The organism is Nocardia thailandica NBRC 100428 (genome assembly GCF_000308795.1).
Classification (GTDB): Bacteria; Actinomycetota; Actinomycetes; order Mycobacteriales; family Mycobacteriaceae; genus Nocardia; species Nocardia thailandica.
Map to the genome: position 1 here is coordinate 1 of NZ_BAGK01000162.1, position 47,287 is coordinate 47,287.

The window sequence follows — 47,287 nt, forward strand, 5'->3', positions numbered from 1 at the left end:
GGGAAGTGCTGTGTCGCTGCCGATCCCGCCGCGCGCCGCGACACCCGCGGCGATCACCTCGCCGTGGACGGGCACGGTGCCGGCGGCGGGCGGCGCGGCGCCGTCGGGCACGCCGTCCAGGAAGATCGCCGGATAGCCCGCGGTCTCGCGCAGGCGCCGATACCCCTCGCGCACAACCTCTTCGGCGAGCCCGCGCCGGTGCAGCACGCGCAGCGCGAGCCCGAAGGCGGCGGGCGCGGTGCGCCGGTACAGCGCGCGGAAGGCCTCGTACTCGGCCGGACTCACCTCGTGGGAGCTCTCGGCGCCGCAATCCGGCGGCGCCGCAGGGCCTGCGTACCCCCGTTCGTCGTTCATCCTCGAATTCCTCTCCGCACAACCACGATTCGCTGCCGCGGTGCATCCGGATCGGTTTTCACCGCGCCGCCACCGCCAGCAACATGAACGCGGTACCCAGATCCATGACCACGTGCGGCACCGACGCCGAGGTCAGCAGGTGCGCGCCGGGGGCGTGCGCGAACAGGTGGGCGCGGCGCCCGGGACGGACCGGCAGCAGGGCCAGCGCCGCGTCGGCGGCGAACAGGGCCGCCAGGGCGACGGCGATCTCGGCGGGCGGGCCGGTGTGCCCGGCGCCGCCGTGCCCGGACATGGCATACAGCATCGCCCCCGCGGCGACGGTGTGATAGCCCAGCGCCGCCGCGTCCTCGCGGCGCCCGGTGCCGGTGCGCCACCGCAGGATCCGTTCGGCGGCCAGCGCGGCGAACACCACCGCGGCGGCGGTCAGGACGCCCCGCATCGCCAGGGGATCGGCGCCCGCGGGGAACACCAGCATGACCACCATCACCGGGCACATCAGCAGATGCGCGGCGTCGGCGGTGGCGTCGCCGTCGCGCGCGGGCCGGGCCAGCCGCGCCGTCGTGACGCCCGCGGCGAGGACGAAGGCCGCCAGCACGAACCAGCGCAGGACGTCGTGATGCTCCAGGTATCCGGCCACACCCCACCACCTTCGCCTCGACGCGACGGAAGAGCATCCATGGTGGCAGGCCGCGCCGGGACGCGAAGCCGTTTTGCCCGGGTACCGACCACATGGTCCACCCGGCGCCGTGCGCCCGCCCGGGCGCGGACGGGCCTTGTGGCGGTGGGGATCCGGGTCAGCCCAGCGCGGCCGCGAAGCCGGCGACCAGGTCGCGCACCTGGGCGTCGCTCATGACGAACGACGGCGAGACCTGCAGCGCCCCCTGGCCCGCGGCCCGGCCGGAGACCCCCGCGGCGCGCAGGGCTTTCACCATCACCGGGCCCTCGGCGGGGTCGGCGAGCTGCACCGCGGCGACCGCGCCGAGCCCGCTGCGGATCTCGGCGACCCGCGGATGCCCGGCCAGCGCGGCGAATTCCGTGTGCAGGGTGCGTTCCAGGCGCGCCGCCTCGGCCAGCAGACCCTCGCGTTCCACGATGTCCAGGTTGGCCAGCGCGGCCGCCGCCGCACCGGCGTGCCCGCCGTAGGTGTAGCCGTGCCGGAACCACACGCCGCCCGCGAAGAACGGCTCGGCCAGGTGCGGGGCGGCGAAGACGGCACCCATCGGGACGTATCCCGAGGTCAGGCCCTTGGCGGTGGTCATCAGGTCCGGCTCGAGCCCGAACCTGGTCGAGGCGAACCAGTCGCCGCCGATGCGGCCGAACCCGGTGACCACCTCGTCGGCGACGAACAGGATGTCGTGGTCGCGGCAGATCCGGCGCACCTCGGCCAGGTAGCCCTCCGGCGGCGGGTACACCCCGCCCGCGCCGATGATCGGCTCGCAGAAGAAGGCCGCGATGCGTTCGGCGCCGATCTCCTCGATCAGGGCGAGCAGCGCCTTGGCGTCGTCCCAGGCGACGGTGCGGGTGTCGGCGACCAGCTCGCCGTAGCCCTCCCGGTTCACCGGGATCCCGGCCAGGCCGGTGCCCGCGTAGTGCATGCCGTGGTAGGCCTTGGACCGGCCGACGAGGATCTTCTTGTCCGGGCGGCCGAGTTCGTGCCAGTACCGGCGGGCCAGCTTGGCGGCGGTGTCGATCGAGTCCGAGCCGCCGGAGGTGAAGAAGATCTTCGAGCCGGGCACCGGCGCGATGGCCGAGAGCCGCTCCGCGAGTTCGACGGTCGCCGGTTCGGCCAGGTCGCCGAAATTGGAGTAGTGCGCGATGCGGCGCAACTGCGCGGCGACCGCGTCGGCGATCTCGGCGCGGCCGTGGCCGACGTTGGTGAACCACAGGCCCGCGGTGGCGTCGAGATAGCGCCTGCCCTCGGCGTCGAAGACGTAGGCGCCCTCGCCGCGGTCGATCACGAACGCGCCGTCACGCTGGACGGCACCCATGTCGGCGAATCCATGCCACAGAGCACTCATGAGTCCACATCTACCCCAATTCGCGCCCGCCCGCCGCGCGACCGCGCCGAGGTCTCAGCGAGCGGACCCACGCTCGCGCCACCGGCCGGGCAGGTCCCCCAGCGACGCCACCGCTACCGCCAGCACCGCGAACACGCCCGTGAGCACGACCAGCCCGATCGTCATCGACGGATAGCCCTGCTCGCGGGGATCGATGAAGGGGTAGGGATACCAGTCGGCGACGGGACCGCGGATCAGCGTGTAGGCGCCGTAGAGCGCCGGATAGGCCAGCCACTGCCCCACCAGCGCCGCCGAGGGGCGCAGCCGACGCGCGCCCGCGATCAGCAGCCAGTCCGCGACCAGCACCAGGGGCAGCCAGCGGTGCAGCACGTCGTTGATCCACCTGTCGGTGAGCATGACGTCGATGTCGGCCAGCAGGACCGCGTAGACGACCATGGTGATGAGCAGGTACAGCGCCGCCGCGCCGCGCACCACCTGCCAGCGCGGCGAGCGCGGATCGGCCAGGCCGCCGACCAGCAGCACCGCCACGCCGATCACGTTGGACTGGATGGTGAAGTAGCTGAAGTAGTTCACCACCGAGAACGCGGCCGCGTCGTGGCTGCGCAGCGGGATCCACAGCAGCGTCACCACCCCGAGCACGCCGAACGCGATCCGCAGGCCCCGCACCACCCAGGGTGTCGCCGATACCGCCGTCATCGGCGGATCATCGCACGCGCGACCGGCGTGACGGTGGCAACAGGCCGCACCGCGACCGGGCGCGCGCGGAAAAACCGCTGGCGGCCTCCACTACGCTGGACGGGCGATGACCAGCACTGTAAGCACCGGTATCCGCGCGCTGCGCGCCCGCCTCGGCGAGGTGTCCCTCCGCGACGAGCACCGGCTCCGCCGTACCCTCGACCGCGCCCGCACCCCGGAGGACCTCGCCGCCGCCGAAACCGAGATCGCCGGCGCGGAGGCCAGGACGGCCGCCCGGCGCGCCGCGGTGCCCGCGATCACCTATCCCGAGCAGCTGCCGGTCACCGCCCGCCGCGAGGACATCGCCGCGGCCATCGCCGCCAACCAGGTGGTCATCGTGGCCGGTGAGACCGGTTCGGGCAAGACGACCCAGATCCCGAAGATCTGCCTGGAGATGGGGCGCGGCATCCGCGGCACGATCGGGCACACCCAGCCCCGACGGCTGGCGGCGCGCACGGTCGCCGAGCGCATCGCCGAGGAACTGGGTACCGAACTCGGCGACGCGGTGGGCTACACGGTCCGCTTCACCGACCACGCCTCGGACGCGACGCTGGTCAAACTCATGACCGACGGCATCCTGCTGGCCGAGATCCAGCGCGACCGCCTGCTGCGCCGCTACGACACGATCATCATCGACGAGGCGCACGAGCGCAGCCTCAACATCGACTTCCTGCTGGGCTACCTCAAGCAGCTGCTGCCCCAGCGCCCTGACCTGAAGGTCGTCATCACCTCGGCCACCATCGACCCGGAGCTGTTCGCCCGGCACTTCGCCGACGCCGCGGGCGAACCCGCCCCCATCGTCGAGGTGTCGGGTCGCTCGTATCCGGTGGAGCTGCGCTACCGGCCGCTGGCCCTCGAGATCGACGACGACGAGGACGAGGGCGAGACCCGGGTCCTCGACCGCGATCCCACCGACGCCATCGCCGACGCGGTCACCGAGCTGTTCACCGAGGGCGACGGCGACGTGCTGGTGTTCCTGTCCGGCGAACGCGAGATCCGCGACACCGCCGACACCCTGCGCGAGCTGAAACTGCCCCGCACCGAGATCGTCCCGCTCTACGCGCGGCTCTCGGCGGCCGAACAGCACAAGGTGTTCGCGCCGCACACCGGGCGCCGGGTGGTGCTGGCCACCAACGTCGCCGAGACCTCGCTGACCGTGCCGGGCATCCGCTACGTCGTCGACCCCGGCACCGCGCGCATCTCCCGGTACTCGATGCGGACCAAGGTGCAGCGCCTGCCGATCGAGCCGGTGTCGCAGGCCTCGGCGCGCCAGCGCGCGGGCCGGTGCGGCCGCGTCGCCGACGGCATCTGCATCCGCCTGTACTCCGAGGACGACTTCGAGGCGCGGCCCGCCTTCACCGAACCGGAGATCCTGCGCACCAACCTGGCCGCGGTCATCCTGCAGATGACCGCGCTCGGCCTCGGCGACATCGAGAGCTTCCCGTTCGTGGAGGCCCCCGACGCGCGGGCCATCCGCGACGGCATCGCGCTGCTCGAGGAACTGGGCGCGCTGGCGCGGGCGTCCGCGAGGACCGCCGCGCCCGAGGCGGACCGGCCGCGCCAGAAGCTGTCGCTGACGCCGGTCGGCCGGGAGATGGCCCAGCTGCCGGTCGACCCGCGGATGGCGCGCATGCTGGTCGAGGCCCACCGCAACGGGTGCCTGGCCGAGGTGCTGATCATCGTGGCGGCGCTGTCCATCCAGGACGTGCGCGAGCGCCCGGTGGAGCATCAGCAGGCCGCCGACACCGCGCACGCCCGCTTCACCGTCGACGGCTCGGACTTCCTGGCCTTCCTGAAGCTCTGGGACTACCTGACCGAGCAGCGCAAGTCCCTGTCCTCCAACCAGTTCCGGCGGCTGTGCCGCGAGGAGTTCCTGCACTACCTGCGGATCCGCGAATGGCAGGACCTGCACGGCCAGCTGCGCACCATCACCCGCGGGCTCGGCTGGTCCACCGACACGAGCGGGCGACGCGCAGAAGGACCGCGCGAGGCCGACGACCGCCGGGCGGCCGGGACACCGCAGCGGGCGCAGGCACCCGGCGGCGGCCGTGGCAGGCGCGGGCGCGGCAGGACTCCCGACGCCGCCGCGGCCGCCACCCGATCCGATCGGCGCGCCGCCTCGACGACCCCCGACGACACCGCGATGCCGTGGCCCGTGACCTCGATCCACCAGTCCCTGCTGGCGGGCATGCTGTCCCACATCGGCGTCCGTGAGGCGGAATCGCGCGAGTTCCTCGGGGCGCGCAACGCGAAGTTCATGATCTTCCCCGGCTCGTCGCTGGCCAAGAAGCCGCCGCGCTGGGTGATGGCCGCCGAACTGGTGGAGACCTCGCGGCTGTGGGGCCGGATGGCGGCCAGGGTCGAGCCGGAATGGGCCGAGCGGCTCGCCGGCGATCTGGTCAAACGCACCTACTCCGAACCGCACTGGTCGGCGCGGCGCGGCGCCGCGCGGGCCTACGAGCGGGTCACGCTCTACGGTGTGCCGCTGGTGACCGGGCGGCCCGTCGACTTCGGGCGCATCGATCCCGAGCTGTCCCGCGAGCTGTTCCTGCGGCACGCGCTGGTCGGGGGCGAATGGCAGACCCGGCACGGCTTCTTCGCCCGCAACCGGGCCCTGCTCGAGGACGTCGCCGATCTCGAGCACCGGGCGCGCCGCCGCGACATCCTCGTCGACGACGAGGTCCTCTTCGACTTCTACGACCGCCGGATCCCGGCCGACATCGTCTCGGTCCGCCACTTCGACACCTGGTGGCGCAAGGCCGAGCGCGACGACCCGCACCTGCTCGACTTCACCACCGACACCGTGGTCAACACCGGCGCGACCGGCCTCGACCCGACCGACTTCCCCGACGCGTGGCGCCAGGGCGAGCTGTCGATCCCGCTGACCTACCAGTTCGAGCCCGGACAGGACGACGACGGCGTCACCGCCCGCATCCCGGTCGAACAGCTCGCCCACGTGCGCCCGGTCGGGTTCGACTGGCTGGTGCCCGGCATGCGCGAGGAACTGGCCGCCGCCTACATCAAGACGCTGCCCAAGACCCAGCGCCGGGCGGTCGTGCCCGCCCCCGATTTCGCGGCGGCCGCCCTGGCCGCGCTCACCCCGCGCGCCGAGCCGTTGCGCCTCGGGCTGGCGCGGGAGCTGTCGCGGCTGGGCCGGGTCACCGTGACCGCCGAGGATCTGCGGACCGCCGCCCTGCCGCCGCACCTGCGCATGACCTTCGCGGCCGTGGACCGCGACGGCGCGGTGCTGGCCCGCTCCAAGTCGCTCGCCGAGCTGAAAACCCTACTGGCCGAGGAGGTCTCGGCCTCGGTGCAGCGCGTCACCGCGGGCGCCGAGCGCGCGCCCGCCACGGTGTGGACCTCCGAGTCGCTGGGCACGCTCGCCCCGACCGTGCGCCGGGAGGTCGCCGGGCAGACCGTCACCGGGTACCCCGCGCTGGTCCCCGAGCGCGAGGGGGTCGCGGTGCGGGTGCTGGCCACCCCCGCCGAGCAGGCCGCCGCCATGCGCGCCGGCGTGCGGGCGCTGGTGCTCGCCGCCGTGCCGGGCAACGTCCGGACCGCCACGGCGGGACTGTCCGCGGGCGACCGGCTCGCCCTGAGCCGAGAACCCGGACGGCTCGCTGGAGGCGCTGATCGAGGACTGCCGGGTCGCGGCCGCCGACGCGCTCATCGCCGAGGCGGGCGGCCCGGTCCGCAGCCCCGAGGAGTTCGACGCGCTCGTCGCGCGGGTCCGGCCACGGCTGGCGGGCGCGGTCGCCGATCTCGTGCGGCTGACCGTCCCGGTGCTGCACGCCGCGCGCGGCGCCCGCGCCGCCCTGGCCGAGACCCGCGAGCGCGACATCGCCGAAGACGCGGGCGCCCAGCTCGACGAGCTGCTGTTCCCCGGCTTCGTCGCCGAATGGGGCGGACGGCGGCTGCGCGAACTACCCCGCTACCTCGACGCGGTCACCCAGCGCCTGTCCGCGCTGCCGGGCTCGGCGGTCCGCGACCGGCAGGGCATGGCCGAGATCGACGCGGCGCTGGCCGCCTACGACCGGCTGCTGAAGTCGCTGCCCGAGGGGCGCCGCACGGCCCCCGACGTCACCGAGATCTGGTGGATGATCGAGGAACTGCGGGTGAGCCTGTTCGCCCAGAAGCTCGGCACGCCGTACCCGGTCTCGCGCAAGCGGATCGAGAAGGCCATCGCCGCGATCCGGCGCTGACCGGGCTCAGCTCGGGCGGGCCGCGGCCGCGCGGGCGGCGCGCATCTGCCCGATCTCGCGCTCGAAATCGTCGGCGCTGGTGAAGGACCGGTACACCGAGGCGAAGCGCAGATAGGCCACCTCGTCGAGATCGCGCAGTGGCCCCAGGATGGCCAGGCCGACCTCGTGGCTCGGCACCTCGGGGGAACCCTTGGCGCGCACCGCGTCCTCGACCTGCTGGGCGAGCAGGTTCAGCGCGTCGTCGTCGACCTCGCGGCCCTGGCACGCGCGGCGCACCCCGCGGATGACCTTCTCGCGGCTGAACGGTTCGGTGACCCCGCTGCGCTTGACCACCGACAGGATGGCGGTCTCCACCGTGGTGAACCGGCGGCCGCACGACGGGCAGGAGCGCCGTCGGCGGATCGCCGTCCCCTCCTCGACCTCACGCGAGTCGACCACTCGGGAGTCGGGGTGTCGGCAGTACGGGCAGTGCATCGTCCAAGGATACCGGTCAGGACCGGTCCAGCCGCCACTGCGTGGTCAGGTCGGCCAGCAGTTCGGGCAGGCGCACCAGGATCCGGCCACGGGCGAGCTTGTCGGCGAACGGCTCGGCATAGCTCGCGGCCGCCGCGGCCGGGTCGGCCACGAACGCCAGGTGACTCGGCACCAGGTCGCCGGTGATGTAGTCCCAGCGGCTGTCGCGATCGGCCCAGTTGAACGCGGGCAGCGGCACGGTCAGCGTGGTCGGCACGCCGTCGACATCGGCGGTGACCGTCGCGGGCGCGTAGACCCCCGGCGCGCGGACCCCGGGGACCGCGGGTTTGCCCGCCACCGTGCTGACGTAGCTCAGGACGCGGCCCATGCGGCCCCGGCCCGCGGCGGTGGCGTCCCACTGGTCGGCGACGATGCGGTTCTGCTCGCGGTCGGTCATCCGGATCAGCGCGTCGGTGCGCCCGGCCACGGTGCCGCTGTCGATGCCCGCCCAGGCGGCGCGGGCGTTCGCGTCGATCACCCCGGCCTCGGCCAGCTCCGCGATCGCGCCGAGTCCCCCTGCCAGATAGGCCTCGTGCTGGGGCACCAGGTCGAGGAAGATGTGCTTCTGCATGATCATCAGGCGGGTCTGGTACCAGGCCAGGTCCTCCGGTGTGAGCCGCGGCCCCTCGGCGGCCAGGGTGGCGATGTCCTCCGGCAGCGCGGCCACCAGTTCCGGCGGGGTGGACCGCAGCAGGTCGGCCACCGCCGTCCCGAGCTGGTGGATGCCGGGCACCCCGACGACGCCGGAGACGTCGCCGATGTCGAAGAAGCCGGAGGCGAAGGACCCGCCGGCCACGCCGGCCAGGCCCGCCCAGTACAGGTCGGGCCTACTGTGGGCGATCCGGAAGTAGTTGACGTAGACCTGGGAGAAGGTCGCGGAGTTGGCGGCCACGCCCCGCTCGGGCGCCCAGCCCGCCAGGTCGATGCCCGCGGCCTCGGTCGCGGTCACCAGCCAGAACTGGTGCAGGAGGGTGGCGTAGCGGCGCGGGGCGATGCCGTCGGCGCGGGCCTCGTCGAGCGCGTCGCGCAGCCGCGGGACGTCCAGCGGCAGGGCGGGATTCAGGCCGCCGCCCCGTTCACCCTCGGCGTTGACCGCGGGCAGGTCCAGATAGGGCGCGTAGCCCGGTTCGGCGTGCGCCGCGGGTGCGGACAGCACCGTCAGCAGCAGTACCGACAGCACGCCCATCGCGCCACGTCGCATCGTCACCCCGTCCCGGCGGGCGCCGGAGCCCCCTTGCCCCGGCGCGGATGGCGGTCAGAATAGCAACGTGTTCCAGTTTCGCGGGCGGATTCGCGGCGATCAGCGCGCGGGGCCCGCGGGCGAAAAGCCCGGCACGGCAGGCGCGTAACCCGCCGAGTCGGTGACGGCGACCCCGGGGTCGTCGGCGATGCCGCCGCCGCGCGCCAGCGCGAGCGACCCGAGTAAGACCACCGCCAGCGCGGTGAGCAGGGCGGCGAGCGCCAGTCCGGCCAGGCCGATCTTCGCCCGCTCGACCCGACGCGCCGGATGCGCGCCGCGTACCGGCCCCGCGGGCGCCGGGCCGCGCCGGTACAGCGCCAGCGCGTCCTCGCGGCGGGCGGAGCGCACGCCGGGCAGGTGCCCGGCCTCCACCCGCTCGGGCTCCCGGTGCCGCGGCACCGTGGCGAAGGCGAGTTCGAGCTCGGCGTCCTCGCGGCGCACGGGCGGGCCGGGCACCAGCACGAGCCGGCGCACCGGCAGGGGCGCGGGCGTGCGGGCGATGTCGGAATCGAAGGCGAGGGCGCGGATCGCTGTGCTCATCGAACAACCTCCGGGAGGATGGGCGCGGTATTCGAACATCTGTGCGACGAACTGATGTTCGAATTTCTACCACGCGGCCGGGGCCGTGTCACCACGAAACGCCCGACATGCTCGAACAAATGTTTGATACTTGGGTGTGGCGCGACTAGATTCGAACAGGTGCGGCGACGCACCGTTCGAACAGCAGCACAGTCACGGAACAGCCAGGAAGGGGCGGATACGGTGACCCACACAGACGACACGGGTGACGAGGGCGCAGTGGGTACCGTCGCATCGGGGACCGGCGCGGATCTCACCGTGCGTCAGCGCAAGGTCCTCGAGGTCATCCGCTCCTCGGTCGACGAGCGCGGCTACCCGCCCAGCATCCGCGAGATCGGCGACGCCGTCGGCCTCACCTCCACGTCCTCGGTCGCCCACCAGCTGCGCGCCCTGGAACGCAAGGGCTACCTGCGCCGCGACCCCAACCGCCCCCGCGCGGTCAACGTGCGCGGCCTCGACGAGGCGGTGCGCTCGGTCACCACGCTGCCCGCCGCGCCGGTCGCCGACGACGACTCCGGCCGTCCCACACCGACCTTCGTGCCCGTGCTCGGCCGGATCGCGGCCGGCGGGCCGATCCTGGCCGAACAGGCCGTCGAGGACGTGTTCCCGCTGCCGCGCGAACTCGTCGGCGAGGGATCGCTGTTCCTGCTCAAGGTCGTCGGGCAGTCGATGGTCGACGCGGCCATCTGCGACGGCGACTGGGTCGTGGTCCGCCAGCAGAACGTGGCCGACAACGGCGACATCGTGGCCGCCATGATCGACGGCGAGGCCACGGTCAAGACGTTCAAGCGCACCGGCAAGGACGTCTGGCTGATGCCGCACAACCCGCATTTCGACCCGATCCCCGGCAACGACGCCCAGGTGCTCGGCAAGGTCGTCACCGTCATCCGCAAGGTCTAGGCGCCGACCGCGGCGTCCATCTCCCACAGCAGTACCTCGGCCGGTTCGCTCGCGCGTACCCGCCTGCCACCGGCCGAGGTCAGCCTGACCACATCGCCCTGACCCAGCGCGCCCGCGCCCTCGAAGTCCACGGCGCCGCGCGCCACGAAGAAGTGACCGTACGGGGCGTCGGGGACCTCGATCTCCGCGCCGGCCGCGAGCCGGGCGACGTGGAAGCTCACGTGCGAGTTGCCCAGCCCGATGGCGGCTTCGGACCGGCGGCCCGGCATCCCCGAGGCCACGGTGACCAGCTCGCCGCCGCGCAGCGCCTCGGTGACGTCGGCCTCCTGGTAGCTCGGCTCGACGCCGGCGACGTCGGGCGGCACCCACATCTGCACCACGTGCAGCCGTTCGCGTTCGGTGTAGCCCGCCCCGTTGCGCTCGGAGTGCCGGATGCCGCGGCCCGCGCTCATGCTCTGGGCGAGGCCGGGGTGGATCAGCCCGGAGTGCCCGGCCGAATCCTGGTGCACCACCGTGCCTTCCAGCACCCAGGTGAGGATCTCCATGTCGCGGTGCTGGTGGGTGTCGAAGCCCTCGCCCGGGGCGACGGTGTCCTCGTTGTGGATGAGCAGCATGCCGTGCGCGTGCTCGGCGAGCACGAAGTCACCGGTGGCGGGGAAGGACTGGCGCGACTCGAGCCACTCGTTGCGCCAGTGCCACCGCTGCCCGGCCGGGATCACCCGCACCTGCTCCGCCGTCGTCATGTGCCGCGCCTTTCGTTCCGGCCCCCGCGGGGAGAGGAACGCCCGCGCCGGGGACGGCATTCCCGGCGCGGCGGGACCTCAGAACGGCAGCAGGCCGCGCAGCCGGCCGCTCAGGGTGCGGCCCGTGTCGCGCTCGCGCTGGTCGAACAGGAAGCGCAGCTCCTCCTCCAGCCCCTTGCGCACCACGTCGCGCAGCGCCTCGGCCGCGGCGTCGAGGTCCTGCGCGTCGCGCCACGGCGCGGGATCGATCGGCGTGCCCGCCGAGAAGTAGAAGCGCTCGGGGCGCGGCACCGGCGTCGGGCCGACCCCGCGCAGCAGCGGCGGGGTCAGCTCGGGGTTGATGCCGAGGGCCCGCACCAGGCCGCGTACCGGGGACAGCAGCGTGGACTGCCCGTCGGCGACGATGTCGTACGCGTCGTCGATGCCGATCATGGCGATGGGCACGATCGGCGCGCCCGCCTGGATCGCCATGCGGGCGAAGCCGGTCCGGCCCTCCCACTTGAGCACGTACTTCTCGCCCTTGCGCCGGATGGCCTCGCGACCGCCGCCCGGGAACACCACGACCGCCTCGCCGCGCTCGAGCAGCGCGAGACAGTTGCCCCGGGTCCCGCGCACCGCGCCGAAGCGGTGCAGGATGTCGCGCACGCCCGGCACCATGAGCACGTGCTCGGCCAGCCCGCGCACCACCCGGCCCCGTTCGGCCAGGATCGCCGGCATCAGCAGCGGCGCGTCGATGCCGCCCATGAGGTTGTGGTTACCGACCAGCAGTACCGGCCCCTCGGCGGGGATGTTGTCCAGGTTGAAGAACTTCGGGCTGGTCCAGGCGCGCAGCGGCGCCAGCACCGCCTCCAGCGCCAGCAGCTCCCACCGGCTCGGTGACACCGTGATCGGCGCGTTGTCGCTGAGTACCGCGTCGCTTCCGGCCCCGGACACGACCGATCCACCCCTTGTTTCGTTCGACATTCCTACCCTCCTGCTGTCGCCGTTGCACCATAGCGTGCGAAAAGCACCTGTGTCGCATCGACGTTGACAGCAACGGGTGCGCAAATCCCCTGGTCCGGCCCTATTCCTGAGCGGCTCCCGCGTGCGCGAACTCCGAGAGCGCCGCGGCGAGCGCCTGCGGGACCCTGGCCCTGATCCGGGTGCCGCCCTCCTCGTGGTCGGAGGAGATGATGCGGCCGTCGGCGTGGATGCGTGCCACCAGGTCACCCCGGCTGTAGGGCAGCAGGACCGTCACGTCGACGTCGAGTCCGCCGAGCACCTCCGAGAGCCGCTCGCGCAGGTCCTCGATGCCGGTGCCCGCGTGGGCCGAGACGAACGCCGCGTCGGGCAAAAGGCCACGCAGCCGGGTGAGCTCCACCGGATCGACCGCGTCGATCTTGTTCACCACCAGCAACTCCGGCGGGGCGGCGGTGCCCTGCTCCTTGATCACGTCGGTGATCACCTCGCGCACCGCCTTGATCTGCTCCAGCGGCAGCGCGTCGGAGCCGTCGACGACGTGCAGCAGCAGGTCGGCGCCGGTGACCTCCTCCAGCGTGGACCGGAACGCCTCGACCAGCTGGGTCGGCAGGTGCCGCACGAACCCGACGGTGTCGGTGAAGACCATCTCGCGGCCGTCGTCGAGGGCGGCGCGGCGGGTGGTCGGGTCCAGGGTGGCGAACAGCGCGTCCTGCACGAGCACCCCCGAGCCGGTGAGCGCGTTCATCAGGCTCGACTTGCCCGCGTTGGTGTAGCCCACGATGGCCACCGCGGGGATTCCGCTGGTGGTGCGCTTGGCGCGCATGGTGTCGCGGGCGGTCTTCATCTCCCGGATCTCGCGGCGCAGTTTGGCCATGCGCTCGCGGATGCGGCGGCGGTCGGTCTCGATCTTGGTCTCACCGGGACCACGCAGGCCGACGCCGCCGTTGCTGCCCGCCCGGCCACCGGCCTGCCGGGACATGGACTCACCCCAGCCGCGCAGCCGCGGCAGCATGTACTCCATCTGGGCGAGCGCGACCTGGGCCTTGCCCTCGCGCGAGGTGGCGTGCTGGGCGAAGATGTCGAGGATCAGCGCGGTGCGGTCGATGACCTTGACCTTGACGACCTTCTCCAGCGCGGTCAGCTGGGCCGGGGTCAGCTCACCGTCGCAGATGACGGTGTCGGCGCCGGTCTCGAGGACCACTTCGCGCAGCTCCTCGGCCTTGCCGGAGCCGATGTAGGTCGCCGGGTCGGGCCGGTCGCGGCGCTGAATGAGCCCCTCGAGGACCTCCGAGCCCGCGGTCTCGGCGAGGGCGGCGAGTTCGACCATGCTGGCGTCGGCCTGGGCGGCCGAGCCGGTGGTCCACACGCCGACCAGCACGACGCGCTCGAGGCGCAGCTGCCGGTATTCGACCTCGGTGATGTCGGTGAGTTCGGTGGACAGACCCGCGACGCGGCGCAGCGAGCTGCGCTCGGACAGCTGCATCTCGCCGACGGTCGGTGCGGGGTTCTCCGGCGCCCAGCCCGGCCGCTTCATCCGTTCGGCGTGGCGGGCGAGTGCCTCGTCGACGGCGTCGCGGTCGGCGGTGCCGTCGGTCCCCGGCGCGGCGGTGGCGGCGGCGGGGACGGTGTCTTCGCTGGTCTCAGCGTGGATGTCTGATTTCGTCATACATCATCCATGCTGCCACGCCGAGGCGGGTTCCCGCATTCGGGTTTTTCCCACCGTTACCGGCCGAGCCACCAGGACGCGGCCAGGGTGCCGGTCGCCAGCAGCTCCGAGGGCCCGCGCAGCCAGGCCCGTCCCGCCGCGATGCCGACCCGCACGGCGCCGCCGGGCACCCGCACGGTGACCTCGCCGGTGTCGGCGCCCGGCCGCAGCCCCGCGGCCGTCAGGGCGGCGGCCGCGGCGGCCACCGTGCCGGTGCCGCAGGAGCGCGTCTCGCCGACGCCGCGCTCGTAGACGCGCATGTCGACGCCGCCGTCGGCGTCGAGCGCGGTGAGGATCTCGACGTTGACCCCGTGCGGGAACAGGTCGGGATCGAAACCGGGCGCCGCCGAGAGGTCGAGCTGGGCCAGCGACGCCGCGGTCAGGGCCGGGTCCGCGCAGGCCAGGTGCGGGTTGCCGACGTCGATGCCGATGCCGGCGAAGGCCGTGCCCGCCACGGTCGCGGTCGACGGGCCCAGCTCGCGCACCACGCCCATGTCCACGGTCACCTCGCCGTGCACGGGCCCGGCCTCGTGCACGACGACCGGGCGGGCGCCCGCGCGGCTGCCGACGACGTACTCGGTGCGCCGCTCGAGGCCGGAGGCGTTGAGGTAGTGGGCGAAGACCCGCACGCCGTTGCCGCACATCTCGGCGATCGAGCCGTCGGCGTTGCGGTAGTCCATGAACCAGTCCTCGGCGCCGACACCGTCGGGCAGCGCGTCGAGGACGCCTGCCTCGCGCAAGGCGCCCGCGGTCGCCACGCGCAGCACGCCGTCGGCGCCGAGGCCGCGGCGGCGGTCGCACAGCGCGCTGACGCGCTCGACGGTCAGGTCGAGCGCGACCTGCGGGTCGGGCAGCACCACGAAGTCGTTCTGGGTGCCGTGGCCCTTGCTGAACCGGATATCGTCTGCCACGCCACCATTGTCCCCCGTGCCGCCGGACCGCCCGCTACCGGGCGAAGGTGCGCCGCTGCCGGGAGATCTCGTAGAGGGCGACCGCCCCGGCCGAGGGCGCGCCCAGCGAGCTCGCGGTGCCGCCCATCGGGATGGTGACAGTGGTGTCGCAGGCCTCGAGCCAGGCCGCGCTCATGCCGCTGGTCTCGTTGCCGACCACGAGGATCACCGACTCGGTCAGGTCGGTGTCGTAGATCGGATGCGGCGCGTGCTCGTCGGTGCCGACGATGCGGGTGGGGATCCCGCGCGCGATCTGGCGGTCCCGGAACTCGCGCACCTGCGCGGTGCCCGAAGCGCGCAGCACCGGCATCGAGAACAGCGACCCGGTCGAGGCGCGCACGGCCTGCGGGTCGTACTGGTCGGCGCCGTGACCGGTGACGATCACCGCCGAGGCGCCGAAGGCGTCGGCCGAGCGGATCAGGGTGCCGAGGTTGCCCGGGGAGTTGGGCCGGTCGAACACGACGATCACCGGCGCGTCCTCCCCCGGCTCGCCGGGCGCGTACTCGGCCAGGTCGAGTTCACGGGTCACCGCGACCGCGACGAGTTCCGGTGCGCCGCCGACCTTCTCGCCCAGCTCGGCCATGATGTCGGGCACCAGCCCGACCTGGGGGACGTCGCTGGTCTCGAGCACCTCGCGCGCCCAGGACGACAGTTCGGGCGCCCCGAGCCGGTAGATGAGGGTCTCGAGCGGCCAGCCCGCGGCCAGCGCCTGGGTGATGGGACGCACGCCCTGGATCAGGAAGCGGCTGTCACGGTGACGCTTGGTGCGGTTGTTGAGGTAGGCCTGCCAGACCTGCACCGAGGCATTGCGGGTACTCACCCGTCGGGTCACTGCGCGCTCCGTCCTGTCGTGTCGGCGAGCCGGGCCAGCGCGGTGCGCGCCAGCGCGGGATCGGCGCCGTCGACCCAGATCACCCGGGGGTCGCGGCGGAACCACGACCGCTGCCTGCGCACGTACCGGCGGGTGCCGATCAGGGTGCGCTCGCGGGCGTGGGCGAGGTCGTATTCGCCGTCGAGGTAGGCCAGGACCTGGGCGTAGCCGATGGCGCGGCGGGCGGTCTGCCCCTCGCGTAAACCGTTGTCCGCCAAGGATTCCACCTCGGCGACGAGTCCGTGGTCGAACATGGCCGCGGTGCGCTGCTCGATGCGGGCGTCCAGGGCGGCGGTCTCGCGGTCGACGCCGAGCACGACGGTCTCCCAGCGGGGGGCGCCGATGGTCGGCGCGGACGCGGCGAACGGCCTGCCGGTGAGTTCGACGACCTCGAGCGCGCGCACCATGCGCCTGCCGTCGGTGGGCAGGATGGTGTCGGCGGCGACCGGATCGGCGGCGCGCAACGCGGCGTGCACGGCCGCCACGCCCTCGGTCTCGAGCAGCCGCTCCCAGCGCGCCCGTACGGCCTGGTCCGTGGCCGGGAACGCCCAGTCGTCCAGCAGCGCCTGGACATACATCATCGAACCGCCGACCACGACCGGCGTGCGGCCCCGCGACAGGATGTCCTCCACGACCCGCACCGCGGCGTCCTGGTAGGCGGCGACCGTGGCGGTCTCGGTGACGTCGAGGACGTCGAACAGGTGGTGCGGCACGCCGCGGCGCTGGTCGACGGGCAGTTTCGCGGTCCCGATGTCCATGCCGCGATACAGCTGCATGGCGTCGATGTTGACGATCTCCCCGTCGAGGTGTTCGGCGAGGTCGAGGGCGAGATCGGTCTTGCCGGTCGCGGTCGGGCCGACCACGGCGACCGGTCGCGGTCCGCTCATCCGGACACCGCCGCGGTGGCGGGCCGCCAGACACTGACGTCGTACCCCACGCCGTACGGCGCGTCCTGGTAGAGGGTGCGCACCGCGGGGTCGGCGGGGTCGGCGGCGAACAGGCCGGCCAGTGCCTGGTGGGCGGGGCGGGCCGGCGCCCACAGGTCGGTGCACAGGTCGGGATCCAGCGCCGACAGCGCGGACCGGTCGCCGGCGCGCAGGGCCGTGTCGAGGTCGGCCTGGAACGCCACCGCGCGCTCGTCGAGATAGCCGGGCGCGGCCAGGGTCAGGGTCGCGGCGCCGTCGGCGACCACGAGCACGGCCCGCGGTCCGGGCGCCGCGTCGAGGCGCTCGCGCAGCGCTCGCCCGGCGGCGACGGCGCGCTCGGGCTCGGTGTCGTGGGCGAGCACGTGCGCGCGCACCCGCGCGGCGGGCGCGACCTGCTCCCGCAACCACCCCGCGACCAGCACCGCCAGCGGAAGCCGGGCGTCTGCTGCGGCGGCGGGCGACACGCCCTCCGACAGCGTCACCCGCAGGTCGGCACCGAATCCGGCGAAGGTCCCGACGGTCTCCGGGCCGTAGTCCGCGGCGCGGGTGTCGGCACCGATCACCGTCCAGTCCGCGGCGGCGGTGGCCAGCTCCGCGCCCGCGGCGAGCACGGCCGCGCGCAGCACGGCGGGTTCCTCGCCGGAGGCGGTATCGGGGGCCGCGGCGTGCCCACACAGGGCGGGCACCAGCATCGGCGGCGACGGGACCAGGGCCGCTACACAGAACACGACGTAACCGTAGCCGCCCACGCCGCCGGGACCCGCATCCGGCACCGCACGGCAGACGGGGTCTCCGCGAGTGTCCACCGCCGCGGACGGGGTCGGCATTGCTAGTGTTTTCCCATGCGACTACCCACGTCGCCCGGGACGAAATCCCAGGAAATCCGCCGTCCGTTCCCCCGGATCGATGGTTTCCGCGAACGGAACCGGGTTCAATGGGAGGTGCTAGGGCGTAACCAGGCAGCCGTGACGCGCGGCAGGGACGGAGAGCAATGACCGACAGCAACGGCACCGCGAAGGCAATCCCCGGCGCCACCCCGCGACCGTCCGGCGCCCCGAAGCCCGGCGGCACGGCACCGAAACCGCACGCCGTGAAACCGGCGCCCGGTCCCGACCAGGCCCACCCGCACCCGGTGGTCGTGCCGACGGTCACCGACCCGAGCGAGTGGGGCCGCGTCGACGAGGACGGCACCGCCTGGGTCCGCACCGCCGAGGGCGAACGCCAGATCGGCTCGTGGCAGGCCGGTGACGCCGCCGAGGGGCTGGCCCACTTCGGCCGCCGGTTCGACGACCTGGCCACCGAGGTGGCCCTGCTCGAGGCGCGGCTGGCCGCGGGCGCCGACGCCCGCAAGACCAAGGCCGCCGCCGTCGCGCTGGCAGAGACGCTGCCGACCGCGGCCGTCATCGGCGACATCGACGGCCTGGCCGCCCGGCTGCGGGCGATCGCCGAGCACTCCGAGGAAGCCGCCGCGCACGCCAAGGAGGAGAAGGAGCGCGCCCGCCACGAGCACACCGAGCGCAAGGAGGCCCTGGCCGCCGAGGCGGAGAAGATCGCGGCCGAGTCCACCCAGTGGAAGGCCGCCGGCGACCGGCTGCGCGAGATCCTCGACGAGTGGAAGACCATCCGTGGCGTCGATCGCAAGGTCGACGACGCGCTGTGGAAGCGCTACTCCAAGGCCCGCGAGGCGTTCAACCGCCGCCGCGGCGCGCACTTCGCCGAACTCGATCGCGAGCGCGCCGCCGCCAAGGGCCGCAAGGAAGAGCTGTGCGTCCGCGCCGAGGAGTTGTCCGGCTCCACCGACTGGTCGGGGACCGCGGCGGTGTTCCGTGACCTGCTGACCGAGTGGAAGGCCGCGGGCCGCGCCCCCCGCGAGGCCGACGAGGCGCTCTGGCGCCGGTTCAAGAGCGCCCAGGACGTGTTCTTCGCCGCCCGCAACGCGGCAGTGTCCGAACGCGACGCGGAATTCGAGCACAACGCCACCGCCAAGCTCGAGCTGCTGCGCGAGTACGAGGGCCTCGATCCGGCCAACGGCCTCGAGCACGCCCGGGCCGCGCTGCGCGAGCTGCAGGACCGCTGGGACGCCATCGGCAAGGTGCCGCGCGAGCGCATGCAGGAGCTCGAGGGCAAGCTGCGCGCGATCGAGAAGCGGGTGCGCGACGCCGCCGACGCGCAGTGGCGGCGCACCGATCCGGAGGCCGTAGCCCGGGCCGCGCAGTTCCGCGAACGGGTGGCCCAGTTCGAGGAGCAGGCCGCCAAGGCCACCGCCGCGGGCAAGACCCGCGACGCGGAGAAGGCGCTCGAGCAGGCCAAGCAGTGGCGCGAGTGGGCCGAGGCCGCCGAAGGCGCGGTCAGCAACCGCTGAGAGCCCCGAACGAGCGAACCCCTGCGACTCGCCGAGTCGCAGGGGTTCCGTCGTCGTGCGGTGTTATTCGCCGCCGAGCCGGCGGCGGTCGCGCTCCTCGGCCTCGGCCGCCGCGATGCGCCGCTGTTCCTCGGCGGCCAGCTGAAGCGCCGTGCGGCTCCACACGACCCGGACCCAGTGGAAGGTCAGCACGATGATCGCCACGGTGCCGAGGATCAGCCCGATGCCCGGCCCCGCGCCGACGTAGTTGCCGAGACCGGGGGTCTGGCGGTGCCAGATCGAGAGCACGCCGAAGACGCTGCCGACGGCGGAGCCCGCGCAGGCGATCCAGGCCAGCGTCCAGCGCCGGGTCATCAGCGCCAGCAGCGAGAACCCGATCCCGAAGATCACCACGAACCACACGAACAGCCGCGAGGGCAGGCCGATGTGCTCGTCCTGGGCGACCTGGGTGTCGAGCAGCACGTCGAAGCCGCGCGCGGCGCCCGCGTGCGGCAGCACCAGGGAGACCAGCAGCGCGAACACCGCGCCCGCCACCACCATGGCGCGGGCGCCGGGATCGATCTCCCCGGCGATGCGCTTCTCCACGGCGTCGAGTTCGCTGCGGTACTCCGCGAAGGTCCGCTCGTCGTTACTGCTACCCGTGTTCACCGCGTCGTCGCTCCCGTCGTCCGGTCGGTCGCCGTCTCGTCCGCCACCCACTGTGCCATCCGTGCGGCCGGGCTCGTCATCCGACCCACTACGGCCGGTAGTAGAGCCGCCGTCGCTCACGATCCGCAGCCCGTCGAGCAGCCTGCGGCCACCGGCTCGGCCGCGGGCGCGCCGATCCGCGGCAGCCCGAGCCCGACCCCGATCGGCGCGGTCTTGGGCGTGACGCCCCGCTCGTGGGCGTCCCCGGCGCGCGTGCGGCGGTGGGTGTGCACCGGCCCGTCGGCGATCAGGTGGTGCGGCGCGGCCTCGGTGATGTCGACGGTGACGATGTCGCCCGGGCGGATGCCCGCCTCCGGCGCGGGCCGGAAGTGCACCAGCCTGCCGTCGCGGGCCCGGCCGCTCATGCGGGCGGTCGCCGCGTTCTTCTTGCCCGCGCCCTCGGCCACCAGCAACTCGACCCGGGTGCCGATCAGCGCCTGGTTCTCCTCGAGGGAGATCTGTTCCTGCAGGGCGATGAGCCGGTCGTAGCGCTCCTGGACGACCTGCTTGGGCAGCTGATCGGGCAGGTCGGCGGCCGGGGTGCCGGGCCGCTTGGAGTACTGGAAGGTGAAGGCGCTGGTGAACCGCGCCTGCCGGACCACGTCGAGGGTGGCCTGGAAGTCCTCCTCGGTCTCGCCGGGGAAGCCGACGATGATGTCGGTGGTGATGGCCGCGTGCGGCATGGCCGCGCGCACCTTCTCGATGATCCCGAGGAACTTCGCCGAGCGGTAGGAGCGCCGCATGGCCTTGAGCACCCGGTCCGAGCCGGACTGCAGCGGCATGTGCAGCTGCGGGCAGATGGCGGGCGTCTGCGCCATGGCCTCGATGACGTCGTCGGTGAACTCGGCCGGGTGCGGCGAGGTGAACCGGACCCGCTCCAGCCCCTCGATCGTCCCGCAGGCGCGCAGCAGCCGGGCGAAGGCGCCGCGGTCGCGGGGCTGCTCGGGGTCGACGAAGTTCACGCCGTAGGAGTTGACGTTCTGCCCGAGCAGGGTCACCTCGAGCACACCCTGGTCGACCAGGGCCTGCACCTCGGCGAGCACGTCGCCGGGCCGCCGGTCGACCTCCTTGCCGCGCAGCGACGGCACGATACAGAAGGTGCAGGTGTTGTTGCAGCCCACCGAGATCGACACCCAGCCCGCGTACGCCGACTCGCGCTTGGCGGGCAGCGTGGAGGGGAAGGCCTCGAGCGACTCGAGGATCTCGACCTGGGCCTCCTCGTTGTGGCGGGCACGCTCGAGCAGCACCGGAAGGGAGCCGATGTTGTGGGTGCCGAACACCACGTCGACCCACGGCGCCTTGCGCACGACGGTGTCGCGGTCCTTCTGCGCCAGGCAGCCGCCGACGGCGATCTGCATGCCCGGACGCTCGGCCTTCACCGGCGCGAGGTGGCCGAGCGTGCCGTAGAGCTTGTTGTCGGCGTTCTCGCGGACCGCGCAGGTGTTGAACACCACCAGGTCGGCCTGCGACCCCGGCGCCGCCTTGACGTACCCCGCGTCCTCGAGCAGCCCGGACAGGCGCTCGGAGTCGTGTACGTTCATCTGGCAGCCGAAGGTGCGGACCTCGTAGCTGCGGGCCCCGGCGGTCTCCGCTGCGCCGGTGACGGTCTGTCCGTTCGAATCCACCTGTCCAGGGTACGGGGGTGCCCCGGTGTGGTCTGCGCCGCATCCGGCTCGGCCGCCGCGCGGGCATCGCGGGCGATACCAGCAGGTAACCGGTACGTGACGATTCGGCATGCCGCATCGGTGTGTCGCCGAAATCAGGGCAAAACCCCGGATTGGGCCTAAGGTTTCAGAGCATGACCGACGACGCACCCGCGCAGACCGGGGCCGCCGGCGACGCCGCCGCCGCGCCGCCGATGATCTCGATACGCAACGTGGACAAGCATTTCGGCGACCTCCACGTGCTGCGTGACATCCATCTCGACGTTCCTCGCGGCCAGGTCGTCATCGTGCTCGGCCCCTCCGGATCGGGTAAATCGACACTGTGTCGCACCATCAACCGGCTCGAACCCATCGATTCCGGCGACATCGCCATCGACGGCGTGCCGCTGCCCGCCGAGGGCAAGGCCCTGGCGGCCCTGCGCGCCGACGTGGGCATGGTGTTCCAGTCGTTCAATCTCTTCGCGCACAAGACGATTCTCGAGAACGTGATGCTCGCGCCGGTGAAGGTGCGCAAGGTGGGCAAGGACGCCGCGCGCAAGAACGCGCTTGCCCTGCTCGACCGCGTCGGCATCGCCAACCAGGCCGACAAGTATCCCGCCCAGCTCTCCGGCGGTCAGCAGCAGCGCGTGGCGATCGCCCGCGCCCTGGCCATGGACCCGAAGGTCATGCTCTTCGACGAGCCGACCTCGGCGCTGGACCCGGAGATGGTCAACGAGGTACTCGAGGTGATGGTCTCCCTGGCGAAGGAGGGTATGACCATGCTGGTGGTCACCCACGAGATGGGCTTCGCCCGCCGCGCCGGTGACCGGGTGCTGTTCATGGCCGACGGCCAGATCGTGGAGGACACCGACCCGGAGACATTCTTCACCGCACCCGCCTCGGATCGCGCCAAGGACTTCCTCGGCAAGATCCTGAGCCACTGACGGCCTCGACGACACCACTAGAGGGAGAAGGACACTCGATGAGGATCACCCGTTCCATCCGCACCGGTGCGGGCGCCGCGGTGCTGGCGCTGGCGGTTTCGCTGACCGCGGCCTGTGGCGGCGGCGGCGACAAGACCGCCCTGGAGAACGCCCAGGACGGCAAGCTGACCATCGGCATCAAGTTCGATCAGCCGGGCCTCGGCCTGCGCAACGCCGACGGCACCTACAGCGGGTTCGACGTCGACGTCGCCAAGTACGTCGCGGGCAAGCTCGGCGTGCAGCCGGACAAGATCACGTTCAAGGAGTCGCCGTCGGGCCAGCGCGAGACGCTGATCGACAACCGCCAGGTCGACTTCATCGTGGCGACCTACTCGATCACCGACGCGCGCAAGCAGAAGGTCGACTTCGCCGGCCCCTACTACCAGGCCGGGCAGTCCTTCCTCGTCAAGGCCGACAACACCACCATCACCGGCCCGGAATCGATCGCGGGCAAGACCGTGTGCTCGGTGAAGGGCTCGACCCCGGCCCAGAACATCGAGAAGAACTACCCGCAGGCCCAGCTGCAGACCTACGACACGTACTCGCTGTGCCTGGACGGTCTCAACAGCGGTTCCATCGACGCGGTCACCACCGACGACATCATCCTGGCCGGCTACGCCTCGCAGTCGCCGGGCAAGTACAAGGTCGTCGGCAAGCCGTTCACGGTGGAGAAGTACGGCATCGGCCTGAAGAAGGGCGACACCGAGCTGCGCGCCAAGATCAACGACGCGATCGAGGCGATGATCGCCGACGGCAGCTGGGACAAGGCGTTCCAGTCCAACGTCGGCCAGGCCGCGAGCTACCCGACCCCGCCCGCGCCCCAGGTCGACCGCTACTGATCCGTCCCGGTGCCCGGCCCCGCCGCGCGGCGGGGCCGGGCACCGGCCGCGGTAGCGGCCCTCGAGTCCCGATCGGAGGCCAACCCTCGTGTTCGACATAATCTCGGAGTACCAGGACCAGCTGATCGACGCGTTCTGGATGACCATCAAGCTGACCGTGTTCTCCGCGATCGGCGCCCTGGTGCTCGGCACGATCGTCGCCGGGATGCGGGTGTCCCCCGTGCCGGTGGCGCGCTGGGTCGGCACCGCCTACGTCAACATCTTCCGCAACACCCCGCTCACCCTGATCCTGGTGTTCTGCTCGATCGGCCTGTACTCCTCGCTGAAGCTGGATCTGGGCGCCACCTCGCTGGCGCAGATCAACTTCCGCTGGGCGATCGTCGGCCTGAGCGTGTACACCGGCGCGTTCGTGTGCGAGTCGCTGCGCGCGGGCATCAACACCGTGCACATGGGCCAGTCCGAGGCGGGCCGTTCCCTCGGCCTGACCTTCACCCAGAACCTGCGGCTGATCGTGTTGCCGCAGGCGTTCCGCGCGGTGATCGCGCCGCTGGGCAGCGTGCTGATCGCGCTGACCAAGAACACCACCGTCGCCTCGGCCATCAGTGTCGCCGAGGCGTCGTTCCTGATGTCGAAGATGATCGAGACCGAGGCGGCGATCGTCACCGTCGGCGCGATCTTCATGATCGGCTTCGTCATCCTGACCCTGCCGACGGGTCTGCTGTTCGGATATCTCGCCAAGCGCTGGGAGGTCGCCCGATGACCCGCGAAGCCTCGGTCCTCTACGACGCGCCGGGCCCGAAGGCCAAGGTCCGCAACGTCATCTACTCGGTGATCGTCGCGGTCGCGGTGGTCGCCGCGCTCGCCTACGTCTACCGCGGACTCGCCGATCAGGGCCAGTTCGACGCCGACAAGTGGAAGCCGTTCCTCGAGGCCGACATCTGGAAGACCTACCTGCTGCCCGGTCTGCAGGGAACCCTCACCGCCGCGGTCCTGTCGATCGTGTTCGCCCTGGTCCTCGGCATGCTGTTCGGCGTCCTGCGGCTGTCCGACCACCGCGCGGTGCGCTGGATCGCGGGCGCCTTCGTCGAGGTCGCCCGGGCGATCCCGGTGCTGGTCCTGATGATCTTCCTGTACGCGCTCTACGCCGAGTACGACGTCTTCCAGTCCGACTACCTCGCCCTCGGCGCGGTGGTGACCGCGCTGACGATCTACAACTCCGCGGTGATCGCCGACATCGTGCGCGCGGGCATCCGCTCCCTGCCGCGCGGCCAGACCGAGGCCGCGGTGGCCCTCGGCCTGCGCAAGGGCCAGCTGATGCGGCTGATCCTGCTGCCCCAGGCCGTCACCGCCATGCTGCCCGCCCTGATCTCCCAGATGGTCGTCGCCCTGAAGGACTCCGCCCTCGGCTACGTCATCACCTACGAGGAACTGGTCCGCAACGGCCTGCAACTCGGCGCCGCCGAGCGCAACACCATCCCGGCCCTGATCGTGGTCGCGATCATCATGATCGCCCTGAACATGACGCTGTCGCAGGTGGCCACCCGCGTGGAGCGCCGCCTGCGCACGCGCAAGAAGGGCAAGGCCGTGGTCGCCGCCGACACCGTCCTCCCGGCGCCGGGCGTCGACATGGGCAAGTGACCCCTCTATTGCGTGTGGGGCGCCACGACGACGCCGCGGCGCCCCACCGCGCGCAGGTCACCGGCCGCCGAGCTGATTCTGATACTGGCTGACCAGTCCCCGGTATGCGCTGTTCGACGGAGCGTCCAGATCGATCGCGCGCATCCCTATGACAACCTTCCGGCCGGCGACCTTCGACCAGCCGTCCTGATCGACGTCGAGTTCTGAGATGATGGCTTCGATCAGCTCATCGATCAACGCGTCGTCGACGTAGACGCTCAACCTGCACTCGATCGGCGTCCGAGCCGGATCGTACGCGCCACCCCAAGCACGCTGCGCGAACTCATCGATGTCCGGAATCGGACCGAAGCTCGTATAGCACGGGATGCGGTTCGTCCCACCGATCCGATGCACGCCGGCCTCCAGCGCGAGAGCTACCGGGTGTATTCCCGTATCTCCCGGTGCATCGGGCCCGGCGAGATCGGGCCGCCCGAGCCCGACCGTGAACTCCCAGACGCCGCGATCGTCTTCCATTCGTTCTCCCACTTCTTCGACGAACTCTCGGTTCGGCAGTGCTTCACTGTGCGTCCTTGCGAAGCATCCGCTTGCGCCGTGTTCCATGCGTCCTTCTCGGCGAGATCTCTGGTCTTCCCGCTCGCTCGAACCCGCCGGACTGTGCACCTGGGTCGTCCCAGCCGCAGCCCCCCTACGGCGATCGCCCCGAACGTACTCGCAATCGCCAACGTCGCGATCACACGCCGAGCCACTGCCATGACCTTCATCGTTCCTCCCGGTTCGACAGCTTCTCGCTCGCAAGCCCGCCGGTATCGAGTTCAACCACGGGGGAACCGGCGGGCTCGGTTCGCCCGGCATCATCGAGATCGTAGGCATCGACAACGCCGGGGCCGAGTTCGGTGAACAAATGGGGGTCCGCCTGTCCAGCCGCGCCAGTTCTGCGGATGCCACCGAGTTCCCCGCAGGAGACACGCCCGACCTGACCATGCCCGAGCACCGCGAAACCGCCGTCCGCGCGATCATCGACCGAAGCGCCGGAATCCTGACCGAGCTCGACCAGAATGTTCGGTACGGAACCCAGGAGAATCAGACTCCGAAGCTGGCTGGGATGACCGGCGCCCGGAAGTTCGGAGTCGGAGTCACCGGGTTGACAGGGATCGCGATCTCCCTGGCGCTCAGCGGATGTGGTGATCAGCAGAGCCGGCCGCCGACCGCCTGGCACGATGTCGACGCGTGCGCGCTGGTGAGCGCGGCGAGGTCGCGGAGATCGACAACAGCACCTCCGCCGAGACCGTCGTCCGGCCGGAGCGGTGGCGGGAGGACTACGCGGTGGGCTGCCGGTGGCAGGCCGCGAGCCGGGAGCGGTTCCTCGGCATCGAGATCCGGCCCGCGGGCCCTGATACGGCGTCGACCGCGGGGCCCTTCGTGCGCGACCTCACCGTCGCCGGGCATCCGGGGCGGGTCACCGAGGACCGGGTGCCCGCGCGATCACGGCAGGCGGACGAAGCCGTGCGCGACCATCCAGTCGCGGGCGACGTCGGCGGGTTCGCGGCCGTCGACGTCGACCTGGCGGTTGAGTTCGGTGACGGCCTCGTTGGTGAGCAGGGCGGTGATGGGGGTGAGCAGGTCGACGACCTCGGGATGGGCGCGGGCGAAATCGCTGCGCATGACGAGGGCGGCGTTGTACTTGGGGAAGAAGGCGCGGTCGTCGGTGAGCAGGACCAGGTCGAGGGCGGGGATGCGGCCGTCGGTGGCGGCGACGGAACCGAAGCGGCACTGTCCGCCGTCGGCGACCGCGGGGTAGACCAGGGCGTCCTGGACGATCTGCTTGCGGACCGTCCCGAGGTCTATCCCGTACTTGCGGGCCATGCCGGGGTAGCCGTCCTGGCGGACGTTGAACTCGGTGCCGACGCAGGTCGCGGCGGCGCCGGGATCGCGGGCGATCAGGGCCGCGTAGTCGGACAGGGTGCGTACGCCGGTCTCGCGCTGGGTGCGGCTGCTGGTGACCAGGGCGTAGGTGTTGTTCACCGGGGCCATCGCCGCCCACACCATGTCGTGGGCGGCCAGGTCGGCGTCGCGCACGGCCTCGAACTGGCCGCGTTCGTCGGGGACGGGGGTCTCGTTGCCGAGGTAGTTGATCCAGCCGGTGCCGGTGTAGTCGAAGGCGATGTCGATCTGGCCGTGCAACTGGGCGTCGCGCAGGCTGTTGGAGCCCTGGATGTTGGTGAGGTCGCGGACGTTCGCGCCCGCCGCGGTGAGCGCGAACTCGAGGAGGTAGCCGAGGATGTTCTGCTCGCTGAAGTCCTTGGAACCCACCGTGATCGCGACGCCGGCCAGCCCGGGGACGGGCCCGATGCTGCCCGGCGCGACCGGCAGCGGCACCGCCGAGCCCGATTGCAGTCCGCAGCCGGCGAGCACCAGCACCCCGACGAGCGGCGCGATCCGCCGCCACCAGCCGTTCCTCATCGCAACCCCCGTGGTCCCAGGAACTGTTCGGCCAGCGCGCCGAGCCAGTCGACGAGCAGCGCCAGCGACACCGCGAGCACCGCGCCGACGACCAGGGTGACCGTGTCGCGCAGCTTGTAGCCGGTGTCGATGAGAATGCCGAGGCCGCCCGCGCTGACCAGGAACGACAGCGTGGCCGTGCCGACGGCGAGCACCAGGGTGGTGCGCAGCCCGGCCAGGATGTAGGGCACGGCGAGGGGGAACTCGATGCGCCGCAACACGGTTCGCGGGCTCATCCCCTGCCCGCGCCCGGCGTCGACCAGCGCGGGGTCGACCTGCTGGAAGCCGAGGATGGTGTTGCGCAGCACCGGCAGCAGGGCGTAGAAGGCGATCGGGGCGACCCCGATCCAGAAACCGGTCTGCGCGGTCCACAGGTAGCACAGGACGATCAGGCCGATGGCAGGCGCGGAGGCGCCCACGTTGGCGATGCCGACGATCACCGGCGCGAGCCGCCCGAACCCCGGGCGGGTGAGCAGGGTACCCAGCGGCACCGCGACCGCGACCACCACGACCGCCACGGTCACGGTGATCTGCAGATGCTGCCAGGTCACCTGGGCGACGTTGGCGGCGTTCAGGCTCGCCCGCTGGGTGGCGGTCAGGTCGCGGGTGAACGCCCAGACCAGCACACCCGCGGTCAGCGCGAGCACGATGGCGGGCTGCACGAGCAGCCGCAGGCGCTCGGACCGGGTTTCGGTGGCGTTCATCGCCGCGCCCCGCCGGTCCGGGCGCCGCGCCGTGGCGCGGTCATGATCCGGCCGCCGGAGCCGGGGCGGCCAGGTGGGTGACGAGTTGGTCGAGGGTGACCACGCCGGCGTAGACGCCGTCGTCGGCGACGACCACGGCCGTCCCGGTCTCGTCGGTGAGCAGGCGTTCCAGGGCGTCCTGGAGCGTGTCCCGCACGGAGAGCGGCCGGAGCACGGCCGGACCCGTGGAGCGGCGCAGCGGCCGGTTCCGCGCGTCCACCACCACCGACCAGGGCGCCTCGGCCGGGGCGGGTGCGGCGGCCGCCCGATCCTCCGGCACGGCCGGGTAGCGCGCGAGGTCGATGTCGGCGAGCCGGGCCAGGCCGAGCCGGCGCAGCGCGGCACCCGCGCCGACGAAACCGGCGACCGTCTCGTCGGCGGGCGCGGCGAGAATGGCCGCGGGGGTGTCGTACTGCAGGATCGAGGAGCGCGGTCCGAGCACGGCGATGCGGTCGCCGAGCTTGACGGCCTCGGCGAAGTCGTGGGTGACGAACACGATGGTCTTGCCGAGTTCGCCCTGCAGGCGCAGCAGTTCGTCCTGGAGCGAGGCGCGGGTGATCGGGTCGACGGCGCCGAAGGGCTCGTCCATGAGCAGCACGGGCGGGTCGGCGGCCAGGGCGCGGGCCACGCCGACCCGCTGTTGCTGGCCGCCGGAGAGCTGCCGGGGATAGCGGTCGCGATAGGTGTCCGGGTCGAGGCCGACGAGGGTGAGCATCTCGTCGACGCGGGCGCCGATGCGGGCGCGGTCCCAGCCCGACAGCGACGGCACGGTGGCGATGTTCTTGGCGACGGTCATGTGCGGGAACAGCCCGGCCTGCTGGATGGCGTAGCCGATGCCGCGGCGCAGTTCGTCGGCGTCGACGGCGGCGGCGTCGCGGCCGCCGATGGTGATCGTGCCCGCGGTGGGTTCGATGAGCCGGTTGATCATGCGCAGCGTCGTGGTCTTGCCGCAGCCGGACTGCCCGACCAGGACCACGATCTGCCCGGCCGGGATGGTCAGGCTCACCGCATCCACGGCCGGGTCGGCCTGGCCGGGATAGCTCTTGGTGACGCGGTCGAGCACGATCTCGACGCCGGAGACGGTGTCGGTCAACGGATCCCCCTCGGGGTGGTGAGCCGCCCGAGCAGCTGCAGGGCGGCGTCGAGCAACAGGGCGAGCACGACGACGAGGACGGTGCCGGTCAGGGCCTGCGGGACGGCGTTGGGGGTGCCCAGCCGCGACAGCCCGGAGAAGATCAGGTTGCCCAGGCCCGGCCCCTTGGCGTAGGCGGCCAGGGCGCAGATGCCCATGATCATCTGCGCGCTGACCCGGATTCCGGCCAGGATCGAGGGCCACGCCAGCGGCATCTCGATCCGGGTCAGCACGCGCAGGCGGTTCATACCGACCCCGCGCGCCGCGTCGACCACGGCCGGTTCCACCGAGGCCAGGCCCAGGATGGTGTTGCGCACGATGGGCAGCAGGGCGTAGAGCACCAGCGCCACCACCGTCGGGCCGACGCCGAGGCCGAGGATCGGGATGAGCAGCCCGAGCAGCGCGAACGACGGCACGGTGAGGATCGCCCCGGCCAGCGCGGTGGCCACCGCCGACCCGATCGGGCTGCGATACACCAGGATTCCGGCCAGCACCGCGACCAGCGTCGCGGCGATCAGCGACTGGACGACCGCCGACAGGTGCAGATACGAGTCGACCGCCAGCTGTTCGCGCCGGTTCACCACGAAATCCCACCAGGTACCCAGGATCTCCACCTCCCCTTCACGGTGCTCCTCGCCCGGATTTCCCCGCGGACCCGCCGCGGAAACCGCGGATCCCGCGGCGGTCCCGGTCGTGGCCCGTCCTCCATCGTCGCCGAATCGGGCTGGGAACACCCGGTTTTCACCACATCCACCGCCACGGGCCCTCGGGAGCGTGGTCGTGGGTGTCGTCGTCGCCGCACCGAGGCTTCGCGGGTCGCCGCCGGCCTCGACCGGGTGCGGCCGGTCCGGGCGGTCGCGCTGGACACGGGAAGACGAACGAGACCCGTGCCCCGCCCGCGACGGCGGCGACACCCGGACCCGGTTCGACCCCGAGTATCGGCCGCCGTGGGGCGCCGGTCAGTCGGCGGAACCCGGATCCCGTTCGGCCAGTTCGGCCTTGACGATCGCGATGGCCTCGGACATCGAGTAGCCGCGCCGGACCAGCATGGGCACGAGCCGCCGCTGGGCCGCCGAGCGGTCCTCGGCCGGGCCGAGGGCCGCGATCCGGCGCCGGATCAGCCGCAGGCCCCGTTCGCGTTCCTTCGGATCGGCGGCGGGTTCCTCCGGGTCCCCGTCACCGGCATCGTCCTCGACGTCGAGGGCCCGCGTCCCGCGTCCCGTCCACCCGGCGCGACGCGGGCCCTCGACGCGGGCGGACGGCCGGTCGTCGACCTCGACGAGGCGGCCGAACCTGCGGACCGGCGGGCGGGCCGAGGGATCCGATTCGGGTCGCGTCTCGCCGGACGTGTCGTCGCCGGCCTCCGGGCGCGAACGGCGGCGCAGGCCACCGGAACGGGGTGAATCCGTTCCGGCGGCGTCGCGGTCACCGCCCTGGAGCCCGGGACGATCGAGGCTTCGACGGCGACCAGCGGACCGGCGCGATGCGGCGGAGTGCACCGGGGCTTCCTCGTGGTCACCGTCCCGAGGCCCTCGGCGGTCGAGGCTCGACCGGCGGGCGGCGGGGCGGCGGGGTGGGGTGGAGGTCATGGCGGCGTCGTCCGGCGACACGGTGTCGTCGGAGGGCGCGGGGTGAGCCGGCGGTTCCCGGTGGATCGTACGGGTGAATCCCGCCGATGCCAGTTCCTCGCCCGCGACCGCGAAGGCGACCGATCGATCGAAGCCGCGGCGGGCGAGCACGGCGACGAGCCGGCGCAGGGCACGGTCGTAATCGGTACCGGCGGAGAGGCTCTGGAGCTTGCGGCGGGCGAGGTCGGCGGCGCGGGCGCGTTCGTCCGCGTCCGTGATCGCGGCGAGGGCCTCCTCGGCCAGGGCCGGGGCGATGCCCTTGTCCCGCAGTTCGCGGCGCAGCGTCGCGCGGCCACGGCCGGAATAGGTGTGGCGGGAATGCACCCACTGCTCGGCGAAGGCGGCGTCGTCGACGAGGCCGACCTCGGCGAGCCGGACGAGCGCCGCGTCGGCGACCTCGGGGCGGAAACCCTTCTCCGCCAGCCGGTCCGCGAGCTCGGCACGGCTGCGGGCGCGGACGGCGAGCAGGCGAAGACACGCCTCCTTCGCCTGCTCGACCGTCCCGCCGCCCCGAGGGCCGCGGGCGCCGGGACCGCCAGGCTCGGCCGGTCCCGCACCGGATCCGGCCGCCACCGGATCCGCGTCCCCGGCCGACCGCACCCACGTGCGATCCGCCGGGAAGTCGTCATCCCCTCGATTTCTCCGCCGTCCGCGCCGGGAACCCCGCCCGCCGGGCCGGTCCTGACCGGGCTCCCCCGCGGACGGATCCGCCCACGGCGCTCGGTCGTCGGCGTGGTCACCGGCGGATGACCCGCCGGTGACCCCGGACGGCGCGGATCGGGAACGTCCGCCGCGCTCGTCGCGGTTGTCGCGGTTGTCGCGGTTGTCCTGGGTACGGCGCGGGTCACCGTCGCCGAACTCTTCCCGGAGCCGTCCGGTCGAGAACACGCCGCGGGGAGTGTCCCTGTCCCCCAGGGTGTCTCGTCCACGGCGGCCGGTCGGCCCGGCCGGGTACGCGCGCTGCGGATCGCGCGCACCCGGCCGGGCGTCCGGGGTGTCCGCGGCGGACGAACCACCTTCGTCCGCGCGAACGGGATCGGAACGCCGGCGAGGCGGCCGGGTTCCGGTGGTCAGGGCATCGGCGTCCGCCGCGGCGCGCGCCTGGCGCGCTGCCGCGTCGAAACCACTGGTGTCGAGTCCGAGACGCTGCAGCTGCCGCCGCATATCGGCGACGTGGTCACCGGTCGCGTCCCCGGGGGCCCGCCTGCGCGGCCGGCCCCCGGGCGCGGACTCAGAAATCGGCGGGCGCCTCGGTCTCGGCGGTCACATCGGCGCCGATACCGAGCTTCTCCTTGATCTTCTTCTCGATCTCGTCGCGCACGTCGGTGTTCTCGAGCAGGAACTTGCGGGCGTTCTCCTTGCCCTGGCCCAGCTGGTCGCCCTCGTAGGTGTACCAGGAGCCGGACTTGCGGATGAACCCGTGCTCGACGCCCATGTCGATGAGCGAGCCCTCCTTGGAGATGCCCTGGCCGTAGAGGATGTCGAACTCGGCCTGCTTGAACGGCGGGCTCACCTTGTTCTTCACGACCTTGACGCGGGTGCGGTTGCCGACCGCGTCGCTGCCGTCCTTGAGGGTCTCGATGCGGCGCACGTCCAGGCGGACCGAGGCGTAGAACTTCAGCGCCTTACCACCGGTGGTGGTCTCGGGCGAGCCGAACATGACGCCGATCTTCTCGCGCAGCTGGTTGATGAAGATGGCGGTGGTGCCCGAGCTGTTGAGCGCGCCGGTCATCTTGCGCAGCGCCTGGCTCATGAGGCGGGCCTGCAGGCCGACGTGGCTGTCGCCCATCTCGCCCTCGATCTCGGCGCGGGGCACCAGGGCGGCCACGGAGTCGATGACGATGATGTCGATGGCGCCGGACCGCACGAGCATGTCGGCGATCTCGAGCGCCTGCTCACCGGTGTCGGGCTGGGAGACCAGCAGGGCGTCGGTGTCGACCCCGAGCTTGCGGGCGTAGTCCGGGTCGAGGGCGTGCTCGGCGTCGATGAAGGCGGCGACACCGCCCGCGGCCTGCGCGTTGGCGACCGCGTGCAGGGCGACGGTGGTCTTACCCGAGGACTCCGGGCCGTAGACCTCGACGATGCGACCGCGGGGCAAACCGCCGATGCCGAGCGCGACGTCGAGGGCGATGGAGCCGGTGGGGATGACGGAGATGGGCTGGCGGGCCTCCTCGCCCAGACGCATGACCGCGCCCTTGCCGAAGCTCTTCTCCACCTGCGCCAGCGCCAGCTCCAGCGCCTTGTCGCGGTCGTAGGCCTGAGGTGCCATGGTCGGGGTCCCCTTCTCGAGGTGAGTCTTTCTCTTGGTTGGCGCCCACAGTAGAGGCCGGCACCGACAAGTTCTGGCGACCAGATTAGACGAACACCTGTTCGAGTCAAGCGACGCGCCCATCGACACGCACGACCCCCGCAATCCCCCGGCGACACCGACCGCCGCCACCGGCCGGCGGTCGGCGCGCCCGGCTAGCGCTGCGGCAGCACCGGGTCCTCGCCTGGCTGTCGCGGACCGAAGATCCGGCGCTCGGACTCGGCGATGCGAACGTCGTTGATACTGGCCTCGCGCCGGGCCATGCGGCCGTCGGGAGCGAACTCCCACTGCTCGTTGCCGTAGCTGCGCCACCACTGCCCGGTCTCGTCGTGCCACTCGTACTGGAAGCGCACCGCGATGCGGTCGCCGTCGAAGGCCCACAGATCCTTGCGCAGCGCGTAGCCGTTCTCGCGCGCCCACTTGCGGGTCAGGAAATCGACGATGGCGGCGCGCCCGGTGAAGAACTCGTCGCGGTTGCGCCAGACCGAGTCCTCGGTGTAGGCGGCGGCGACCTTCTCCGGATCGCGGGTGTTCCAGGCGTTCTCGGCGGCCAGGACCTTGGCCTCGGCGGCGGCGCGATCGAACGGGGGCAGGGGAGGTCGCATCGGAGTGACCCTTTCGCACGGAAGATTAACTGTCTTTTCCTTGTTGAGAGGTTAGGCAGGGCAGCACCGGGCCGTCAACCGGTGAAACGAACGACACAGGTTAGGAGTCGCGGTTGTTAACCTCAGGCATGCGCGATCCCCGTCCGCACACCGGCGAACCCCCCGCCCTCGACCTGCTCAACACCCGCTGGGCGGGCGCGCGCCCGGGCGACCTCCTCGCGGATCTCGACGGGCTCGCGCTCTGGCTCGAGCTCATCGGGGTCGCCGGGCGGGTCCCCGCCGACGAGCACACCCGGCTGGCCCTCCTCGACGCCCGCGACGCGATCCACGCCGCCGTCCGCGACGGCGAGTACGCCGCCCTGAACGCGATCCTGGACCGCGGCCGGGTCCGGCGCAGACTGACCGGCGACGGACCCGAGGACGTGCCGGAGGTGGCCGATCCGGCGGACCTGCCGGGCTGGCTGGCCGCCGACGACCTGTTGCGGCTGCTCGCGCGCGCCCCCGAACGGATCCGCCAGTGCGCGCACCCGGACTGCGTGCTGTTCTTCTACGACACCTCCAAGAACGGCACCCGTCGCTGGCATTCGATGGCGACCTGCGGGAACCGGGCCAAGGCGGCCCGGCACTACGCGCGCACCACCTGAGTCAGAACAGTTCGTCGAGCAGGCGGAAGTAGGCCAGCCGGGCCGGGTCCGGCGCGGCGAGGCCGTAGGCGGCGCGGAAGGCGTCGATCTCGCCGGGCCCGTACTCGGCGAGTTCGCGTTCGGCCAGGGCCAGGTCCCGGTAGCGGTCGCCGACGCCGAGCCCGCCCACGTCGAGCAGGGCGCCGTCGGTGAGCACGTTGTCGGGGGTGAAATCGCCGTGGGTCACCACCGGGTCCTGCGCGGCGGGACGCTCGGCGCGCAGCCGGGCCAGGACCTGCCCGGCGCTGTGGCCGCGGCGCTCGTCGTCGAAGTCGGACTCGTCGACCAGGCCCTCGTGGACGCGGCGGTGGGCCGCCGCCAGCAGCGCGTCGAGGCTCGCGTCGAAGGGGCAGTCCGCGGCGGGGATCGCGTGCAGGCGGCGCAGGATACCGCCCATGCGGGCGCCGACCGAGGACCCGGGATCGCCGTCGCCGGGGTCCGTCACGACGCCGTCGCGGCCGCCCGCGTCGGCCAGGGTGCGGCCGCCGTCGGCCAGGACGAGAACGTCCTCGGCGAAGGCTGCGACGGTGGGCACCGGGATCCCGCGCGCGTCCAGCCAGCGCAGCCGGTCGTGTTCGGCGACCGCACGCGGCCCGCGCCTGACCCAGTACGGGCCGATCCGCAGCAGCTCGCCGCTGCGGCCTGCGTGTTCGGCCGACCACACCGCGTCGGGCCCGACCAGCGCGGCGACCTCGGCGGGCAGCGGCAGGGCCAGTTCGTCGAGGTGTTCGAGGGCGGCACGGGTGGACTCGATGAGTTCGGTGTCGCCGTCGGCCACCCGCAATCGCAAGGCGGCGTTGAGGAATTCGCGGGCCTCCGCCGGCCGGTGCTGTTCGGCGAGGGACTTGCCCAGGTGGTGGGCGGCGAAGGAGACCAGTTCGGGTTCCCCCGTGCGGGCCGCGTCGAGGGCGCGCCGGTAGAGCACCTCGGCGGGCCCTGGTTCGCCGCGGTAGCGGTAGACGTCGGCGAGATTGATCCAGACGGTGATGCGCCGGTGTTCGGTGTCGACCAGGTCGAGCGCGGCGTCGAGCCGGTCGAGCGCCTCGTCGTGGCGGCCGAGCAGCATCAGCGCGATGCCGAGGCGGCGCAGCCCGGCGAAGTCGTGGGGATCGGCGGCGGCGACCCGCGCGGTGAGGTTCGCGCGATCGACCGGGATCATCCGCAGGCGCTCGTCGAACCGGTAGGGCCGTTCGGTCCCGGGATCGGGGGCGGTCACCGCCATGATCTGCTCACCATCGCGATCGGGGAACGTCGAATTCGGCGCACAACGCGCGCCACACGTCGCGGGGATCGACACCTGCCTCGATGGCGGCGGCGCCGGTGCGCCCCAGAACCGGAATCACATGATCGGCGAGCATCGCGTCGGCCCGGTGGACCCCGAACTCGGTGTGCATCAGCTCGTTGAACTCGGTCAATCGCACGAAACCCAAGATACCCGCGCCGGGCGGGGTGCGACAGGGCGCGGACGCCGTGGACCACAGCGCCGGACGCCACGCCGTCCGGCGGCCCGAGCGCACCCGCTGTCCCCACCACATCACCGCCCGACCGCGAAGCCCCCGCCGGCGTCCCCCGTCGCGTACCCGTTCTCACCACCACGGGATCGCCCCGATCGGGACACCTCCCCTGCGGCCGGCACTCGCCGCGCCACCCGGTCACCCCGGCGACCGCAGCGGCCCGACGGTCGACCCCGCGCTCGTCCCCGTCACCGCCGCGTCCCCACGGACGGCGGCACCACTCGCCCCGGTGGCGCGTCCGGAGGACGACGGCGCGCAAGCCGCCATGGTCCCCGCCCTCAGCGCAGCAGCCGCAGCGCCCGTTCGGCGGCGTTGGCGCCGCACATCCCGTGCGCGCCGGGGCCGGGTGGCGTCGCGGCCGAGCAGAGGTAGTGGCCCGGAACGCCGATGTCGTAGGGCTGCAGGGTCTTCCGTGGGCCGAAGACCAGCTGCGGGATGTCCTTGGCGCCGGTCATGATGTTGCCGCCGACGTAATTGGGGTTGCCGGTGGCGAAGTCGGTGGTGCTGCAAACCGACATGCCGATCACCCGGTCCCGGAAGCCGGGGGCGAAGCGTTCGAGCTGGGCGATGATCGCCTCGGTGGCGTCGCCGGTGTAGCCGTTGGGTACGTGGGCGTAGGTCCACACGGGGTGGATGTCACCCACCGAGCGGCCGGGGTCGGCCAGGTATTGCTGGCCGACCAGGACGAAGGGCCGCTGCGGCATCCGGCCCGCGTGGATATCGCGTTCACCGGCGGCGACCTCTGCGAAGGTGCCGCCCAGATGCACCGTGCCCGCCCGGCGCGCGGCCTGCGCGGTCCACGGGACACCCCCCTCGACGGCGAAGTCCACCTTGAAAGCGCCGGGACCGTAGCGGAACCGGCGGTAGGCGCGGGCAGCACGGCCGGGCAGCCGGTCGCCGAGGATGTCGGCGACCGCGGTCGGCGCGAGATCCCACATGGTGACGTCCGCGGGAGGCAGGTCCGCGGCCGAGCGCACCCGCACCCCGGTCTCGATCTTGCCGCCGTGGTCGCCGAGGACGGCGGCCATGGCGTCGGCGATGCGCTGGGACCCGCCGACGGCGACCGCCCAGCCGTAGCGGTGTCCGGCCGTGAGGATCCCGAGGCCGATGCTCGAGGTCAGCGGCCGGTGCAGCGGATGGAAGGCGTGCGCGGCGACGCCGCCGAACAGCGCCCGGCCCGCCTCGGTACGGAAGGCACGGGCCAGCCAGGTGGCGGGCACGGTGGCGGGAATCCCGAAGCGGGCCAGCCGGATCGGATGCCGAGGAAGACGCAGCAGGGGGCGCATGATGTCGGCGCCGATGGCGTCGTAGCCGGCCACCGGACCCTCGAACAGACCCCGCCACAGCCGCTCGTCGGCGCCGAGACCGGCGGCGGTGTCGGTGATCGAGCGATACAGGACACCGGCGCTGCCGTCGTCGAGGGGGTGGGCGCAGTCGAGGTCCGCGTGCGCCCAGCGCAATCCGTACCGTTCCAGGTCGACCCGGCGCAGGAAGGGCGAGCCGACCGCCATCGGGTGGATGGCCGAGCAGTGGTCGTGCAGCAACCCGGGCACGATGGCCTCGCTCGAGCGGGTGCCGCCGCCGACGGTGCCGGCCGCCTCGAGGACCGTCACCTCGAGGCCGGCGCGGGCCAGGGTGATCGCCGCCGCCAGTCCGTTGGGGCCGCTGCCGACCACTGTCGCCGTCTTCATCGACTCGTCCTGTCTCTCTGCGTTTCCGGGCTATTCGGCGGGCTGGACCGTGTTGCCCGCGTGACGGGGTGCGATCGTGCCGCCGACGTCCTCGCGCCGCCAGGTCACCTGGTGCGGGATCGGGCCGTCGGGCAGCCAGGGCAGCGCCTCGACCGCGTCGGCGACCCGCCAGGTGCCGCGCTCGATCACGCCGACGGCGGCGTCGATCACCAGGTACTGCTGGGTGGGCTTGTGGATGGGCTGCGATTCCACCCAGACCACGATCCATTCGCCCGGCGCGAATCCGACGCGCTGCTGGACCGCCTCGATCAGGTCGAGGTTGTGCAGATGCCCGTCACCGAAGTTGAAGCCGATCAGCGAGTTGCAGGCGAACTCCGCCTCCCGCACGGTCCAGCGGTCGATGTCGGGAATGTGCTTGTACAGCAGGGAGAACAGGCCACGGCCCTGGCTGTGCATGGCGCGCCAGCCGATCGTCTGCTGCATGGTGATCTCGGCGACGGCGGCGTCGTAGCCCATGGCCTTCAGCTGGTCGAGCTGGTTGAGCGTGGGCCGGTGCTCGATGGTGTTCAGTTTCTGCTCCGCGCCGGGGGCGAAGGCCCACAGTGCCGAGGCCCAGTTGCCCGCGTACTGGCGCATCGACGGGAGGAACGACACCAGGTCCGGGCGCAGGTTGCCCAGCACCGGGAAGAACAGCAACGCGACGACGATGGCCAGGGTGAGCCACGGCGAGGACATGTCGAACACGGCGTATCCGTCGGCGTTCGGGTAGCCGAGGAACAGGAACACCGTCAGGTACGCGAACAGGATGTTCCATTCCAGCGGAACGGCCAGCGGGAAGGTGGAAGTGATGAACAGGTGGAAGATCACCATCATCGCCACGCCGGCCAGGGTCAGCCAGTGGTCGGTGGCGAACAGCAGCACGATCGGGGTGACCACCTCGACGGTGGTACCGCCCACGTGCGCCATGAACGAGGCCAGCCCGGACGGCCGGATATCGCGCGGGAAGTCCCGGTAGTGGGCGCGCTTGATCGACCGGAACGGCATGGACGGGCTGTTGGACACCATCGGCGGCACGACATTGGTGAAATGCTTGCCGAACTTCGACGCTCCCGCACCCACCCACACGATGACGATCAGCAGTTTCGCCGCGATGATCATGTCGGTGAACGGCAGCACCGCGAAGAACAGCAGCGCGGGCAGGTACTGCTCGCCGCGCGCGGCCAGGAAAATGGTCTTGTCCCGCAGCCCGCAGAGGATGTAGAGCACGATCGGGACGGCCAGCAGCGCCGGGCGGATCAACCCGGAGGTGTTGTCGGGCAGGCGTTCCAGCAGCGATTCGGTGGTGCGTCCGGGCGCCAGCAGCGCGACCGCGAGGGTCGCCAGGAAGCCGAGGTACAGGACGACGTCCAGGGAGGTACGGGTGTTGCCCGCGGTGAACGGCACCCGCCGCCACGGCCGCAACCGGATGGTGCCCGGCCGGGCGAAGAACAGCACACCACCGGTCATCGGCTTGAACTTGCCCGCCAGCGGACCCCACGAGCCGGCCACGCCGATCGCCTCCAGCAGGACCGTCCACACCACCAGCTTCTGATAGACGATGGGCTGGTTCCACCAGGCACCGATGTCCCAGAACGGCCCGGTGCCCGAGGTCAGCGTCGCCACCAGGACACCGCCGAACATATAGAGCACCAGCAGTTTCAGCACATAGATGGTGTGGATCATCTTCGGCGAACCGAAGCCGTATTCCACCCAGTGCAAAGCGAGGGCGCGCACACGGTCGCGCAGTGGCAGATCGAGGAATGTCTCCGTATCCACCGGGGGGAAATCACCTGTTCTGAACCCCATTGTTCTGTACCTTTCTCGCCGTTCTCCGGGCGCGCGCGACCGCGACCGGAATTGCCGTGTTTCCGGATCACCTCCGGTGGACGTTGTTCAGGCGGTCGCCGCGAGCGCGCGGAGCCGCTTCTTGTCGATCTTGCCGACGGGATTGCGCGGCAGTTCGGTGGTGAGCACGACCGCCGCGGGCACCTTGAACGCGGCCAGCCGCGCGCGGCAGTGTTCGGTGAGTTCGGCGGCGGTCACGGCGTCGGTCGTGACCACGTGCGCGACCGGCACCTCCCCCAGCACCGGATCGGGAACCCCGACGACGGCCACCTCGTGCACCGCCGGGTGGGCATAGAGCGCGTTCTCGATCTCCTTGGGGTAGAGGTTCTCTCCACCGCGGATGATCATGTCCTTGATCCGGTCGACCAGGACCAGGTAGCCGTCGGGATCGAAGTAGCCGACGTCGCCGGTGTGCAGGCGGCCCTCGCGCACCGTCTTCGCCGTCTCCGCGGGCCTACCGAGGTACCCGCGCATGACCGTGGGGCCGCTGACGACGACCTCGCCGCGGGCGCCCGCGGGCAGCTCGGTGCCGTCGGGGTCGACGACGGTCACCCGCTGGCCGGGCAGCGGCAGGCCGACCGTGCCCGGCTTGCGCTGTCCGGCGACGGGATTCAGCGTCGAGGCGCAGGTGCCCTCGGACAGGCCGTAGCCCTCCACCACCGGGACACCGAAGCGGTCCTCGAACCGGGCGATCAACTCGGCGGGCATGGGCGCGGCGCCGCAGATCGCCAGCCGCAGCGAGGACGTGTCGGGCCGCGCGTCGGCGGGCTGGGCCACCAGCATGGCGTACACGGCGGGCACGCCGGAGAAGAAGGTCGGGCGGACCCGCTCGACGAGGTCGAAGAAGCCGGTGGCCGAGAACTTCCCGGCGACGGTGGTGTGCCCGCCTGCCAGCAGCGGCGACAGCACGCTCACCACGATCCCGTTGACGTGGAACAGCGGCAGGATCAGCAGGCTGTGGTCGGTGTGGTCCAGTCCGAGCGCGCCGATGACCATCGCGCACATGGCGGACAGGTTGTCGTGGTCGAGCACTACGCCCTTGGGGCGGCCGGTGGTGCCGCTGGTGTAGATGATCAGGGCGACGCCGTCGCCCTGGGCCGCCGCCGCGACCGGGCCGGCGGGCCGCGCGAGCGCCGCGACGTCCAGGGTCGTGCCCGCGCGGGCGGGGTCGCCGACGACCACCATCGCCCGCGCGTCGGCGATCTGGAAGCCGATGTCGTCGTCGGTCAGGCCCGGGTTCACCGGCGTCACCGCCGCGCCGAGGCGCCAGGCCGCGAACAGCACGACCACGAGCTCGACCCGATTGGGCAGCACCACCGCGACCACGTCGCCCCGGCGGACGCCCGCCGCGTGCAGCACCGAGGCCGCCGCCAGCACCCGGTCGAGGAACCGCGCGTTCGTCAGCGCGGTGGTGTCGTCGGCCAGGCACGGCGCGTCCGGCGCGGAAGCCGCTCGGGCTGTGGGCAATTCGGCGATGTGTCGCATGATTCCTCACCGTGGAGAGTGTGATCCGGGTAACACGATTCACGGTAGGGACGGGGGCGGGCACCGGCTACGGGCCGGGAGACCAGCGTTACGCGCCCCCGTTGTGCCACGGGTACAAACAGCGTGGTCGAGGCCTCGGCGCGGGGTAGTGTCGGCGCCCATGGCCCCCGACTACGACGCCCTCGTCCGCGAGGTGGCGGGCCGGATCAAGGCGGATCTGGGCCGGCTCACCCCCGTGATGACCACGATGTTCGCCGACACCATCCCCGAGTTCCGGCACGACGACGAGGTCCGCAGGCTCATGGTGGCCAGCACCGAGTCCAACCTCACCGCCATCCTGGACATGCTCACCCTGGCCATCGGGCTCGACGACATCACCGTCCCGCCCGCCGCCGCCGAGTACGCCCGCCGCTTCGCCCAGCACGATCTGTCCCTCGAGGCGCTGCTGCGCGCCTACCGGCTCGGCGAGCACATGTTCGTGCAGTGGACCATCACCCTGCTGGGCGAGCTCGCGCCGCCGACCGGGCCCGCCCTGGCCGCCGCGGCGCGGATCGCCGAGCTGGTCAACGGCTACATCGACCAGATCATCGAGGGCCTGATCGACATCTACGGCGCCGAGCGGCGCCGCTGGGACGCCCGCACCGACGCCGCCCGAGCGGCCCAGGTGCGCGCGGTGCTCGACACCGAGGAGCTGGATCTGGCCTCGGCCGAACAGATGCTGTCGACCTCGCTGCGCGGATGGCACCAGTTCGTGCTGCTGTGGACACCGCCCGGAACCGCCGACCCGGGAACCGCGCTACGGGCCGGGATCCAGGCGCTCGCCACGATCTCGGCTCGCGCACCTCTGACCGTGGACGTCGACGAGCACACCCGCTGGGTGTGGCTGGCCTCGGCGGGCAGGCCGGCGCTCGATGTCGCCCGGCTGGCGCGGGAGGTGCGCGCCACGCCGGCGCTGTCGATGGCCGTCGGTGATCCCGCGACCGGTCTGGCGGGGTTCCGCCAGAGCTTCCACGACGCCCAGCGGGCCCGTGCCGTGGCGGTGGCCGCCCGCTCACGCGGGGTCCTCGCCTACGCCGACGTGGCGCTGGCCGGGCTGCTCGCCGACGACGTGACGCGGGTACAGGCGTGGGCGGCGCGCGTCCTCGGCGGGCTCATGGGCACCGACGAGACCGCCGCCCGGCTCCGGGACACGGTGCGGGTGTTCCTCGACGCGCGCGGCAGTTACACCGACGCCGCGGCGCGCCTGCACGTCCACAAGAACACCGTGCACTACCGGGTGCGCAAGGCCGAGGAGGTGCTCGGGTATCCGCTGACCGAACACCGCCTCGACATCGAGGTGGCGCTGCTGGCGTGCGCTCAGCTGGGGTTGCCGAGGTCCTGAACCGCCGCGGCGGCACTGCCCGCGGCCGCGGCGTGGCAGACGGCGACCGGGTCGGTCACCTCGTCCCGGCCGCGCGCCGCCGCCCGGGCGGCGGCGGTGAAGCGGGGGTCCGCGAGGATTCGCGACACCGCGTCGCCGACGGCGTCGGGATTAAGCGGCCGCACCAGCAGCGAACCGCCTTGGCGGGCGGCGCGATTGGCCAGTTCCCACTGGTCGCCGCCGCCGGGGACGGTCACCACCGGGACGCCCGCCGACAGCGCCTTGGCCAGCAGGCCGTGCCCGCCGCCGCCGACCACGACCGCGGCGTGGGTGAGCAGCTCGTCCTGGCGGCCGAGGCCGGCGGTGGCCCAGGGCGGCAGCCGTCGCGGCGGGGTGTCGAGCATCGAGACCGCCGCGCGCACACCACGTCCGGCCAGTCCCTCGAGGACGGTCTCGGCCATGCCGGCGACCCCGGTGTGCGCGGTCGAGGGCGCCACCACCACCAGCGGCTCCGTCCCCGGCGGCAGGGGCAGCGTGTCGCGCGTCGGCTCCCACAGCAGCGGGCCGACCACGTGGGTGTTCGCGGGCCAGTCCGGGCGGGGGACCTCGAGCGCGGGCAGGGTCGCGACCAGGCGGGCGGCCGGGCCGGGATCCGCACCCGGCAGCCCGATGCTCTCGCGGGCGGCCGCGCGCTGCCGGTGCCCGGCGCGCACGGCGCGATCGGTCATGGTGCGCAGCACACCGTCGCGCAGCCGACCGCGCAGGCCCTCCCCGGGCGCGAGGCCGCTGCCGATCGGCGGCAGCGCCTTCGACGGCAGGTACAGCGGATGCGGGGACAGCTCCACCCACGGCACGCCGAGCCGTTCGGCCGCCATGCCGCCGCCGACGGTCAGCACATCGGAGATCACCAGCTCCGGGAGCATGGCGCCCAGGTCGGGCAGGATCTCGGTCGCGATGTGGGCGGCGCGTTCGTGGATGCGGGCGCCCGCGTCGGTGTCGTCGTCGGTGGGCCGCGGCGCCAGGCCCTTGAGCCTGCGCACCCCGATCCCCTCCGCGCGGGCCGCGTCGAACCAGCGCGGCCCCGTGAACAGCACCGGCTCGTCGCCCGCCGCCAGCAGACGCAGGCACAGCGCGATCGCGGGGAAGGCGTGTCCCGGATCGGGCCCGGCCACCACGGCTATTCGCATCGGTCCAGGTTGCCACAGGCGCAGGCGCGCCGGGACGGCGACCGGGCCGACCGGTCCGTCGGGATCCGCGGCGCGGCGGCCCACCGGGCGCGGGTCAGCCCGCGAAGTAGTACAGCTCGAAGGAGACCGCGTGCGCGGCGTCGAAACCGTCCTTCGGCCCCGTGGCCCGGTCGACGATGAAGGCGACCTGGTCGGCGACCGGTTCGTCGCTGAGCACCTCGAGGTAGCGGCGGTGGGCCGACAGCGAGGCGCGGGCCTGGTCGAGATGCGCGCTCACGTCCACCGCGTGCGTCCCGCCGGGGCCGACGACCGCCGCCCAGCGCGCCGACCACGGCGGCAGATCGGCCAGCTCGGGGAAGATCCACTCGTTGCCCGCGTCGGAGATGGCGTCGAGGGCACTGCGGCCCACCGCGCGGTGATCGGCGCTGTTGGCGTAGCCGGGCGCCCAGGTGTCGCCGAAATTGAACAGCACCACCATCTCCGGGCGGTGCCTGCGGATCGCGGCGGCCAGGTCGCGGCGCAGGGCGAGCCCCTCCTGGACCCGGCCGTCCGGGTGATCGAGGAACTCGACCTCGGTGACGCCGACAGCGGCCGCGCCGGCGATCTCCTCGGCCCGGCGCAGCGGACCGGCCTCGGCGGGTGGCAGGCCCGCGATACCGGCCTCGCCGCTGGTGACCAGCAGGTACCGCACGTCCTTGCCCTGCCCGGTCCAGCGGGCCACCGCGGCCGCGGCGCCGTATTCGATGTCGTCGGGATGCGCGACGATCACCAGGCCGCGCTGCCAGTCCTCCGGAACCTGTTGCACGCCATCATGGTAGCCACCGCCCGACCCGGCCCCGGACGACACGACGGGCCGCATCCGTGGCGGATGCGGCCCGTGCCCGTGCCCCCGGGTCTAGGGTTTGCCGATCTTCGTGCGCTCCCCGCCCTGCACCGCCTTGTACAGCAGGTACAGGCCGGTGCCGATGGCCGCGATCACCAGCAGCGGCATCAGCCCCTTCACGAGCGCGGTCAGAATCGACAGCGCGATCCACGCGACCACGACGATTCCGATCACCTTCCACACCATGTCTGCCTCCTCGCCAGTTGCGACCGCGCTCCGGCGATCCGATACGTCGAGCCTGGCACAGGTCACGGCGCGGATCACCAGGTCGGAGCCGATATCCGGGTGAAAGTCAGGGTTGTCCCCCAGCCCGGGGTCCGCGAGAATCCGGCCCGGCGAGCCCGGGCTGCGGCCATAATCGGGGTCGGCCGGAAGGAGACCCATGCACCCCATCGTCACGATCACGAGCGGCGCGGTACGCGGACGGACCGAGGGCGGCGTCAGCCGGTTCCTCGGCATCCCCTACGCCGCGGCTCCGGTCGGGCCGCGCCGCTTCCGGCTGCCCGAGCCCGTGCCCGCGTGGGACGGGGTGCGCGAGGCGACCGCGTTCGGCGGCACCTGCGCCCAGTCGCCGTACCCCGCGCCCATCCACGCCCTCATCGGCAGCGACGGGATCCCCGGCGACGACTACCTCAACGTCAACGTCTGGACGCCCGACCCCGGCGGGGCGGGCCTGCCGGTGCTGGTGTGGATCCACGGCGGGGCGTTCGTGCGCGGCTCCAACGCCCGCGACATCTACGACGGCACGGCCTTCGCCCGCGACGGCGTCGTGCTGGTCTCGATCAACTACCGGCTCGGGATCTCGGGATTCGCCGCCGTCGAGGGGGCACCGCTCAACCGGGGCCTCCACGACCAGATCTTCGCGCTGCGCTGGGTCCGCGACAACATCGCCGCCTTCGGCGGTGACCCCGGCAACGTGACCGTCTTCGGCGAGTCCGCCGGCGGCATGAGCGTCGCCGCGCTGATCGCCGCGCCGCAGACCGCCGGGCTGTTCCGGCGCGCGATCATGCAGAGCGCCAACGGCGCGGTCGCCGCCGACGCGGACGACGCCGGCAGGGTCGCCGCCGCCCTCGCCGCCGAACTCGGCATCCAACCCACCGCGCGGGACTTCGGCGAGCTGGGCCCGGAGCAGCTGCGCGCCGCGCAGAACGCGGTCGCCCTCGCCGTGATGACCGACCCCGACCCGCAACGGTGGGGCCCCTCGATCGTCACCCAGGGGCTGGGCATCATGAGCCTGTTCCCGGTGCGCGACGACGACATCGTGCCCGGCCCGCCCACCGCGGTCCTCGCCGCCCACCCCGACCGCGCCGTGCCGCTCATCGCGGGCACGACCGCCGACGAGTTCCGCTTCTTCACCGTGCCGACCGGCATCACCGCCGCGGTCACCGAGCAGACGCTGCCGTTCGTGCTGGCCCGCTACGGCATCGACCCGGCCGTGGCCGAGGTCTACGCGAACGGCAGGCCGGGCCTGCGGCCGGACCAGCTGTTCAACGCGATCCTCACCGACTGGTGCTTCCGGTCGGGCACCCGCGAGTTCGCGGACGCCACCGTCGCGGCCGGGGCGGCGACCCATGTCTACGAATTCGCCTGGGAGACCGGCATTCCCGACCTGGGCGCCTGCCACGTGCTCGAGGTGCCGTTCGTCTTCGACGCCCTGGCGGGCGCGCACACCCTCACCGGCGAGCATCCGCCGCAGGAGCTGGCCACCGAGATCCACCGCGCCTGGGTCGCTTTCGCCACGCACGGCGATCCCGGCTGGGAGCCCTACACGGCCGCCGCCCCGCGGGTGCGCCGGTTCGACGCCCCGGAGTCGCGGACCGTCACCGACCCGGGCGCGGCCGAGCTGGCCGCGTTGCGCGCCTCGGTCCCGGTGCCCTGAGCGTGATCGCCGGGTCGCGCGCGGGCTCGGTCAGCGCACGGGGTCGGTGACCGCCGGACCCGGTGCGCGGTCGGCGATCTCGGTCAGGGCCTGCGCCCAGCCGTCGAGCCGGTCCGCGGCGTCGCGCAGCTCGGCGACGATGCCGTTGAACTGGTAGGCGACCACGGTGTCCTCCGGGACGGCCAGGATCCGGGCGGCCGCGGCGACGAGCTGCTCGAACTCGGCCACGCCGGTGTTCAGGCGCGCGAGCACCTCGCCGATCGAGGCGCGCAACGCGCCCACCGTCTCCTGGCCGGCCCGGCCGACGGTGTCGGCGGCCTGTTCCATGGCGGTGATGTCGGCGGCCAGCGCGTGCAGGGCGGCGCCGCCGGAGCGGGCCGTCTCGAGCAGGTCGCGCAGTTCGTCCTCGGGCAGGCGTCGGCTGCGCGCGATCTGCGTGCCGAGCGCGTGCAGGGCCCGTTCGGCCCGGATGAGCCGCTGGATGGGGGCGCGGGCGGCCGAGCGCAGCCCGGGCGACCGGCGCGCGACGAACGCGGCCTGCGGCAGCGGCTGTGAGCGCAGCCGCAGGTAGCGGCGGGTGCTGAGCGCGGTACCGGTGACGAAGGCCACCGCGCCGCCGCCGAGCACGACGACCGCCCACGCGGGCGCCGACACCACGGCCAGCCCGACGGCGCCGACGGTGGTGATCCCGGAGACGGTCCCGAACTGCACGCTGCGCCGCCGCGCGCGCCGACGCCTGCGCAGCTCCCGTTCGCGCGGATCGGCCCACTTGCGCACCGCGACCAGCGCCTGCTCCCCCACCTCGCGCAGGGTGGCGGGGACGCCGGCGGGCGCGCTCGCCGACGGAGGCGGCACCGGAACGGGCGCGAGCTGCTGATCGGCCTGCTTGCGTGCTGCTCTACGGCTCATTCTGGTCCTTCCGCCCGGTCGGTTCCCAGGGTAACGCCGACCTACGACA

General features: G+C 72.6%; 41 protein-coding genes and 3 pseudogenes. 10 read left to right on the top strand and 34 right to left on the bottom strand.

The window, feature by feature from the left end:
- From ON36_RS16950 to ON36_RS16965, 4 genes and pseudogenes are all read right to left on the bottom strand, one after another.
- Nucleotides 1-354, bottom strand: a pseudogene (locus ON36_RS16950) (hypothetical protein); the annotation flags it as partial.
- A 58-nt stretch (nucleotides 355-412) separates the two neighbouring features.
- Nucleotides 413-991: a DUF5134 domain-containing protein gene (locus ON36_RS16955; protein WP_043654126.1), complete on the bottom strand. Its 579-nt coding sequence runs from the start codon at nucleotides 989-991 to the stop codon at nucleotides 413-415.
- A gap of 157 nt (nucleotides 992-1,148) precedes the next feature.
- On the bottom strand, nucleotides 1,149-2,372 hold the full coding sequence (locus tag ON36_RS16960) for an aminotransferase family protein (RefSeq protein WP_043654129.1): 1,224 nt from the start codon (nucleotides 2,370-2,372) through the stop codon (nucleotides 1,149-1,151).
- Between the two features lie 54 nt (nucleotides 2,373-2,426).
- Nucleotides 2,427-3,068 carry a Pr6Pr family membrane protein gene (locus ON36_RS16965; RefSeq protein WP_043654132.1) on the bottom strand — a complete coding sequence of 214 codons (642 nt, stop codon included), beginning with the start codon at nucleotides 3,066-3,068 and terminating at the stop codon, nucleotides 2,427-2,429.
- 106 nt (nucleotides 3,069-3,174) lie between these two features.
- On the opposite strand from ON36_RS16965, the pseudogene hrpA reads away from it, so the two are divergent.
- Nucleotides 3,175-7,309: pseudogene (hrpA, locus tag ON36_RS16970) on the top strand (ATP-dependent RNA helicase HrpA).
- Nucleotides 7,310-7,315: 6 nt separating this feature from the next.
- On the opposite strand, the gene nrdR reads toward hrpA, so the two are convergent.
- The 3 genes from nrdR to ON36_RS16985 all read right to left on the bottom strand — a co-directional run bounded on the left by nrdR (nucleotide 7,316) and on the right by ON36_RS16985 (nucleotide 9,602).
- Entirely contained in the window at nucleotides 7,316-7,783 is a 468-nt protein-coding gene (gene nrdR / locus ON36_RS16975) for a transcriptional regulator NrdR (protein ID WP_043654134.1), read from the bottom strand.
- A 16-nt stretch (nucleotides 7,784-7,799) separates the two neighbouring features.
- Nucleotides 7,800-9,023, bottom strand: coding sequence for a hypothetical protein (locus ON36_RS16980; RefSeq protein WP_043654135.1), 1,224 nt, complete (start codon nucleotides 9,021-9,023; stop codon nucleotides 7,800-7,802).
- Between the two features lie 99 nt (nucleotides 9,024-9,122).
- A complete protein-coding gene (locus ON36_RS16985; RefSeq protein ID WP_043654141.1) occupies nucleotides 9,123-9,602 on the bottom strand; it encodes a hypothetical protein in 480 nt (159 codons plus the stop codon).
- Between the two features lie 222 nt (nucleotides 9,603-9,824).
- On the opposite strand from ON36_RS16985, the gene lexA reads away from it, so the two are divergent.
- On the top strand, nucleotides 9,825-10,541 hold the full coding sequence (gene lexA / locus ON36_RS16990) for a transcriptional repressor LexA (protein ID WP_043654142.1): 717 nt from the start codon (nucleotides 9,825-9,827) through the stop codon (nucleotides 10,539-10,541).
- On the opposite strand, the gene ON36_RS16995 is transcribed toward lexA, so the two are convergent.
- The 7 genes from ON36_RS16995 to ON36_RS17025 form a co-directional block, all read right to left on the bottom strand.
- A complete protein-coding gene (locus ON36_RS16995) occupies nucleotides 10,538-11,284 on the bottom strand; it encodes a pirin family protein (protein WP_043654143.1) in 747 nt (248 codons plus the stop codon). The two genes, lexA and ON36_RS16995, sit on opposite strands and share 4 nt — an antisense overlap.
- A 78-nt stretch (nucleotides 11,285-11,362) precedes the next feature.
- On the bottom strand, nucleotides 11,363-12,217 hold the full coding sequence (locus ON36_RS17000; RefSeq protein ID WP_245558113.1) for a lysophospholipid acyltransferase family protein: 855 nt from the start codon (nucleotides 12,215-12,217) through the stop codon (nucleotides 11,363-11,365).
- A gap of 130 nt (nucleotides 12,218-12,347) precedes the next feature.
- Nucleotides 12,348-13,778: a GTPase HflX gene (gene hflX, locus ON36_RS17005; RefSeq protein WP_052314075.1), complete on the bottom strand. Its 1,431-nt coding sequence runs from the start codon at nucleotides 13,776-13,778 to the stop codon at nucleotides 12,348-12,350.
- Nucleotides 13,779-13,966: 188 nt separating this feature from the next.
- Complete coding sequence (gene dapF, locus ON36_RS17010) at nucleotides 13,967-14,848, bottom strand: diaminopimelate epimerase (protein WP_043654212.1); 882 nt, start codon at nucleotides 14,846-14,848, stop codon at nucleotides 13,967-13,969.
- A 46-nt stretch (nucleotides 14,849-14,894) separates the two neighbouring features.
- On the bottom strand, nucleotides 14,895-15,731 hold the full coding sequence (locus tag ON36_RS17015; RefSeq protein WP_043654147.1) for a TrmH family RNA methyltransferase: 837 nt from the start codon (nucleotides 15,729-15,731) through the stop codon (nucleotides 14,895-14,897).
- Nucleotides 15,728-16,657, bottom strand: a complete 930-nt coding sequence (miaA, locus tag ON36_RS17020) for a tRNA (adenosine(37)-N6)-dimethylallyltransferase MiaA (RefSeq protein WP_043654150.1) — start codon at nucleotides 16,655-16,657, stop codon at nucleotides 15,728-15,730. The genes ON36_RS17015 and miaA overlap by 4 nt, the downstream gene beginning before the upstream one ends.
- On the bottom strand, nucleotides 16,654-17,424 hold the full coding sequence (locus tag ON36_RS17025; RefSeq protein WP_043654214.1) for a class III extradiol ring-cleavage dioxygenase family protein: 771 nt from the start codon (nucleotides 17,422-17,424) through the stop codon (nucleotides 16,654-16,656). The genes miaA and ON36_RS17025 overlap by 4 nt, the downstream gene beginning before the upstream one ends.
- 263 nt (nucleotides 17,425-17,687) lie before the next feature.
- Here ON36_RS17025 and ON36_RS17030 point away from each other — a divergent pair, with 263 nt between their 5' ends.
- Nucleotides 17,688-19,058, top strand: coding sequence for a DUF349 domain-containing protein (locus ON36_RS17030; protein WP_043654151.1), 1,371 nt, complete (start codon nucleotides 17,688-17,690; stop codon nucleotides 19,056-19,058).
- A gap of 63 nt (nucleotides 19,059-19,121) precedes the next feature.
- Here the strand turns inward: ON36_RS17030 and ON36_RS17035 are convergent, their stop codons facing one another.
- Together ON36_RS17035 and miaB are read right to left on the bottom strand one after the other, a co-directional pair.
- Nucleotides 19,122-19,706 (bottom strand): Rv2732c family membrane protein, encoded by a 585-nt coding sequence (locus ON36_RS17035; protein WP_043654217.1) that lies wholly within the window; start codon nucleotides 19,704-19,706, stop codon nucleotides 19,122-19,124.
- A 116-nt stretch (nucleotides 19,707-19,822) separates the two neighbouring features.
- Nucleotides 19,823-21,370, bottom strand: a complete 1,548-nt coding sequence (gene miaB, locus ON36_RS17040; protein WP_043654153.1) for a tRNA (N6-isopentenyl adenosine(37)-C2)-methylthiotransferase MiaB — start codon at nucleotides 21,368-21,370, stop codon at nucleotides 19,823-19,825.
- Nucleotides 21,371-21,603: 233 nt separating this feature from the next.
- Here miaB and ON36_RS17045 point away from each other — a divergent pair, with 233 nt between their 5' ends.
- The 4 genes from ON36_RS17045 (at nucleotide 21,604) to ON36_RS17060 (ending at nucleotide 24,848) form a co-directional block, all read left to right on the top strand.
- Complete coding sequence (locus tag ON36_RS17045) at nucleotides 21,604-22,332, top strand: amino acid ABC transporter ATP-binding protein (RefSeq protein ID WP_169334707.1); 729 nt, start codon at nucleotides 21,604-21,606, stop codon at nucleotides 22,330-22,332.
- 38 nt (nucleotides 22,333-22,370) lie between these two features.
- Nucleotides 22,371-23,210 carry a glutamate ABC transporter substrate-binding protein gene (locus ON36_RS17050; protein ID WP_043654156.1) on the top strand — a complete coding sequence of 280 codons (840 nt, stop codon included), beginning with the start codon at nucleotides 22,371-22,373 and terminating at the stop codon, nucleotides 23,208-23,210.
- Nucleotides 23,211-23,298: 88 nt separating this feature from the next.
- Nucleotides 23,299-23,970, top strand: a complete 672-nt coding sequence (locus ON36_RS17055) for an amino acid ABC transporter permease (protein WP_043654163.1) — start codon at nucleotides 23,299-23,301, stop codon at nucleotides 23,968-23,970.
- Nucleotides 23,967-24,848 (top strand): amino acid ABC transporter permease, encoded by an 882-nt coding sequence (locus tag ON36_RS17060; RefSeq protein ID WP_043654166.1) that lies wholly within the window; start codon nucleotides 23,967-23,969, stop codon nucleotides 24,846-24,848. Before ON36_RS17055 ends, ON36_RS17060 begins: the two co-directional genes overlap by 4 nt.
- A 57-nt stretch (nucleotides 24,849-24,905) precedes the next feature.
- Here ON36_RS17060 and ON36_RS17065 read toward each other — a convergent pair whose 3' ends face one another.
- The 9 genes and pseudogenes from ON36_RS17065 to ON36_RS17105 all read right to left on the bottom strand — a co-directional run bounded on the left by ON36_RS17065 (nucleotide 24,906) and on the right by ON36_RS17105 (nucleotide 33,763).
- Nucleotides 24,906-25,361 carry a hypothetical protein gene (locus tag ON36_RS17065; protein WP_043654173.1) on the bottom strand — a complete coding sequence of 152 codons (456 nt, stop codon included), beginning with the start codon at nucleotides 25,359-25,361 and terminating at the stop codon, nucleotides 24,906-24,908.
- Nucleotides 25,362-25,605: 244 nt separating this feature from the next.
- Nucleotides 25,606-26,064: a hypothetical protein gene (locus tag ON36_RS34780; RefSeq protein ID WP_157224897.1), complete on the bottom strand. Its 459-nt coding sequence runs from the start codon at nucleotides 26,062-26,064 to the stop codon at nucleotides 25,606-25,608.
- Between the two features lie 266 nt (nucleotides 26,065-26,330).
- Nucleotides 26,331-27,308 (bottom strand): glycine betaine ABC transporter substrate-binding protein, encoded by a 978-nt coding sequence (locus ON36_RS17070; RefSeq protein ID WP_043654175.1) that lies wholly within the window; start codon nucleotides 27,306-27,308, stop codon nucleotides 26,331-26,333.
- Complete coding sequence (locus ON36_RS17075; protein ID WP_043654178.1) at nucleotides 27,305-28,051, bottom strand: ABC transporter permease; 747 nt, start codon at nucleotides 28,049-28,051, stop codon at nucleotides 27,305-27,307. Before ON36_RS17075 ends, ON36_RS17070 begins: the two co-directional genes overlap by 4 nt.
- A 40-nt stretch (nucleotides 28,052-28,091) precedes the next feature.
- Nucleotides 28,092-29,183 carry an ABC transporter ATP-binding protein gene (locus ON36_RS17080; RefSeq protein ID WP_043654179.1) on the bottom strand — a complete coding sequence of 364 codons (1,092 nt, stop codon included), beginning with the start codon at nucleotides 29,181-29,183 and terminating at the stop codon, nucleotides 28,092-28,094.
- Entirely contained in the window at nucleotides 29,180-29,827 is a 648-nt protein-coding gene (locus tag ON36_RS17085; protein ID WP_043654220.1) for an ABC transporter permease, read from the bottom strand. The genes ON36_RS17080 and ON36_RS17085 overlap by 4 nt, the downstream gene beginning before the upstream one ends.
- A 1,062-nt stretch (nucleotides 29,828-30,889) precedes the next feature.
- Nucleotides 30,890-31,423: pseudogene (locus tag ON36_RS36255) on the bottom strand (regulatory protein RecX); the annotation flags it as partial.
- 658 nt (nucleotides 31,424-32,081) lie between these two features.
- Complete coding sequence (recA, locus tag ON36_RS17100) at nucleotides 32,082-33,119, bottom strand: recombinase RecA (RefSeq protein ID WP_043654182.1); 1,038 nt, start codon at nucleotides 33,117-33,119, stop codon at nucleotides 32,082-32,084.
- A gap of 194 nt (nucleotides 33,120-33,313) precedes the next feature.
- The gene (locus ON36_RS17105; protein WP_043654186.1) at nucleotides 33,314-33,763 is read right to left on the bottom strand and encodes a nuclear transport factor 2 family protein; all 450 of its coding nucleotides are present in this window, start codon (nucleotides 33,761-33,763) and stop codon (nucleotides 33,314-33,316) included.
- A 128-nt stretch (nucleotides 33,764-33,891) separates the two neighbouring features.
- Here ON36_RS17105 and ON36_RS17110 point away from each other — a divergent pair, with 128 nt between their 5' ends.
- The gene (locus ON36_RS17110; protein ID WP_043654188.1) at nucleotides 33,892-34,407 is read left to right on the top strand and encodes a CGNR zinc finger domain-containing protein; all 516 of its coding nucleotides are present in this window, start codon (nucleotides 33,892-33,894) and stop codon (nucleotides 34,405-34,407) included.
- A 1-nt stretch (nucleotide 34,408) separates the two neighbouring features.
- Here ON36_RS17110 and ON36_RS17115 read toward each other — a convergent pair whose 3' ends face one another.
- The 5 genes from ON36_RS17115 to ON36_RS17135 all read right to left on the bottom strand — a co-directional run bounded on the left by ON36_RS17115 (nucleotide 34,409) and on the right by ON36_RS17135 (nucleotide 41,020).
- The gene (locus tag ON36_RS17115) at nucleotides 34,409-35,668 is read right to left on the bottom strand and encodes an aminoglycoside phosphotransferase APH(3') (protein ID WP_043654191.1); all 1,260 of its coding nucleotides are present in this window, start codon (nucleotides 35,666-35,668) and stop codon (nucleotides 34,409-34,411) included.
- A gap of 7 nt (nucleotides 35,669-35,675) precedes the next feature.
- A complete protein-coding gene (locus tag ON36_RS17120; RefSeq protein ID WP_043654223.1) occupies nucleotides 35,676-35,867 on the bottom strand; it encodes a DUF3046 domain-containing protein in 192 nt (63 codons plus the stop codon).
- Between the two features lie 371 nt (nucleotides 35,868-36,238).
- Nucleotides 36,239-37,651 carry a phytoene desaturase family protein gene (locus ON36_RS17125; protein ID WP_043654194.1) on the bottom strand — a complete coding sequence of 471 codons (1,413 nt, stop codon included), beginning with the start codon at nucleotides 37,649-37,651 and terminating at the stop codon, nucleotides 36,239-36,241.
- A 30-nt stretch (nucleotides 37,652-37,681) separates the two neighbouring features.
- The gene (locus ON36_RS17130; RefSeq protein ID WP_043654198.1) at nucleotides 37,682-39,496 is read right to left on the bottom strand and encodes a DUF3556 domain-containing protein; all 1,815 of its coding nucleotides are present in this window, start codon (nucleotides 39,494-39,496) and stop codon (nucleotides 37,682-37,684) included.
- 87 nt (nucleotides 39,497-39,583) lie between these two features.
- Nucleotides 39,584-41,020 carry a class I adenylate-forming enzyme family protein gene (locus ON36_RS17135; protein WP_043654200.1) on the bottom strand — a complete coding sequence of 479 codons (1,437 nt, stop codon included), beginning with the start codon at nucleotides 41,018-41,020 and terminating at the stop codon, nucleotides 39,584-39,586.
- Between the two features lie 160 nt (nucleotides 41,021-41,180).
- On the opposite strand from ON36_RS17135, the gene ON36_RS17140 reads away from it, so the two are divergent.
- Complete coding sequence (locus tag ON36_RS17140) at nucleotides 41,181-42,401, top strand: PucR family transcriptional regulator (protein ID WP_085999639.1); 1,221 nt, start codon at nucleotides 41,181-41,183, stop codon at nucleotides 42,399-42,401.
- Here ON36_RS17140 and ON36_RS17145 read toward each other — a convergent pair.
- The 3 genes from ON36_RS17145 to ON36_RS34785 form a co-directional block, all read right to left on the bottom strand.
- Nucleotides 42,377-43,567 carry a glycosyltransferase gene (locus ON36_RS17145; RefSeq protein ID WP_043654225.1) on the bottom strand — a complete coding sequence of 397 codons (1,191 nt, stop codon included), beginning with the start codon at nucleotides 43,565-43,567 and terminating at the stop codon, nucleotides 42,377-42,379. The genes ON36_RS17140 and ON36_RS17145 overlap by 25 nt on opposite strands.
- A 94-nt stretch (nucleotides 43,568-43,661) precedes the next feature.
- Nucleotides 43,662-44,372 (bottom strand): PIG-L deacetylase family protein, encoded by a 711-nt coding sequence (locus ON36_RS17150; protein ID WP_043654202.1) that lies wholly within the window; start codon nucleotides 44,370-44,372, stop codon nucleotides 43,662-43,664.
- Between the two features lie 90 nt (nucleotides 44,373-44,462).
- On the bottom strand, nucleotides 44,463-44,834 hold the full coding sequence (locus ON36_RS34785; protein WP_157224899.1) for a hypothetical protein: 372 nt from the start codon (nucleotides 44,832-44,834) through the stop codon (nucleotides 44,463-44,465).
- Between ON36_RS34785 and ON36_RS17160 the strand changes: the two genes are divergently transcribed.
- Nucleotides 44,833-46,329 carry a carboxylesterase/lipase family protein gene (locus ON36_RS17160; RefSeq protein ID WP_043654207.1) on the top strand — a complete coding sequence of 499 codons (1,497 nt, stop codon included), beginning with the start codon at nucleotides 44,833-44,835 and terminating at the stop codon, nucleotides 46,327-46,329. The genes ON36_RS34785 and ON36_RS17160 overlap by 2 nt on opposite strands.
- Nucleotides 46,330-46,359: 30 nt before the next feature.
- Here ON36_RS17160 and pspM read toward each other — a convergent pair whose 3' ends face one another.
- Nucleotides 46,360-47,238 carry a phage shock envelope stress response protein PspM gene (gene pspM, locus ON36_RS17165; protein WP_052314074.1) on the bottom strand — a complete coding sequence of 293 codons (879 nt, stop codon included), beginning with the start codon at nucleotides 47,236-47,238 and terminating at the stop codon, nucleotides 46,360-46,362.
- Nucleotides 47,239-47,287 lie beyond the last annotated feature (49 nt).

Excerpts from the sequence above, each read along its gene's own strand:
- ON36_RS16965 (WP_043654132.1), bottom strand. The coding sequence starts at position 3,068 with ATGACGGCGGTATCGGCGACACCCTGGGTGGTGCGGGGCCTGCGGATC.
- ON36_RS17110 (WP_043654188.1), top strand. The coding sequence starts at position 33,892 with ATGCGCGATCCCCGTCCGCACACCGGCGAACCCCCCGCCCTCGACCTG.
- ON36_RS17045 (WP_169334707.1), top strand. The coding sequence starts at position 21,604 with ATGATCTCGATACGCAACGTGGACAAGCATTTCGGCGACCTCCACGTG.
- ON36_RS17050 (WP_043654156.1), top strand. The coding sequence starts at position 22,371 with ATGAGGATCACCCGTTCCATCCGCACCGGTGCGGGCGCCGCGGTGCTG.
- ON36_RS17140 (WP_085999639.1), top strand. The coding sequence starts at position 41,181 with ATGGCCCCCGACTACGACGCCCTCGTCCGCGAGGTGGCGGGCCGGATC.
- ON36_RS17160 (WP_043654207.1), top strand. The coding sequence starts at position 44,833 with ATGCACCCCATCGTCACGATCACGAGCGGCGCGGTACGCGGACGGACC.
- ON36_RS17130 (WP_043654198.1), bottom strand. The coding sequence starts at position 39,496 with ATGGGGTTCAGAACAGGTGATTTCCCCCCGGTGGATACGGAGACATTC.
- recA (WP_043654182.1), bottom strand. The coding sequence starts at position 33,119 with ATGGCACCTCAGGCCTACGACCGCGACAAGGCGCTGGAGCTGGCGCTG.
- ON36_RS17070 (WP_043654175.1), bottom strand. The coding sequence starts at position 27,308 with ATGAGGAACGGCTGGTGGCGGCGGATCGCGCCGCTCGTCGGGGTGCTG.
- ON36_RS17105 (WP_043654186.1), bottom strand. The coding sequence starts at position 33,763 with ATGCGACCTCCCCTGCCCCCGTTCGATCGCGCCGCCGCCGAGGCCAAG.
- ON36_RS16980 (WP_043654135.1), bottom strand. The coding sequence starts at position 9,023 with ATGCGACGTGGCGCGATGGGCGTGCTGTCGGTACTGCTGCTGACGGTG.
- ON36_RS17075 (WP_043654178.1), bottom strand. The coding sequence starts at position 28,051 with ATGAACGCCACCGAAACCCGGTCCGAGCGCCTGCGGCTGCTCGTGCAG.
- ON36_RS17060 (WP_043654166.1), top strand. The coding sequence starts at position 23,967 with ATGACCCGCGAAGCCTCGGTCCTCTACGACGCGCCGGGCCCGAAGGCC.
- ON36_RS17125 (WP_043654194.1), bottom strand. The coding sequence starts at position 37,651 with ATGAAGACGGCGACAGTGGTCGGCAGCGGCCCCAACGGACTGGCGGCG.
- ON36_RS17065 (WP_043654173.1), bottom strand. The coding sequence starts at position 25,361 with ATGGAAGACGATCGCGGCGTCTGGGAGTTCACGGTCGGGCTCGGGCGG.
- ON36_RS16960 (WP_043654129.1), bottom strand. The coding sequence starts at position 2,372 with ATGAGTGCTCTGTGGCATGGATTCGCCGACATGGGTGCCGTCCAGCGT.
- pspM (WP_052314074.1), bottom strand. The coding sequence starts at position 47,238 with ATGAGCCGTAGAGCAGCACGCAAGCAGGCCGATCAGCAGCTCGCGCCC.
- ON36_RS17145 (WP_043654225.1), bottom strand. The coding sequence starts at position 43,567 with ATGCGAATAGCCGTGGTGGCCGGGCCCGATCCGGGACACGCCTTCCCC.
- nrdR (WP_043654134.1), bottom strand. The coding sequence starts at position 7,783 with ATGCACTGCCCGTACTGCCGACACCCCGACTCCCGAGTGGTCGACTCG.
- ON36_RS16995 (WP_043654143.1), bottom strand. The coding sequence starts at position 11,284 with ATGACGACGGCGGAGCAGGTGCGGGTGATCCCGGCCGGGCAGCGGTGG.
- ON36_RS16985 (WP_043654141.1), bottom strand. The coding sequence starts at position 9,602 with ATGAGCACAGCGATCCGCGCCCTCGCCTTCGATTCCGACATCGCCCGC.
- ON36_RS34785 (WP_157224899.1), bottom strand. The coding sequence starts at position 44,834 with ATGGGTCTCCTTCCGGCCGACCCCGATTATGGCCGCAGCCCGGGCTCG.
- ON36_RS17030 (WP_043654151.1), top strand. The coding sequence starts at position 17,688 with ATGACCGACAGCAACGGCACCGCGAAGGCAATCCCCGGCGCCACCCCG.
- ON36_RS17135 (WP_043654200.1), bottom strand. The coding sequence starts at position 41,020 with ATGCGACACATCGCCGAATTGCCCACAGCCCGAGCGGCTTCCGCGCCG.
- miaA (WP_043654150.1), bottom strand. The coding sequence starts at position 16,657 with ATGAGCGGACCGCGACCGGTCGCCGTGGTCGGCCCGACCGCGACCGGC.
- hflX (WP_052314075.1), bottom strand. The coding sequence starts at position 13,778 with ATGAAGCGGCCGGGCTGGGCGCCGGAGAACCCCGCACCGACCGTCGGC.
- ON36_RS17115 (WP_043654191.1), bottom strand. The coding sequence starts at position 35,668 with ATGGCGGTGACCGCCCCCGATCCCGGGACCGAACGGCCCTACCGGTTC.